The organism is Arenimonas terrae (assembly GCF_006265115.1).
GTDB lineage: Bacteria > Pseudomonadota > Gammaproteobacteria > Xanthomonadales > Xanthomonadaceae > Arenimonas > Arenimonas terrae.
Genome location: NZ_SMDR01000003.1, coordinates 164,654 through 222,015, shown reverse-complemented (window position 1 = coordinate 222,015; position 57,362 = coordinate 164,654). Strand labels below are relative to the sequence as shown.

Genomic DNA, 57,362 nt, shown 5'->3' with positions numbered 1-57,362 from the left:
GCGGCCGATATCGCGGTAGGCCGACACCACGGTCAGCGCATCGCCGGGCGCGAAGCTGTCCTTGAAGTTGGGCTGGTCGAAGGTGTTCGGGCAGACCGGGAACACCGGCGGTTCGCTGTGCGTGGAAAGGCGGTTGATGCGGGTGTCGCGATAGGGCCGCTGGCTGGCCCAGCTGGTCGGGATGGTGTTGCACTGGCCGTTGTTCGGGTCGACCACGGGTGCGTTCACGGCATTGGTGGCGCGCAGCTCGAAGTGCAGGTGCGGCCCGGTCGAAATGCCCGAGCTGCCGACCTTGCCCAGCACCGTGCCGGCGGTGACGACGCTGCCGATCGGCAGCGTCGTCACCGAGCCGCGCTTGAGGTGCAGGTAGCGGGCGATGCTGCCGTCGCTGTGCAGGATGATCACGTAGTTGGCGGTGTCGGGCGCGTCGAACGAACACGAGCGGTCGTTATAGCCGTCGCGCTTTTCAATCAGCGTGCCGGGCGCCGCGGCGATCACGTCCACCGCGCCGCTGTCCATCAGGTGCCAGGGGAAGGGCCAGATGAAGTAGTCGATGCCGCGGTGGTTGTAGCCGCCGGCGTTGTCGTAGGTGCGGGTGGCGCAGGTGTAGTCGCGCAGCTGGTTGGGGTAGGCCAGGTTGAGGTCGACGAAGTTCGAGATGCCGCTCCAGGCGGTGCCGATGCCATCCACCGGGCCCATCGGCCAGGTCATGCCGGTGATGGCCTGGGTGCGCGGCGGCGCCAACACCGGCGCCTTGCCGGCCCGGGCCAGGGTGGCCAGGTTCTCGTTCACGCGCTGCACCAGCTGCTTGTCGAAGTCGGCCGAGACCTGGTCGCTGGCCTGGTCGGCCGCCATCGTGTGGCCGCCGTCGGGCGGTCGGGCGCCGGCCGACGCGGCGGACAGGACCAGAAGGGCGATCAGGCAGGGTCGGCGCAGGGTCATGGCAGGGTCCGTCAGTCGGCGGTGCGTTTCGAGCTTACGCCCGCGCCCCGGGGCTTGCCTGTGCCGGATCTGGCGGCAAGCCGTGCGACCATGGCGCCCCCTCCGCCCCCGGTTCCCGCCGTGTCCCTCGCTCTCGACGTCCTCTACGCCGACGACCAGCTGGCCGTGGTCAACAAGCCCGCCGGCCTGATGGTGCACGACAGCGCCCTGGCCCGCGGCGAAACCGACTTCGCCGCCGACCGCCTGCGCGACCAGTTCGGCCGGCCGGTGTTCCTGGTGCATCGGCTCGACCGCGCCACCAGCGGCTGCCTGCTGCTGGCCTTCGACCGCGACAGCGCCTCGGCGCTGGGAAAACGCCTGATGGAGCGCGAGTTCGAGAAGGACTACCTGGCCGTGTGCCGCGGCTGGCCGGAGCCGGCCGAAGGGCTGATCGACCACCCGCTCGACGGCGGCCCCGGCAAGCCGCAGAAAAAACCCGCGCAGACCGCTTTCCGCACCCTGGCGCAGGCCGAAGTGGACTGGCCCAGCGCGCAGCATCCGACCTCGCGCTACGCGCTGCTGTGCTGCACGCCGCTGACCGGACGCTTCCGGCAGATCCGCCGCCACCTCAAGCACCTGCACCACCACCTGGTCGGCGATTCCAGCCATGGCGACGGCCGCCACAACCTCGCCTTCCGCACGCGCGGCGTGCACCGCATGCTGCTGCACGCGGCGCGGCTGGCCTTCCCGCATCCGCTCGACGGCCGCCGCATCGAAGTGCGCGCGCCCGGCGACGCGGAGTGGGGCAAGGCGATGGCGCTGCTGGGGTTCGGCGCGGAAACGGCGCCCTGACCGGAAAGGGATGCCGGCCGGCGCCGCACCGTCGCGCGCGCGCCGGCCTTCATCCGCGGATCGACGGGTTTCGTCGCAGGCTTGCGGGAAACATGACCTCTGGCGGCTGGCGCGGTCATTTCCCGGGCCTATAGTCCGCTCGCACCCTCCCCCGGAGCACCACCATGAACCGTCTCGCCGCTGCGCTGCTGATCGCCCTGTCCACCGCCGTTGCCGCGCCCGTGTCCGCCCAGCAGGACGCCGCGCCGCCCAAGGACGTCGGCGTGGACGACAAGGCCATCATGACGTCCTCGGGCTTCCTCACCGCGCATCCGGACCTGGGCAACCGCCTGCAGGGCCTGGACTCGCTCGAGGACAAGAACTACAAGCGCGCGCTCGACGATTTCCGCCGCGCCGCGCGCTACGGCGACAAACCCTCGCAGGGCGTGATCGCCGAGATGTACTGGAACGGCCAGGGCGTCGACGTCGACCGCGCCACCGCCTACGCCTGGATGGACCTGGCCGCCGAACGCGCCTACCCGGTGCTGCTGGCCAAGCGCGAGCAGTTCTGGGCCCAGCTGACGCCGGAAGAGCGCGAGCGCGCCGTGCCGATCGGCCAGGCGCTGTACGACGAATACGGCGATGCCGCGGCCAAGCCGCGCCTGGAGAAGGTGCTGATCCGCGAGCGCCGGCGCATGACCGGCAGCCGCGTCGGTTTTGTCGGCGCGCTCGAGATCAGGATCCCGACGCCGGGCGGCATGCGCAGTGTCGACGGCTCGCAGTACTACCACGAGAAGTTCTGGAACCCGGCCCTGTACTGGCGCTGGCAGGACTACGACTGGAAGAAGCCCGGCAAGGGCAGCGTGGACGTCGGCGAAGTGATGACCGACCTCAACGAGCCGGCGGCCGATGCCGCGGCCGAAGAAGGCGGCGATCCGCGCTGACCCGGCGCACCGGACAGGGCGGGCCGCAGGGGCGATAATGGCGGCCCCGCCCCACGCCGGATCGTCGTCTTGGCCAAGCTCTACTTCTACTACTCGGCGATGAACGCCGGGAAGACCACCACCCTGCTGCAGAGCGCGCACAACTACCACGAGCGCGGCATGCGCACGCTCATCCTCACGCCGCGGCTGGACGACCGCTACGGCGAGGGCGTGGTGGCCTCGCGCATCGGCCTGAAGGCGCGCGGCACCATCTTCGGCCGCGACGACGACCTGCAGGCGCTGGCCGCCGCCGACATCGCCGCCAACGGCGCCCTGCATTGCGTGCTGGTGGACGAGGCGCAGTTCCTGTCCAAGGCGCAGGTGTGGCAGATCACCGAGATCGTCGACCGGCTGAACGTGCCGGTGCTGGCCTACGGCCTGCGCACCGACTTCCGCGGCGAGCTCTTCGAGGGCAGCCAGTACCTGCTGGCCTGGGCCGACAACCTGGTCGAGATCAAGACCATCTGCCACACCGGCCGCAAGGCGACGATGGTGGTGCGCGTGGACGAACACGGCCGCGCGATCACCGATGGCCCGCAGGTCGAGATCGGCGGCAACGACCGCTACGTCTCGGTCAGCCGCGGCGAGTTCAAGAAGGTGATGGCGGGCGAGGGTTACATCGACCTGCAGCAGCCGCAGCTGCCGCTCGATCGCGGCGACTGAGCCGACTCAGCCGCGGCCGCAGCCCGCGCCGAGTCTCGCCAGTTCATCCAGCAGGCGCTGGCGCTCCGGCTGCCGGGCGATGGCGGCCGCCAGCGTGGCGTCGCGGCGGACGCGGCCTTCGGCGCTGCGGCCGGTGCGGCATTCCAGGTCGGCCTGCAGGGCATCCAGACGCCAGGTCCACTGTTCCTGGTCCACGCCGCGGCCACGCCGCTGCGCGCGCAGGGAGTCGATTCCCGCCTGCGCGCCGGCGTAATCGCCGCTGCGCAGCGCCAGGCGCGCCCGCGCGAACTGCAGCGGCATCAGCGCCGGCGCCGCGGGGTCGAAACCCGCGGCCAGCAGGCGCTGTTCCGCCGCGGCGTGCAGGGCCTTGGCGGCTTCGGCGTTGTCGCGCGCCAGCGCCACGTCGGCCAGCAGCAGCTCGGCGCGTCCGGCCAGTGTCGGCGCCGGATCGATCCCGAGCTGTTGGCATTCGCGCGCCAGGAATTCGGCGCTGTCGGGCTGCCCGAGCGCGAGCCGCGTTTCGGCCAGGTCGCAGAGCACGCTGGCGTGCGTGGCCAGCTCGTTGCTGCGCCGGCGCAGCTGCAGGCTGCGCTGGAAAGCGTCCTGCGCCTGCGCCGCGCGGCCCTGTTCCCAGGCGAGGCGGCCCAGCTGCTGCCAGGAGGCCGCCACTTCCGGATGTTCCGGCCCGAAACGCGTGAGCAGCCGTTCGTGCGCCTGGCGCAGCAGGCGCTCGGCCTCCTCGAGCTTGCCGGTCTCGACCAGCACGCGGCCCAGCGGCCGCTGCACGCCGGTGCTGGCCGGATGGTTGGGGCCGAAGCGGGTGAGCGCGATCTCCAGCGCCTGGCGGTACGAGGCCTCGCTCTCCATCGTGTCGCCGATGCTGCGGTAGAGGCCGCCGAGCTCGCGCCAGATCTCCACGCCCAGCGCGTTGCGGTCGCCGCCGCTTTCGCGCAGCAGGGCGAGCGCGGCGCGGGTGGCGGTGATCGCCTCTTCGTTGCGGCCTTCGTCGGCCAGCAGGCCGGCGAGGTCGGCCTGGCTTTCGGCCTGCAGCGGCTTGGCCTCGTCCAGGCCGGTGCGCAGGGCCAGCGCCTGGCCGAACAGGTCGCGCGCCACTTCCAGCCCGCCGAGGCTGCGGTGGCAGCGGCCGAGCTGGGACAGGAATTCCGACACCGCGCGCGGATCGCGCGGCGCCTGCAGCTGGCTCAGCGGCAGCCAGGGCATCAGGGTGCGCACGCAGACCTCGGGTTGGCCGAGCGCGCGCAGGCTGCGGCCGCGCAGTGCCGCGGCCTCGATGCCCAGGCGCGCCGGCGCTTCGCCGGCCAGTGTCGCAAGCACCTGCGACTGCCGGTCCAGCAGCTCCAGCGCCTGGCGGTCGTCGCCCAGGCCCTGGCGCAGGCGCGCCACCAGGCCCAGCAGTTCGGCGCGGGTCTGCGGTTCGCCCAGCAGTTCGGTGTCGGCGCGGCGCACGCCGGCGTCGAGCAGGATGCGCACGTCCAGGCTGCCGTCGCCGGCCTGTTCGGTGTTCTCGAACAGCGCCACCACGAAATCCTGCATCGCCTGCGCGCGCTGCGCCTCGGCGATCGCCCGGCGGGCCTGCCAGGACACGAACACCAGGGCCGATACCAGCAGGCCGCCCACCACCACGCTCATCAGCAGGGCCAGCGAATTGCGTCGCACGAACTTGGCCGTGCGGTAGCCCAGACTCTGCGGCCGCGCCAGCACCGGTTCGCCGTCGAGGTGGCGGCGCAGGTCCTGGGCCAGGGCTTCGACCGAGACGTAGCGGTCGTCGGGCGCCTTCGCCAGCGCCTTGAGCAGGATGTTGTCGAGGTCGCCGCCGAGTTCGCGGGCGAGCCGGCGCGGCGCCATCAGGCCGGTCTCGCGCGCCTGGCGCAGCGCGGCCTGCGAGGGCCGCACGGGGTCGGCCTCGAGGATGGCTTCCTCCCAGGCGGCGTCGGACGTGCGCGCCGGGTCGTAGGGTTTGCGGCCGACCAGCAGTTCGTACAGCACCACGCCGAGCGAATACACGTCGGTCATGGTGGTGATGGCGCCGTGGCGGAGCTGTTCGGGTGCGGCGTAGTACAGGGTGAAGGCGCGGGTGCCGGTGCCGGTGATCTCGGTGTGGCCCGAGTCGGCCTCGTCGAGCAGCTTGGCGATGCCGAAGTCGAGCAGGCAGACCTCGCCGGCCGAGGTCACCAGGATGTTCGAGGGCTTGAGGTCGCGGTGCACCACCAGGTTGGCGTGCGCATGGCTGACCGCGGCGCAGACCTGCAGGAACAGCCGCAGCCGGTCGGCGGTGGGCAGGCCCAGCTTCTGCGCGTGCTGGGTGATCGGTTCGCCCTGCACGTAGTCCAGCGCCAGATAGGGCTGGCCGTCGCTGCTGACGCCGGCGTCGAGCAGGCGGGCGATGTGGGCGTGGCCCAGGCGCGCCAGGATCTGCCGTTCGCGGGTGAAACGGGTGCGCAGGCCGGCGTCGCCCAGGCCCGGGCGCAGCAGCTTCAGCGCCACGCGCCGGTGGTAGAGCCCGTCGGCACGCAGCGCCAGCCAGACCTGGCCCATGCCGCCTTCGCCCAGCGGGTGTTCGAGCTTGTAGGGGCCGATCTGCTGCCCGGCCTGGGGCGCGAACACGGCGGCGTCGACCACCGATTGGGACAGGAAGTCGGGGCGGTCGTCCTCCAGCGCCATCAGGCGTTCGAGTTCGGCGCCCAGGGCCGGATCGCCGGCGGCGACTTCGGCCAGCCGGCGCTTGCGCACCGGCGGGTCGAGTTCGAGCAGCTCATCGAGCAGGGCCGAGATCGTGGACCAGCGTTCGGTGTCCACGCGGGCGCGCCAGCCTCAGCCCTGCAGGGCCGCCAGCAGGAACATGCGGGCCTTCTGCCAGTCGCGGCGCACGCTGCGCTCGGAACGTTTCAGCAGGCCGGCGATCTCGGTTTCCGACAGGCCGGCGAAATAGCGCATCTCCACGACCTGGGCCAGGCGCGGGTCGAGGTCATTGAGTTTGTTGAGCGCGACATCCAGGCCGAGCATGTCCTCGTCCAGGCGCATGCCGCCGCCGGCATCCTCGGGCAGGTCGGTGACGCGGTGCAGGTCGCCGCCGCGTTTCACCGCCATGCGCTGGCGGGCGTAGTCGACCACGACGCTGCGCATGGCGCTGGCGGCGTAGGCGAAGAAGTGGGCGCGGTCCTCGAACTCGGCTTCGGCGCGGCCGGCGAGCTTGAGGTAGGCCTCGTGCACCAGGGCGGTGGTGTCCAGGGTGTGGCCCTGCTGCTGGCCGCCCAGCTGGCGCCGGGCCATGCCGTGCAGTTCGCGGTACAGCGTCGCCAGCACCCGGTCGAGCGCGGACTTGTCGCCGCCACGGGCGGCGCTCAACCACTGGGTGATTTCGGCAGTTTCGTTCATGGGTCCCCGGGGCCCGTCTGCGCGGGTTGCCGACAATATAGCCGCATTGGAGCCGGGGGGCGTCAATGCCGGGCCGGCACTCAGCGCTGGCAGCCGGGGCACCAGGCGGTGGCGCGGTTGCCCATGCGGCCGTCGCGGATCCGGCGGCCGCAGACCCGGCAGGCCTCGCCCTCGCGGCCGTAGACGAACAGCTCCTGCTCGAAATAGCCGGGCGCGCCGTCGGGGCTCAGGAAGTCGCGCAGGGTGGTGCCGCCGCGGGTGATGGCGTGGGCCAGGATCTGCTTCACCGCCGCCGCCAGTCGCGCATAGCGCTCGCGGCTGACCGCGCCGGCCGCCCGGCCCGGGGCGATGCCGGCCCGGAACAGGCTTTCGGCGGCATAAATGTTGCCGACGCCGACCACGACCGCCTGGTCCATCAGGAAGGTCTTCACCGGCGCCTTGCGGCCGCGGCTGAGCGCGAACAGGGTGTCGCCATCGAAGGCATCCGACAGCGGTTCGGGGCCGAGGTGCTCAAGCAGTTCATGGGTGGTTCCCGCCGGCTGCCAGAGCAGGCAGCCGAACCTGCGCGGGTCGGTGAAGCGCAGCACGCGGCCCGAATCCAGCGCCAGGTCGACGTGGTCGTGGGTTTCCACCGGCGTCTTCGCCGGCAGCACGCGCAGCATGCCGGACATGCCCAGGTGCAGCAGGGCGCTGCCGGGCTCGGTGTCGAGCAGCAGGTATTTGGCGCGCCGGCGCACGCCCAGCACGCGTTGGCCCGGCAGCTCGCGCGCGACCTCGGGCGGGATCGGCCAGCGCAGGTCCGGGCGCCGCAGCACCACGCCGGTGATGCGCCGGCCCTCGACATGCGGTGCCAGGCCGCGGCGCGTGGTTTCGACTTCGGGCAGTTCGGGCATGGCGGCATTGTCGCCGAGCGCCTCGGCCCGGGGCCACCGGCGCTGTCCGCATTCGACGCCGATGAATCGGGGCCGACCCGCGGGCCGCCGTTGATTGCCGCTGTCGCCCACCGGGGGCTAGCCTAGGCCGATGCGCGCCTCCCGACCGTGGTCCTACTCCCTCGTGCTGCTGCTGGGCCTGCTGGGCCTGCCGGTGGCGGCCAGTCCCACCGGCAGTCCCCTGGACAGCCTCAAGTCCGGCCTCGAAACCCTGGCCGACCCCCAGCGCGCCGCCGCCAACGAGGCCCTGGACGCCGCCAGCGCCGCCGACCGCGAAGCCGCCGCGCTGGAGCAGCGCCTGCAGGCCCTGAACGCCGAAGTCGCCAACGCGCCCGCCCGCACCGCCCAACTCGAGGCCCAGCTCGCCATCGACCCGCGCCGGGCCCTGGCGCAGTGGCGCGCCCGCGTGCCGGCCCAGGCCGACGTCGAAACCCTGGAACGGCTGCTCGAACAGGAGCGCCTGGCCACCGGCCAGCTGCGCGACCGCATCGAGTCGATCACCGCCGAACTCGCCGATGCCGTCGCCCAGCCGGCCCGTGAGGGCAGTCAGCTGGCAGATCTGCAGCGCCGCATCGACGAACTGTCGACGCCGATCATGCCCGGCAGGGACGAACCCGCCGCGCTCACCGACGCCCGCCGCGCCCGCCAGGCCGCCGAACGCCGGCAGCTGCAGGCAGACCTGGCCCTGCGCCAGGCGCAGCAGGACCTGGCCGGCACCCGCCAGCGCCTGCAGGAACTGGAGCTGCGCGCCCTGCGCACCCAGCTCGCCCAGCGCGAGCCGCGCCTGGCCGTGCTGCAGCAGCGCATCGCCGAACGCGGCCGCGGCGAACTCGAGGCCCAGGCCCTAGGCCTGGCCGAACGCGCCGAGGCCGTGGCCGGCCGCGATGACCCGGTCGCCGACGCCGTGCGCCAGAACCTTGCCTTTGGCCAGGAGCTGTTGTCCCTGCACGAGCGCCTGGACGAACAGCGCCGCAGCCTGGCCAACCAGGAACAGGCCCTGGCCCGCGACCTCGCCGGCCTGCGCGACAGCCGCACCCGCCTGGAGCTGGGCGGCCGCAGCGAACAGGTCGGCATCTGGCTGTGGGCGGAGCTGCGCCGGCTGGAGCCGGAGCGCAATCTGCGCGAGCGCCTCGACACGGCGCGCCAGTCCCTGGCCCAACTGCGCCTGCGCCTGATCGAACTCAGTGAAACCCGCCGCCAGCTCGACGACCTGCCGGCCGCGGTGCGCGCGCTGCGCGACCAGGCCGGCCAGGAGGACGACGACGGCACGCCGGCCGCGCAGGCCAGCGCCAGCGAACTGGAGGCGGCACTGCAGGAGCGCCTGGACCTGGTGACGCGGATCGAACCCACGCTCTGGCGCCTGGTCGCGGCGCACGAGCAGGCCGAACGCACCCTGCAGGCGCGCCTGGACGCGAACCTGGAGCTGCGCCAGACCCTCGACCGCCACCTGCTGTGGATCCGCAGCCACGCGCCGGTCGGCGCCGACTGGCTGGCGACCGTGCCCGCCGGCCTGTACGACCTGTTCAAGCCTTCCCGCTTCGTCACCACCGGCGAGCTGCTGCTGCGCTCGCTGCAGGAGCGGCCCTGGTCCTACGCCGGTGCCGTCGCCGTCGTCGCCGTGCTGCTGGTGCTGCGCCGGCGCGCGCGGCCCAAGCTCGACTCGCTGGCGCAGGCGATCCGCGAAGTGCGCGTCGATCGCTACCGCCGCACGCTCGAGAGCCTGGCCTGGACCGTGGTGGCGGCGCTGCCCGGCGCGGTCGCGCTGTGGCTGCTGGGCGGGCTGCTGCAGGGCGTCGGCAGCAGCGGCAAGTACAGCGATTCGCTGGGCCGCGCCTGCGTGGCGCTGGCGCTGCCGATGTTCACCCTGGCCTTCCTGCGCTGGCTGGTGCGCGAACGCGGCCTGGCGCACGCCCATTTCCGCTGGACCAAGCCCCGGCGCGAAGCGCTGCGGCGCTGGCTGCCGCGGCTGTCGTGGGGGTTGCTGCCGCTGTATTTCGTTGTCGCGCTGGCCTTCATCCGCAACCAGGAGCTGGCGATCGCGGTGCAGGCGCGGCTGGCGATCGTCGCCGCGTCGGTCTTCTCGGCCTGGGCGTTGTGGCGGCTGCTGGCGCCCGACGAGCTCTGGCACAGCCGCGGCGCCGACGTCGAACCCTCGCTGCGCCGCCGCGTCCTTCGTTTCGTCCTGCCGGCAATGATGCTTGCCTGCGCGGTGCTGGCGCTCGACGGTTACGTCTACACCACGGCCATCCTGCTCAACGCGCAGTTCGCCAGCGTCGGCATGGTGACCGCGGTGGCGGTGCTGCACGGGCTTCTGTCGCGCTGGTTCGTGCTGGGCGAGCGCCGGCTGGCGCTGCGCCGGCTCGAGCAGAAGCGAGAGGCGGAAAAGCAGGCGCGCAGCGGCGAAGCCGATCCCGGCGACGGCGGCGAGGCGGTGCCGCTGGAGCTGGAGGAGGAGATCACGCTCGAGAAGGTCAACGCGCACAGCCGCAGCCTGCTGCGGGCGATCAAGCTGACCCTGCTGGTGGTCGGCCTGGCCTGGGTGTGGTCGGACGTGCTGCTGGCCTTCGCACGCTTCGACGAGATCGCGCTGTGGTCCATCACCGAAAGCGCCGCCGACGGCGGCAGCAGCCAGGTGCCGATCACCCTGATGGCGGTGCTTCTGGGCGTGCTGGCGCTGGCGCTGACGGTGGTGGCCGCGCGCAACCTGCCGGGCCTGATCGAGATCGGCCTGCTGTCGAAGGTGAACATCGACGCGGCCTCGCGCTACGCCATCACCAGCGTGTCGCGCTACGCGATCGTTCTGGTGGGCGTGGTGATCGGCCTGGGCCTGCTGGGCCTGCGCTGGGGCCAGCTGCAGTGGATGGCGGCGGCGCTCACCGTCGGCCTGGGTTTCGGCCTGCAGGAGATCTTCGCCAACTTCGTCTCCGGCCTGATCCTGCTGTTCGAGCGGCCGTTCCGGGTCGGCGACGTGATCACGGTGAACAACCTCGACGGCACCGTCACCCGCATCCGCACCCGCGCCACGACGATCCTTGATTTCGACAACAAGGAGATCGTGGTCCCGAACAAGACCTTCATCACCGGCCAGCTGGTGAACTGGACCCTGACCGACGAGACCACGCGCATCTCGATCAAGGTCGGCGTGGACTACGGCACCGACCCGGCCCTGGTGCACAAACTGCTGCTGCAGGCCGCCGAGGAGAACCCGCGCGTGCTCAAGGACTGGGCGCCGCGCAGCTGGCTGCTGGCCTTCGGCGCCAGCACCCTGGACTTCGAGCTGCGGGTTTTCGTGGGCAACATGAGCGACCGCCTGGCCGTGCGCAACGAGATCAACGCCCGCCTGGTCGAGCTGTTCGACCAGAACGGCATCGCCTTCGCCTATCCCCAGCTGGACGTGCACGTGCGCGAACTGCCGGCCCCGCGGCCGCCGCAGGATCCGCGCGAACCGGCGCCGGAGCCGCGCCGCTAGCCCGCCGGCGTTCCCTGCGCGGCGAACCAGGCGACGATGCCCGGCATCTCCTGCTCGAAGCCGCCCGGGATGTAGAGGTTCAGCAGGCCGGCGCGCACGTCGCCGGGATTGCTGAAGTCGTGCACCACGCCGGCCGGCACGCGCAGGAAGTCGCCGGGGCCGGCGTCGATGAACGCATCGCCGGCCTGGAACCTGAACCGGCCCTCGAGCACGTAGAAGATGTCGTCGTTGGCTTCGTGCGAATGCGGGCCGGGACCGGGCGTGCCCGGCTCGAGCCACCATTCCGAGATCGAATAGGTGTCGGCGGTTTCGCCGCCGTCGGCCAGGAAGACGGCGCGCATCGGCCCCAGCGCGTAGGCGCGGCCGGCGCCGGCAGGAAGATGAATCACCCGATGGCGGGCAGGATCGGCGTTCATGAAGTCCCTCCGGGCGTCGCTTGATAAGTGCGAGGCTGAACACCATACCTTGACGCAGGGTGACGGGTCCGCCGACGGCGGGCATCATCCCCACCATCACCGGGCCAAGCGCCCGTTTTTTACGGAGTTTGCCCCATGTCCCTCGACCTGTTCGACTGGTTGGCGCGCGGCGTCACGCAGGCCAGTTACTGGCAGATGGCGATCTATTTCCTGGTGGTGACCCAGGTCACCATCATGACCACCACGCTCTATCTGCACCGCAGCGCGGCGCACCGCGGCGTGGATTTCCACCCGGTGCTGACGCACTTTTTCCGCTTCTGGGCCTGGCTGACCACCGCCATGGTCACCAAGGAGTGGACCGCGGTGCACCGCAAGCACCACGCCAAGTGCGAAACCGAAGAAGATCCGCACAGCCCGCGTTTCCAGGGCATCCACCAGGTGCTGTGGCGCGGCGTCGAGCTGTACCAGGAAGCGCGCCTGGACAAGGACATGCTGGAGAAGTACGGCAAGGGTTCGCCGGACGACTGGATCGAGCGCAAGCTCTACACCCCGCGCGCGACCTTCGGCCCGATCCTGATGCTGGCGATCAACCTCGCCCTGTTCGGCATCCCGGGCATCGTGATGTGGGCGCTGCAGATGGCCTGGATCCCGTTCTGGGCCGCCGGCGTCATCAATGGCCTGGGCCACTGGTGGGGCTATCGCAACTTCGACACCGCCGACACCGCCACCAATCTGACGCCGTGGGCGTTCTGGGTGGGCGGCGAGGAGCTGCACAACAACCACCACGCCTTCCCGAGCTCGGCCAAGTTCGCGCTGCGCAAGTACGAGTTCGACATCGGCTGGACCGTGATCCGCGGCCTGCAGGCGCTCGGCCTGGCCAAGGTGCTGCGCGTGGCGCCGGAACTGGACGTTCGCCCGAACATCCAGGTGCCCGATGCCGACACTATGCGCGCGGTGATGGCGCACCGCTGGCAGGTCGCCACCGACTACTTCCAGATGGTGCTCAAGCCGCACCTGCAGGCCGAAGCCAAGGACCTGCCGGGTCGCCTGCGCCGCGCCTTCCGCAGCGAAGGCAAGTGGCTGAGCGAGGAGAACCGGGCCAAGTTCAGCGCCTGGATCGCCGAGCGCCCGAACACCGCGCGCCTGATGGAGTTCCGCGCCCGCCTGCTCGGCATCTACGAGCTCAAGAGCGCCGAAGCCGAGGCCAAGATGGACGCGCTGCGCGCCTGGTGCGCCGAGGCCGAGGCCTCGGGCATCCGCCAGCTGCAGGAGTTCTCGGCGCGCCTGAAGGGTTATTCGATGGTGCCGGCGCGGGCCTGAGTGGGCCACGCTCCCAACGGAAGGGCCCGCTCCGGCGGGCCTTTTTTGTCCGGGTCCGCCGCAGGCCGATGCCCCGCTGACCAACGGCACGTTGCCGGCCCCGCCAGGCGCCGCCTAGCATCGCGACGTTCCCGCCCACGGACCCGCCATGCTCCGAGTGACCCGATCCAAACGTTTCTGGTTCGCCGTGCTGCTGGCGACGCTGGGGTTTGCGGCCTACGCGCTGCAGGGCGAGGTGTCGATGCGGCGGGGCCCGCACGGCCTGGAGGCGGTGCAGGTCTACGACGAGGAGTTCACCCTCACCGACGTCGTCGACGACGGCCCCTACGTGCGTTACGTCGAAGGCGGCATCGAGGCGCGCTGGGTCTGCGCCGGCAGGGTCGAGATCCAGCGCCTTCGCGCCGAGCGCTGGCCGCTGCGCCTTGCGCCCCGCTGCGGCCATCCGCACGAACTGCAGATCCGGCCACCGGCCGCGGTCGAAACCGCGGCGATGATCCGGGGCGCGACCCGCCTGGTGGCGCTGTCGGACGTGCACGGCCAGTACGACCTGATGGTGCGGCTGCTGCGCGCCCACGGGGTGATCGACGCGCAGGGCCGATGGGCCTGGGGCGACGGCCAGCTGGTGATGACCGGCGATGTGTTCGACCGCGGCCCGCGCGTCACCGAAACCTTCTGGCACCTCTATGCGCTGGAACAGCAGGCGCGCGAGGCCGGCGGCGCCGTGCATTTCCTGCTCGGCAACCACGAAGCCCTGGTGCTGCGCCGGGACCTGCGCTACGTCAGCGGAAAGTACCGGCGCACCGCGACCCTGCTGGGCGAGTCCTATGACGCGCTGTACGGGCCCGACACCGTGATCGGCGACTGGCTGCGCAGCAAGCGTACCCTGCTGCAGGTGGACGATATGCTGTTCATGCACGCCGGCGTGCACGCCTCCTATTTTGCGCTCGACCTGAGCCTGGAGCAGGCGAACGACCGTTTCCGGCGTTCGCTGGGGCTGGACAAGGCGGCGCTGGCCAAGGATCCCGTGCTCACCTTGCTGCATGGCGCGGATGGGCCGATCTGGTATCGGGGCTATTTCCTGGACGAGGGTCTGCAGCAGGCCAGCGTCGATGCGGACCTGCGCCGGCTCGGCGTCGGGCACGTGCTGGTCGGCCACACCTCGCAGCCGATCGTGCACTCCCTCTTCGGGGGCCGCGTGATCGCGATCGACAGCAGCATCAAGAAGGGCCGCTACGGCGAACTGCTGTTCCGCGAGCACGGCCGCTTCAGCCGCGGCACGCCCGATGGCCGCCGCCTGACCCTGGGGCCGCTGGGTGCGGACGGCCGTTGAGCGCGCCGGCCGGGTAAACAAAAAGCAGAAAACGCCGGTGGCGGCCCGCTTGCGCTTGTGTCCAGCCGCCGGCGTGGGTAGGGTCCGGACACGTTCCCCGACCCCTTACCGCCATGGCCAAGGTCGTGATCGCATCCGCCCTCGCGCGCTGGCTGTCGCCGGCGCCGGCCGGTGACGGCGAGGTGGCGCTGCAGGTGCCGGGCGACAGCGTCGGCGCCGTGCTCGACGGACTCTTCCGCATCCATCCCGGCCTGCGCGGCTACGTGCTGGACGAGCGCGGCGCCCTGCGCCGCCATGTCGCGCTGTTCGTCGATGGCGATGCGCTGCAGCCGAAATCCAACTTCGCCCTCGCCCTGCGCGCGGACGCGGAGATCTACGTGATGCAGGCGCTATCCGGAGGCTGACATGAGCGACACGCTGCTGGTCTCGACCCGCAAGGGCCTGTTCGTGCTGCGGCGCGGCCGCGCCGGCTGGGAAAACGAACACGTGGCCTTCCTCGGCGACAAGGTCGCGCTGGCGCTGGCGGATCCGCGCGACGGCGCCTGGTATGCCGCGCTCGACCTGGGGCACTTCGGCGCCAAGCTGCAGCGCTCCGAAGACCGCGGCCGCACCTGGACCGAACTCGCGGTGCCGGCCTACGGCGAACACGACACGGTGGCGGTCGGCGACGGCAAACCGCCGAAGCCCGCGGTGCTCGAACTGATCTGGTCGCTGGAGGCGGGCGGCGCCGACCAGCCCGGCCGGCTGTGGGCCGGCACGATCCCGGGCGGGCTGTTCCGTTCGGATGACCACGGCGCCAGCTGGCGGCTGATGCGCGGCCTCTGGGACCAGCCGGCGCGCGCGGGTTGGTTCGGCGGCGGTTACGACTCGCCGGGCATCCATTCGGTCTGCGTGGATCCGCGCGATCCGCGCTGCATCCGCATTGCCGTGTCCTGCGGTGGCGTCTGGCGCAGCGACGACGACGGCGCCAGCTGGCGCGTCACCAGCGACGGCATGTTCGCCGACTACATGCCGGAAGACCGCCGCTACGACCCGGTGATCCAGGACCCGCACCGCATGGTGCAGTGCGGCGCCGCGCCCGACACCCTGTGGGTGCAGCACCACAACGGCGTCTTCCGCAGCGACGACGGCGGCGGACGCTGGCACGAGGTGCCGGCGGTGAAGCCCTCGGTGTTCGGTTTCGCGGTCGGCGTGCATCCGCACGATCCGGCTACCGCCTGGTTCGTGCCTGCCATCAAGGACGAGCGGCGGGTGCCGGTGGACGGCCGCCTGGTGGTGGCGCGCACGCGCGATCGCGGCGCGCATTTCGACGTGCTGTCCCAGGGCCTGCCGCACGATCCCGCCTACGATCTGGTCTACCGCCACGGCCTCGCGGTGGACGCCACCGGGGAACGCATCGCCATCGGCTCCACCACCGGCGGCCTGTGGATCAGCCACGACCAGGGCGAACGCTGGACGGCGCCGGCCCTGCGGCTGCCGCCCATCCACGCCCTGACCTTCGCCTGAGGCAGGCCGGGTCCGGACCGGGCCCGGCGTCGGCGCACGCGGCGTCCAGTCCTGCGACAATGCGCCCCCTTGGCCGGCACCGGCCCGCTTTCCTGAACGCCCTTCATGACCGACACGCCCTCCCCCCTGCCGACCGGCGGGGATGACCTGGTGGCCCGCCTGCGCGCCGCCGCCGAACTGCTCGAAACCGTCGCCGCCGACCGCAGCGCCTTCGACGCGCTGCCCGAACCCGAGCGCAAGCGCCTGAAGGCGGCGGTGAACCGCTTCCACCACCCGGACCCGATCCCGCACCGCAAGCTGCGCCGCGAGAAGAAGCGCGCCCAGGTGAAGCAGCGCAACGCCCACGACGACGCCATCCTTGGCGCCACGGGCATCCGCGAGCTGCGCAGCAAGCCGGTGTTCACCACGCCCAACTACTTCCCGCCCTCGAAGATGCCGGTGGACGACATCACCGACGATCCGGCGCGGGTGACGATCGAAGAGCAGCACTGCTACGTGTGCAAGGAAAAGTACACGCGCATCCACCACTTCTACGACCAGATGTGCCCGGCCTGCGCCGAGTTCAACTTCCACAAGCGCACCGAAACCGCCGACCTGCGCGGCCGCGTCGCGCTGCTCACCGGCGGCCGGGTCAAGATCGGCTACCAGGCCGGCCTGAAACTGCTGCGCGCCGGCGCCTCACTGATCGTCACCACGCGCTTCCCGCGCGACTCCGCGGCGCGCTATGCGCAGGAGCCGGACTTCGCCGAATGGGGGCATCGCCTCGAGGTCTTCGGCCTGGACCTGCGCCACACGCCCAGCGTAGAGGCCTTCTGCCAGACGCTGCTGCAGACGCGCGAGCGCCTGGACTTCATCATCAACAACGCCTGCCAGACCGTGCGCCGCCCGCCCGCGTTCTACGCGCACATGATCGCCGGCGAGACCGCCGCGCATTCGGACATGCCCGAGCACGTGCGCAAGCTGCTGGGCAGCTACGAAGGCCTGCGCGGTTACGACCTGGTGCCGGACGGCAACGCGCTGGCGCACGGGGTCGAGGCGCCGGGCCTGACCCGCGCCGCCGAACTGTCGCAGGTGCCCCTGCTGGCCGAGGAGCTGCTGGGCCAGCAGCACCTGTTCCCGGAAGGCCGCCTGGACGCCGACCTGCAGCAGGTGGACCTGCGCGGCCGCAATTCCTGGCGCCTGCTGATGCACGAAGTGCCGGCGGTGGAACTGCTGGAAGTGCAGCTGGTCAACGCGGTCGCGCCCTTCATCATCAATGCGCGCCTGAAGCCGCTGATGCTGCGCACGCCCGAGCGCGACAAGCACATCGTCAACGTGTCGGCGATGGAGGGGCAGTTCTACCGCAACTTCAAGACCACGCGGCACCCGCACACCAACATGGCCAAGGCCGCGCTGAACATGATGACGCGCACCTCGGCCGCCGATTACCAGGGCGACGGCATCCACATGAACGCCGTGGACACCGGCTGGGTGACCGACGAGGACCCGATCGAGATCGCCGAGCGCAAGACCCGCGAGGAGCGCTTCCATCCGCCGCTGGACATCGTCGACGGCGCCGCGCGCATCGTCGACCCGATCATCGACGGCTTCAACACCGGCCACCACGTCTGGGGCCAGTTCCTGAAGGACTACCGGCCCACCGACTGGTGATTCAGTCGGGGCGCCAGCGCTGGCTGGCGTCCGGGGGCAGCACTTCGCCGGATTCGGCGTCTCGCATCGCCAGCACTTCCTCGTGGCCGTAGCGCGGCGTCCAGCCCAGGTCGCGCTGCGCGGCCCCGGAATCGTAGACGCGGTCGATGCGCGCCGGCAGCGGCCAGCCGCGCGCCGCGAAGGCGGCGACCAGGGCCGGCGCGCGCCGCGCCAGCACGGCCGGCGCGTCGTCCCACAGCGCTGGGCAATCCGCGGCGACGAAGGGCGTGGCGCCCGAGATCACGAAGGTCGCGCAGGCTGGCCCGGCATGGCGCAGGGCGGCGTCGTGCGCGGCGGCGACATCGCGGGCGTCGACGCCGCGGTGCAGCCGGAACAGCGCCATCACGTTCGCCGGTTCGGGAAAACAGCGCGACATGCGCAGGACGCGCAGCGACGGCCCGCCGCCCAGCGCCGCCTCGCGCAGCAGGGCCTCGGCCGCGAGCTTGCTGCGGTGGTAGATGGTGCGCGGCTCCGGCGCCAGCGTTTCGTCCACCCAGCCGGCGCGGCCCGGGGGCGTGGCGGCGTCGCCGTACAGCGCCGTGGTGCTGGTGAACACGATGCGCTTCACGCCCGCGGCGGCGGCCGCATCGAGCAGGCGGCGGGTGCCGTCGACGTTGATCCGCTGGAACTCGGCCTCGGGCAGGTGCGGCACGTGCGGCGCATGCAGGGCCGCCGTATGCACGACGGCTTCGACACCTTCGAGCGCGCGCGCCAGCAGCCCCGGTGTGTCGAGGTCGCCGACCCAGTCCGCGGTCGAGGACGGGCTGCGGTCCAGGCCGGCGACGGCGAACCGCGGCGACAGGCGGATGTGGATCGCCCGGCCGACGCGGCCGGAACTGCCGGTGACCAGGACCTTCGGGGCGGGCGGCGCGGGCGACGTCATGGCGGCTCCTTCGACGCGCCAAGGGTAGCGGATCGCTCCGGCCGGGCAAAAAAAGACGCCGGCACCCGGGTGCCGGCGTCGTCAAAAGCCGGGGCGGACCCCGGCGGGGGGAGGGCTATTCGCGGATGTCCACGTCCTTGGTCTCGCGCAGGAACAGCGAGCCGAGCACGAAGGTCATCAGCGCGATCACGATCGGGTACCACAGGCCGTAGTAGATGTCGCCGGTCAGGGCCACCATCGCGAAGGCCGTGGTCGGCAGGAAGCCGCCGAACCAGCCGTTGCCGATGTGGTAGGGCAGCGACATCGACGTGTAGCGGATGCGGGTCGGGAACAGCTCGACCAGCCAGGCCGCGATCGGGCCGTAGACCATCGTCACGTACAGCACCAGCACCGTCAGCAGGAACAGCACCATCGGCTTGTTGATCTGCGCCGGGTCCGCCTTTTCCGGATACCCCGCCGAGGTCAGCGCCGTCTTGAGCTCGCCGTTGAAACGCGCTGCCTCGGTCGCCGCCGCATCGCCCGTGAACGAGGCCGCTTCATAGGACGACACCACCGTATTGCCGACGCTGATGGTGGCCACCGTGCCCGGCGCCGCCTCGACGTTGCGGTAGGGCGTGCCGCCCTTGGCCAGCGCCGACTTGGCGATGTCGCAGCTCGAGGTGAACTTGGTCGTGCCGACCGGGTTGAACTGGAAGCTGCAGGTCGCCGGATCCGCCGTCACCGTCACCGGGCTGGTCGCCGCCGCGGTCTCGATCGCCGGATTGGCGTAGTGCGTGAGCGCCTTGAAGATCGGGAAGTAGGTCAGCGCGGCGATCAGGCAGCCGGCCATGATGATCGGCTTGCGCCCGATCTTGTCCGACAGCCAGCCGAACACGATGAAGAACGGCGTGCCGATCACCAATGCCGCGGCGATCAGCAGGTTCGCCGTGGTCGGGTCCACCTTCAGCGTCTGGGTCAGGAAGAACAGCGCGTAGAACTGGCCGCAGTACCACACCACCGCCTGGCCCGCCGTGGCGCCCAGCAGGGCCATCAGGGCGATGCGGCCGTTCTTCTTGGTCATGAAGCTTTCGGTGATCGGCGCCTTCGAGAGCTTGCCCTCGTTCTTCATCTCCTGGAACAGCGGCGACTCCGACAGCTGCAGGCGGATCCACACCGAGATGCCCAGCAGCACGAAGGACAGCAGGAACGGAATGCGCCAGCCCCAGGCCTCGAACGCCTCGGGACCGAGGTACAGGCGGCAGCCCAGGATCACCAGCAGCGACATGAACAGACCCAATGTCGCCGTGGTCTGGATGAAGCTGGTGTACAGGCCGCGCTTGCCCTGCGGCGCGTGTTCCGCCACGTAGGTCGCGGCGCCGCCGTATTCGCCGCCCAGGGCCAGGCCCTGCAGCAGCCGCAGCGTGATCAGGATGATCGGCGCGGCGATGCCGATGCTGGCATAACTGGGCAGGATGCCGACCAGGAAGGTCGACAGGCCCATGATCACGATGGTCACCAGGAAGGTGTACTTGCGGCCGATCATGTCGCCGAGCCGGCCGAACACCAGGGCGCCGAACGGACGCACGGCAAAACCAGCGGCGAAGGCGAGCAGGGCGAAGATGAAGCCGCTGGTCGGATTGAGCGCCGAGAAAAACTGCTTGGCGATGATCGCGGCGAGCGAACCGTACAGGTAGAAGTCGTACCACTCGAAGACGGTGCCCAGGCTCGAGGCAAAGATCACCTTCTTGTGGCCGGCGGTCAACGGCTTGCCGTTGGCGTCGTGCGTTGCGGTTGCTGCGTTTGCGGTGGTGGACATGGCGTTGGTGCCCCCGGTCAGAAGTTGTACTTGACGTGCATGTGCAGGCGGTCGAGCTCGCCGCTCTGGCCGTTCTCGAGTTCACGCTCGCCGAAGATGATCTCGGCGCCGATGTCGATCTTGGGCAGCGGCGAATAGATCAGGTTGGCGTGGATGGACTGCGTGGCCTCGGTCACGGCCAGCCCGGTCAGCAGCGGGTCGTTGTCGAACTGCGCCGCCGAATACATCAGGCTGCCGCGCAGCTTCGGCGTGAAGGCGTGGCGCCAGGCGATGAAGCCGCCGTAGCCGTCGAGCGCCTCGAGCGAACCGTCGGCGGCCTGCATGGCGTCGGCACCGAGCGCGAAGCCCAGGTAACGGCCCAAGCCGCTGCCGCCGCTGAGCATGTAGCGGACGTCGTCGTTGGCGCCGAGGTTCCACTTGCCCGAGACGCTGAGCGCGAAGGCGGACTCGGACTCGTCCGAGGTCAGCGTTTCGTACTTGAGCTGGCGCGCCAGGCCGGCGACGGTGAAGTGGCCCCACGCGGCCTTGTGCAGGTAGCGCGCGGTGACGTCGGGCACGTTGTTGTCGTCGCTGGTGATGCGCCCGGTGCTCAGGTGGGCGTTGACCAGGGTCTCCGGGTTCTCGACCGAGAACGACCACGGGCCGTTGGTGTAGCGGATCTGCGCCTGGCGCACGAAGATCGTGCCTTCGGTCGGGCCGACGAAGTCCACTGAATCGGGCAGAGCCGCCACGTCCTGGAAGTTCGACCAGGTCTGGCCGGCCAGCCACTTGTCCCAGCTGACGTAGGCGTGGCGCAGGGTGACGCCGTAGGTGTTGGTCGAGGTTTCGTTGCCGTTGGCGTTGCCGAACATGTCGGCCTCGATGTAGGCCTTGATCTTGCGGCCGTCGAGCTCGGTGTCGGCGCTGAACCAGAAGCGCGAGAACTGCGCGTGCATGTCCAGGTCGCTGCCTTCGTCGCCACCGCCGACCGGGATGGTGCTGGGCAGATAGAACAGGCGGCCCGGGCTGCCGTCGGCGATTTCGCCGCCGTCGGTGTTTGTGTACATGGCGTCGAGCTTGATGAAACCGCCGTAGCTGAACTTCGTGCCGGCGTTGGCGGCCGGCGAGATGGTCGTCGCCTGGATCGGCTGGGCGCCGGCCGGCAGCGGTGCCGGTGCGGGCTGAGCGGCCTGCGCCGCCTTCTGGGCTTCGAGTTCGGACTTCAGGCCCTGCACCATCTGTTCGAGCTGGGCGATGCGGGCTTCGAGGTCCTGCGGGCTGGCGTCCTGCGCCAGGGCCAGGCCCGGTGCGGCGGTCGCCAGCAGCAGGGCGAGCGTCAGCGTCGAGCGGCGTGTCTTGGTATTTCGGTTCATCCTTCCCCTCCCGGAATTCGGACCGTTGCCACGATGGCGGGCCGAGTCTGTGGCGGGTGCGGGGGTGGGGCCATTACCCATTGGTCGAAGAAGGGACGCTTATAGACGATGGTCTAATTGGGCGGCCGGCGGGCACCGCCAGAATGGCTTTCAGGCGAGTAATCTCTACATCGCAACCGCGCGGCCCCGGGCCGCAGGAGTTCCCATGTCCGAACGCATCGTTTCCCCGCCGCCCGGCTTCGAGGCCGCCGCCGCGCTCAAGCGCGCCGACTACGAGCGCCTGTACGCCGATTCCCTGCGCGACCCCGAGGCCTTCTGGGGCCAGGTCGGCCGGCGCCTGGACTGGTCGCGGCCCTACACCCGGGTCAAGGACACCAGCTTCAACGTCGAGGACTTCCACATCCGCTGGTACGCCGACGGCGAGCTCAACGTCAGCGTCAACTGCCTGGACCGCCACCTGGCCGAGCGTGGCGACAAGACCGCCATCGTCTGGGAAGGCGACGACCCGGCGACACCGGCGCGCCGCATCAGCTACCGCGAACTGCACGCCATGGTCTGCCGGCTGGCGAACGCGCTCGAGGCCCTGGGCGTGGTCAAGGGCGACCGCATCACCCTGTACCTGCCGATGATTCCCGAAGCGGCCGCGGCGATGCTGGCCTGCGCGCGCATCGGCGCCATCCACTCGGTGGTGTTCGGCGGCTTCTCGCCCGACTCGATCGCCAACCGCATCGCCGACTGCGGCAGCAAGCTGGTCATAACCGCCGACGAGGGCCTGCGCGGCGGCAAGAAGATCCCGCTCAAGGCCAACGTCGACGAGGCCCTGCGCAAGCCGGGAACCCACAGCGTGGAAACCGTGCTGGTGGTGCGCCACACCGGCGCGGGTGTGCCGATGCAGATGCCGCGCGACCGCTGGTACGACGCCGTGGTGGATCCGCAGCCGGCCACGCACGCCGCGAAGCCGATGAATGCCGAGGACCCGCTGTTCATCCTCTACACCTCCGGCAGCACCGGCAAACCCAAGGGCGTGCTGCACACCAGCGGCGGTTACCTCACCTGGGCCTCGTACACGCACGAATGCGTGTTCGACCTGAAGGAAGACGACGTGTTCTGGTGCACCGCCGACGTCGGCTGGGTGACCGGGCACAGCTACGTGGTCTACGGGCCGCTGGCCAACGGCGCCACGACGGTGATGTTCGAGGGCATTCCCAGCTACCCGGACCCGGGCCGCTTCTGGGAGGCCTGCGACAAGCACCAGGTGACCATCTTCTACACCGCGCCCACCGCCATCCGCGCCCTGATGCGCGAAGGCGACGCGCCGGTGAAACGCAGTTCGCGCCGCTCCATCCGCCTGCTGGGCACGGTCGGCGAGCCGATCAACCCCGAGGCCTGGGAGTGGTACCACAAGGTGGTCGGCGACGAGCGCTGCCCGATCGTCGACACCTGGTGGCAGACCGAAACCGGCGGCATCCTGATCTCGCCGCTGCCGGGCGCGGTGCCGACCAAACCCGGTTCGGCCACGCTGCCCTTCTTCGGCGTGCAGCCGGCGCTGGTGGACGCGGAAGGCCGCCGGCTCGAAGGCGCCACCGACGGCAATCTCGTGCTGCTCGATTCCTGGCCGGGCCAGATGCGCACGGTCTACGGCGACCACGGCCGCTTCATCGACACCTATTTCCGCACCTACCCGGGCATGTATTTCACCGGCGACGGCTGCCGCCGCGACGCCGACGGTTACTACTGGATCACCGGGCGCGTGGACGACGTGATCAACGTCTCCGGCCACCGCATGGGCACGGCGGAGGTCGAGAGCGCCCTGGTCGGCCACCCCGCGGTCGCGGAAGCGGCCGTGGTCGGCGCGCCGCACGACATCAAGGGCCAGGGCATCTACGCCTACGTCACCCTCAAGGCCGGCATCGAGCCGACCGAACAGCTGCGCAAGGACCTGGTGGCGCATGTGCGCCACGACATCGGCCCCATCGCCGCACCGGACTGGCTGCAGTGGGCGCCGGGCCTGCCCAAGACCCGCAGCGGCAAGATCATGCGGCGCATCCTGCGCAAGATCGCCGAAGCCGGCCCCGAAGGCGTCGACCGCGCCGGCCTGGGCGACACTTCGACCCTGGCCGATCCGGCCGTGGTGGATTCGCTGGTGCGCGAGCGCCAGGTCCGCTGACGGTGACCGCCGCCACGCCGACGATCCTGGTCGCGGACGACCATCCGCTGTTCCGCGAAGCCCTGAAGGGCGCCGTGGCGAAGCTGCTGCCCAAGGCCGCGCTGATCGAGTCGGAAAACGCCGAGTCGCTGTTCGCCAGCGCCGAGGCCCATCCCGACGCCGACCTGGTGCTGCTGGACCTGAACATGCCCGGTGCGCACGGTTTCAGCGCCCTCGTGCACCTGCGCGCGGTGCAGCCGCAGTTGCCGGTGATCGTGGTCTCGGCGCGCGAAGAACCGAACGTGGTGCGGCGCGCGCTCGAACACGGCGCGGCCGGCTTCATCCCGAAGTCGTCCAGCCCGGCGGTGATCCGCGACGCGGTGGCCGCGGTGCTCGACGGCGGCACCTGGGTGCCGGCGCAGGCCGATGGCGCCGAGGGCCTGGCGCCCGAGGAAGCCGACATCGCCCACCGCATCCGCGAACTCACCCCGCAGCAGTTCCGCGTGCTGGGCATGCTCGGCAGCGGCCTGCTCAACAAGCAGATCGCGCACGCCCTGGGCGTGTCCGAAGCGACGGTGAAGGCACACATGACCGCGATCCTGCGCAAGCTCGGCGCCAACAACCGCACCCAGGCGGTGCTGATGGCGGGGCGGCTGGCGGTGGACCCGGAGGCGAGCCAGGGCTCCGACGTCGCCTGAGGCGACGCGTGCGCAAGGCGCCTTATTTTCATCGTGACCCGCGCAGGTCCCTCAGGGATCGCACCGAAGGGCGTGCCCGCATCCGGGCGTCAGCGAGGCCTCCGCGCCATGGCCTCGAACACGCCGTCGCGGCGCACCCAGGCGTGGTACAGCGCGCCGGCGACATGCAGCAGGATGAGGGCGAAGAAAGCATAGCCCAGCACGCCGTGCGCGTCGCGCAGCCAGGTGTAGAGCGCGGGGTCGGCCGGCGCCAGCGCCGGCAGCACCCGGCTGCCGGGCAGCACCACGCGGTAGCCGCCGGCCGAGGACATCGCCCAGCCCAGCAGCGGCATCGCGAACATCAGCGCGTACAGCAGCCAGTGCGAGGCGCGGGCGGCCCGTGCCTGCAGCGGCGGCAGGGATTCCGGCAGTGCCGGCGGCGGATGGCGGCGGCGATGCCAGAGCCGCAGCAGCGCCAGCACCAGCACGAGCAGGCCCAGCGGGCGGTGCAGGTCGATCAGCCAGGGGCGCAGCTCCAGCGAGGCCACCATGCCCACGCCGATGAAGATCATCGCCAGGATCATCGCGGCCATGGCCCAGTGCAGCCAGCGCGCGGTGCGGTCGAAGTGCGTGTTCGTGGCCATCATTCCTTCTCCCCGGCGGCCTGCTCGCGCAGGCGGCGCTTGAACGAGGCGGCATAGGCGCTGGCGCGCGCCGCCAGCACCGGGTCGCCGGAGACGGCGATGCCGGAGGGCAGGATGGTCGGGTCGAAGTTGACGTCGCGGCAGTCGCCGCCGGCCTGGTCGGTGGCGCGTTCGAGCACGAAGCTGCCGGCCGCCACGCGCCGGCGCGTCTCCGGCCAGGGCGACGACGGGTCCTCGATCGCATCGCCGGGTTCGGCCACGATCAGCTCCATCGTCCAGCGCACCGGGCCCTGGGCCAGCCGCGCCGCGAGTTCGTCGGTGAGGTAAGCCGCCTCCGCGGCCTGGCGCTGCTCCGGCGCCAGCGGCGCGAACGGCGCCTGCGGCACGAAGGTCCAGCGCACAAAGCGCGCGTCGCCGTCGGCATTGGTGAAGCGGAAGGCGTGCACGCCGTGGTAGGCGGTGTTCGCGAAGCTGTCCGACCACGGCGCCGAACCGGCCCAGGCCATGAAGTTGCGCGCTTCGGGGTGGCGCTCGAGGAAGGCCTGCATCGTCGCCGGGTCGGGTTTGCCGGTGGCCGGATCCGGCCGCGAGGCCACGATCTGTTCGGCGAAGGCCTGCGGCGTCGCCACCGCGAAGAAGGGGAAGCTGTTCATCGCCAGCCGCCACTGCTGGCCGTCGTCGGTGTCCAGCTGCAGGGCCAGGCTGCGCACGCGCGCCTGCGCCTCGGCGCCCAGCGGGTCGCCGCCGCCGATGGACATGCGGCCCAGCGCCGGCGTGCGCGCCTGGCTGAAGACCCGCGCCTTCGACCACGCGGCGGCGCCGGGCGCCGGTTCGAAATACCCCGCCACGCAGACGCCCCGGGCATGCGCACGGCGGAAACCGGCGAAGGGCTTGCCGTTCTCGATCGCATCCACCAGCCGCGGCGCAGTGACGCGGCTCGGCGCCAGCCAGCCCGCGGTCCAGGCCAGGGCCAGCGCCAGCCCGCCGACGACGGCGGCGATGCCCAGGTAGGCCGGCAGGTGCGGCCAGCGCGGGGGCGGGGGTGTCTCGGGTGCGGTCATGGCGCGGTTCCAGGTGGGTTTGCGGTAGGACGAGCGACGGGCGCCCTTATTCCCACGCGCAGGCGCCTGGCCCGGAGGCGGCAATGGGCGGAATAATCGGGCCTGTGGAACGTCCTACGCCAAACCGCCGGACTTCGCCATGGCCACGACCGAACCGCTCCCGCTGGATGACGAGGCCCTGCGCGAACTGATCCCGCGCCTGCGCCGTTTCGCCCGCTCGCTGGTGTCCGACCCCGCCGCTGCCGACGACCTGGTGCAGGCGACCCTCGAGCGCGCGCTGACCCACGGCGGCCAGCGCCGGAAGCACGACGCGCTCCAGTCCTGGCTGTTCGCCATCCTGTACCGGCAGTTCGTCGACGAGCACCGCCGCGCGGCGCGCTGGCGGCGCATCGCCGGCCTGGTCGCGCCCGATGACGAAGCCGGCGCGCCGACGCCCGACCAGGTCTTCGATGCGCGCTCGGCGCTGGCGAAGCTGGCGCGCCTGCCGTCGGAGCAGCGCGCCCTGCTCATGCTCGTCAGCGTCGAGGGCCTGGCCTACGGCGAGGTGGCGCAGGTGCTCGGCATTCCCATCGGTACCGTCATGTCGCGCCTTTCGCGCTCCCGGCAGGCGCTGCGACGCCTGGACGCGGCCGGCCTGCCCCCACCCAGCTTGAGAATCCTTCGATGAACGAGCCGCGCCCCATCGGTGAACCCGCCGAACACGAACTGCACGCCTACGTCGACGGCCGTCTGGCGCCGGCCCGGCGCGCGGAGATCCAGGCCTGGCTCGACGCCCATCCCGACCGGGCCGAGGAGGTGGACGCCTGGAAGCGCGATGCCGAGGCCCTGCGCGCCCTGAGCGCCAATGCCGAGGCGTGGCCCGACAATCCCGCACTCCAGCCGGCGGCCATCCGCAGGCGCCTGCGGGCCCGGCGGCGGCGGCGATTGGCCCTGGCCGCCTCGCTGGTCGGCGCGATCGGCCTGGGCGGGGTGCTGGGTTGGGCGGTGCGCGACTTCGATGCGGCGCGGTCCATGCCGATGGCCGATGCGGTGGCCGCCTATCGCCAGGTCGTCGAAAGCGACGTCCTGCCGATGGAGTTCCGCGGCGACCATGCAGCCGAACTCGACCGCTGGCTGGTCGGCCGTTTCGGCGAGGCCGGGCGCGTGCCCGATCTCACGCCTGCCGGCTACCAGCTGCTCGGCGGCCAGTTGCTGTCCACCGAACAGGGCCCCGCGGTGATGCTGGTATACCGGGACCGCGCGGGCGCGCGCGTGGGCGTGTACGTGCGCCCGCGCGGCCGCCTGCCCCGCGACGGCGAACGCCGCGATGGCGGACTGCTGGCGCAGTACTGGTCCGAGCAGCACGTCAGTTTTGCCATCGTCAGCGCGGGCGACGACCCCACCGCCCGACGCCTGCCGCTCCTGCTGCGCAGCGGCTGAACCGGCCCGGGTCCGCCGGGCGGATGCAGGCGACGCCTTACGCCGCCCAGTCCACCCAGCCGCCGGGCGCGACGACCTGGATCGAAACCGGCGCATCGCGTGCGGCCCGCTGCAGGCGGCCGATCGGATCCTCGGTCTCGACGTATTCGGCCAGGCCGGTGATGCCGTAGTGGATGGGCACCAGGCGGCGTGCGCCGAGGATGGTCGCTGCAGCCACCGCCTGCTCTGGCGTCAGCACGCCGGGCTGGCCGCTGACGGGTTTGCGCCAGCCGAAGCGCGCGCCGTTGACCGGCAGGAAGGCGGCATCGAAGGGCCCGAACTGGCGGCCGATGCGCCACCAGTGCCCATGCCAGAGCGTGTCGCCGCCGTGGAAGATGCGGCGGCCACCGGCGGATACCACCCACGACACCTGCGGGTCGCCGTAACCGTCGGACGCGGGCACCGGCGTGGCGGTGAAATCGCCCAGCAGCTGCGGTTCCCAGGGCGGGCTCGGCCGCGTGCGCGCGGATTCCGGCACCGGCGATGGCGCCAGGCCGGCCGCATGCGCGAGCACGCCGCCCTTGTCCAGGATCGCGGCCGCCGCCGTGGCGTCGAAATGGTCCGGGTGCGCGTGCGTGACCAGCATGAAACGTTCGCCCACCGCATCGTCGACGGCGACCAGCGGGTCCTTCAGTGCCGAACCCCAGGCCTGCGGGTTGACCAGGGGATCGATGAACAGCGTCGCGGCCGGCAGCTGCAGGCGGATGCCGGCCCAGGCGAGGCGCTGGATGCGCAGGCCGGGCTCGCCCGTCGCCGCGCTTGCCGGGCCGCCGGGCAGAATGGCCGCTGCGGCGAGTCCCGCGCTCCCGAGCAGGAACTCGCGGCGGCCGAGCCCGCGGCCGGACATCGCGGCGTCGCGGCTCATGCGCGGGCCTCGCGCGCCGCGAGTGCGGCATCGAACTCGAAGGTCGACTGCGCGACGATGACCTCCAGGTTGCGCTGGTGCCACTCGCGCTCGAAGGCCATGGGTTCGACCTGCGGCGCCAGGCAGGTTTCGATCGCGATGGCGCCGATGCGTGCCTGGGCTTCCGCTGGCGGGAAGGCGGCGCGGATGCGGATCACCGTGTCCTGCAGCCGATCCAGGTAGTGGGTCGCGTGGTCGAGCACGCGCGCCGGGAAACAGCCCATGTGGCCGCCGATGATCGTGCCGCGGCCCAGCTGCCGGATGCGCGCGATCGCGCCGCGGATCATCGCCGGGTCGGCCTTGGACAGGTAGACGATGTTGCCGACGATGTTGTCGCCGGCGCAGGCCAGGTCGGCCGTGGGCACGTCGATGCAGAGGTGGTCGACGGTCTTGCCGGGGTTGTGGTGCAGCACCAGGTCGTGCCGGCCCCAGCGCAGGCGCATCGCCGTGTCGAACTGGACGCGCGGCGCGCGGTAGAGCGCATCGTCGCGCCGGTTCTGCGACAGGAAGCCGTGGCGGTGCAGCCGGTGGGCGATGACCAGGGCCTCCGGGAACAGCGACAGGCCGGCGATGTGGTCGCCCATGTAGTGGGTCGCGACGATCAGGCGCACGGTCTTGCCCATCTGTCGGCACAGGACATCGTGCATCCAGGCCGCGTCTTCCAGGCTGCCCAGCGCGTCGACCAGCAACACCTCGTCGCCGTCGAGGAAGGCGGTGGCCACCGATTCGTGGTCGTCGCCGACGAACATCAGCACGTCGGGATGCAGGGCTTCGTATCTCATGCCGGGCCACCGTGGTTTCGATGGCGGGATGATCTTCAGCGCCCGGCGCGGCGACAAACGACAAGTTTTCGCGCCCGCATTAGAAAAAATAACTTGTTAGGATGCGGCCCAACCCACCGCCCGTCCGACGCAACCGTGAAGCCCCGCCACGCCGTTCCGCTCACCGCGCTGCGGGCCTTCGAATCGGCCGCGCGGCATCTCAGCTTCCAGGCCGCCGCCGCCGAACTCTTCGTCACCCCGGCCGCGGTCAGCCACCAGGTGAAGCGCCTGGAAGCCTACCTGGGCGTGGGCCTGTTCCACCGCGGCCACCGCGTGGTCGAACTGACCGGCGAGGGCAAGGCGCTGGCGGCCTCGCTGGGCGACCTGTTCGGGCAGCTGGACCGCGCGCTGGACCAGGTGGGTGCGCCGACCGCCGCGACCCTGCGCATCAGCACCATGGAATCCTTCGCCGCCAAATGGCTGGCCCCGCGCCTGCACCGCCTGCACCGCGAACACCCCGACCTGAAACTGCACATCGAAACCGGGAACGAGCACGCCAACTTCACCCGCGACGGCATCGACGTCGCGATCCGCTACGGCCCCGGCGGCTACGCCGACGCCCACGCCGAGCACCTGATGGACGCCCCGGTGTTCCCCGTCTGCGCGCCCTCGCTGCTGGCCGAAGGCCACCCGCCCCTCGCGACTCCAGACGACCTGTCCCGCCACACCCTGCTGCACGACCAAAGCGCCACCGGCCGCGCTGGCGTGCCGGATTGGGCCGCGTGGCTGAAAGCTGCCGGCGCCCCGCGCGTGGATGCCAGCCGCGGCCCGGTGTTCGCCAGCATCTACCTGGCGCAGGAAGCCGCGGTGGCCGGGCATGGCGTGGCGCTGGGCGTGGGGCCGCTGGTCGAGGAGGATCTGCAGCGCGGCCGGCTGGTCAGGCCGTTTGGGCTGGCGGTGGAGAATGCCTATGCGTTCTGGATCGTGCGTGGGCCGCGTGCCGAGGGAAACCCGGCAGTTGAGATCTTGTGCCGCTGGTTGCGGAACGAAACTTCTCGTGGATAGAGGGTTTGATGTGGGCTGCGACCTGCTCACCAGCGAAGGCTGCGTCTAGATTCACGGGGTCCGCTTTCGGCCAGAAGCGGACATTCGCGTCATGCAGAACGCCTAAGTTAAGCCGCGCCGAAGGCGTCGGCTTGAATGATTGGTTAGGCCTCAAGCTGCTAGCTCGCAGACCACGTATTGCCACGCTTGATTGACAAGTCTGGTGCGGTAGCCTCGAGCAGTATCTCTGGAGGAGAGCTGGCGATCACTTGGAAAAGTTGATCCTCTGTCCAGATCAACCACTCAGTAAACTCACCCTTGTATTCCTCAACCGCCGCAGTGGCTTTTCCAACGAAGTGCCGGAACTCTGATTCGTCGACGCGATGCACAAACTTGCCTTGGGGCATCGCCAGTCCAAGCGACCCAGTGTCGAACGATTCCACGAACGTAAATACCGCCCGCACACTCTTGAAGCGCAAGGCGACGCAACGACTGCTTGGTTCGATCGTAACGGGGAAATATGGGCCGAGCACCTTGTTGTCGACGTGCACTGGCTTCCGCTCAGAACCCTTGATGCCCTCGACCAGCCGAATTACCAGATCTCCATAAGGTCCCTGCTGATACGACTCCAGGAACCAAGTGTGGGCGGTGCCAAGAATTTCATCCATGAGGCCTAACGCCTTAGTTAAGCCGCGCCGAAGGCGTCGGCTTGAATGACTAGTTAGAAGTCTTCAAGGGTCTCGTAGACCCACCTGCCGGATCCGGCAACCATGTCCGTCGTGTCGGCCAGCCACGAAATGATGCTCCCTTCTCGCAGGCCCCAACAGCCGGTGTAGTAGGAGACTGTTTTTGATGATTGCCCACGAGTAACTGTAACTTTGATCGTCGGATGGTGATTCCAGGTTGACGTGCAGCCAACCGAACTGTTGCCGTAGCTGTCTTGCATCTTCGAAAACCCGGAACCACTAAGTGCCGCCTCCAGAAGAATCCAGTCTTCTGTGGTGATCGAGCCGTACTCGACGCCATCCTCCTTAACATTGGTTCTTCCTTCGTATTTCACCGAACCGTCTCTACGTACCTCTACCGTATAGGAAGGTGTATTACCGTAGCCCGGAAGCCGGTCGACGGAGATCGCAGTGAACTCGCCCGTCGTAGCGCAGCCAGTGAGAAGGAGAGACGCAGCAATGGAGATACGGACACGCATCGGCAAACTTCTAACGCCTTAGTTAAGCCGCGCCGAAGGCGTCGGCTTGAATGACTAGTTAGGCTGATGGTAGCTCAATGACGCTCCAAGACACCTCCCACCCGGAGCTGGTGCTGTCAGGGACTCGCCGGAAGTGCGCCGAAGCCAAGACTGGAGGCGCGTCCAGGTCTTCTGTTGGGACGAGCTCGAAAATGTCAGCCGACTCGAAGTCATCCCGGTACTCGGTTACGTCGAGTCTGCGGGACCTGAAGATATGCGGATGGCCGAGATAGAGCGCGAGGCCATTGCGGGGGCCGTCGTACCAATCGTCCAGTCTCAGCACCTGCTCAAACTCGCGCATCTGAGGCCTAACTACCGAATATGCGGACGCCAGCGTCCGGTTATACATCCGATCGGTGTGCGGGTCTTTGCCCCGCAAGCCGATGATTCTCCCGGAGTTTAGGCCGAGCTTGTCCGGTAAACAATCCGACGCAAACCCGGACGCCGCGGGTCCGCCCCTTTCGGCTATCTTGCGGCTTTTCCCACCACCCCACCGGAGCTACCGAACTGGGGTAACACCCCCGCCTCACCCCAACCCCCGCGCCTCATGGATCGCGTCTCCCAGGTCTGCCGGCGTCGCCACCTCAGCCGGCGAACGGAAGATGCCTACTGCTATTGGATCCGGCGCTACATCTACTTCCATGCCAAGCAACATCCCGTCGCGGTCGGCGCCAACGGCATCACGCCATTCATCAACTACCTGGCGAGCGACCAGAAGGTAGCCGCGTCCACGCAGTCTCAGGCGCTCAACGCCATCCTCTTCTTGTACCGAGACGTCCTGGACATCGACGTCGGCCAGCTCACAGGGCTCCGGCGTGTCCAACGCCAGGCTCGCTTGCCCACGGTCCTGACGGTGGTTGAAGTCCGGGACGTGTTGGCCCGCCTCTCGGGGACCACGCGCCTCATGGCCGAACTGCTTTATGGGGCAGGACTGAGGGTCACCGAGGCGATGACCCTGAGGGTGAAAGACCTGGACCTGCATGCCGGAACAATCCACGTCCGTAGTGGCAAGGGCGGCAAAGATCGCACCAGCCTTCTGCCGGTCAGCCTGCGGGCCCCTCTGCAGCAGCATCTGCTGCGGGTGGCCGCGCTCCACAAGGACGACCTGGCCCGCGGCCGAGGGCATGCGCCGCTTCCGGGGGCCCTGCATCGTAAGTACCCGAGTGCCTCCCGCAGCCTGGCGTGGCAGTTCGTTTTCCCGTCCAGGACACAGCGCGCTTGCCCGGAAACCGCCCGCTGGCTTCGCTGGCATGCCTCCGAGACCACTGTGCAGCGGGCCTTCAAAGCTGCACTGGTCACGGCCAAGGTCGTGAAGCACGCCAGCGTGCACACGCTTCGCCATTCCTTCGCGACGCACCTGCTCGCCGATGGGACCGATATCCGCACGATCCAGCTGCTTCTGGGCCATCGCAGCCTGAAGACGACGATGATCTACACCCACGTCCATCAAACGATTCGGGAGACGGTCAGCCCCTTGGATCGACTGTAGGCGAGAACCGGGAGCGCCCGGTTGGCACAGGCATGCCAACGTCACCGGGGCTTGCGGGCGCGATGTCCGCTATGGGTCGGAAGCGGAGGTGGCCAACTACCAGGGCGTTACCGCGGTCAGCACCAGCGGCTTGGTCAGCCTCGACCGGAACCGACGGTCGTGTCAGCCAGCACAAGCAGCAGCTTCGACGGCTGGCTCCAGTGGGGCCTATTCGTGGGGCAAGGGGGCTCTTCTGGACCGACTGCGTGGGACATGTTTTTCAACGGATGTTCACGCAAGAGACTGGTTCGCCAGAGCTTGTGACATGCTATCCATGGAGACATGAGGACTGTGGCCCATGGAGCCCCACGAACGACCGGCGGGAACGACAGACACCGAGCGCATGCTCGCGGAGTTCTGTAAGCGGTCATTTCTGAAGCTGTGGACCTACGCCAATCCTTTCAAGGATGACGGGAAAGAGTTGTGTGATGTTATCGCGGTGTTCGGAGGCCACGTGTTCGTGTTCTTCGATCGCGAGAAGCAGTATGCCGATACGCCGGACGTCGACCTCCTGTTGGCGTGGGATCGCTGGAAGCGACGGGCCGTGGACCGCCAAGTCACCACCGCGCACGGAGCTGAGCGCTATATCCGCAGCGGCCGTCGAATCTTCCTCGACGCCAAGCAGTCGATCCCATTCCCGCTGGACGTGTATGGTGCAACGGCGATTGTCCACAACATCGTCGTCGCCCATGGCGCTGCCGAGGCATGCAAGAGCAGCTCAGAGCAGAACCTCTACGGAAGCCTGGCTGTGAGTTACAGCGATGTTGATGCGGGCGTAGCACCCTGGCCATTCCACGTGCAGCTGGAGCGGAGCAAGCCAGTTCACCTGTTCGACAGCCACAATTTTTCGATCATCCTGCGCGAGTTGGACACGATCACCGATCTGTCCCGCTACTTGGACGAAAAGGTGCGGTCGATCGAGCGCATGGATCTGTCCTACTGCGGTGAGGAGGACCTGCTTGCCTACTACCTGCTGAATTTCGATCCAGCAGCCCAAAAATGTCGCATTGCCCCCGATGAGCCGCTCACGGGACTGCACATCGGCGAGGGTGGATGGGCCCAGTTCGTTGGCTCCGAGCTTTACAAGAACACGCGGCGTGTGAACGAGATTTCCTACTTCTGGGACGAGCTGATCCAGAGGACCTGCCAGAACAAGTTGGACGGTACGCTGGGTGGGAATGCCGACCTGTTGCGGGGCCAGAGCGCGATTTACGAGATGGTCAAGGAGCCCCGCTTTTCACGGCGTGCCTTGTCGAAGCAGATGCAGGACTGCGTGGTCAATTTCCCCGACGATCCGTCCGGCCTAATGCGGCACGTGTCACTGATGCCATCTTTCTTTCCCGACGTTGGCTATGTGTTTTTCCAGTTGCGCGTTCCGGTAGCGTTGCGCCAGCAGCCCGACTATCTGGACAAGAGGCGGACCCTGCTGGAGGTCGCATGCGGGGCGGCCAAGAACAAGTTCCCACACCTCAACAAGGTAATCGGTATTGGAATAGACGCGGCCAAGTTCGCCGGAGACACCAACTCGGAGGACTTCCTCCTGATGCCGTGCGTGGAGTGGCCGGATCAGAGACGGGCCCACTACGACGCGTTGAACCGAGATTGGCAATTCTTCGCGACGCCCCACATGACGCAAGACGAGAGAACCGTAACTCAGTTCGTTCCGCCTCCACCGGCCTGAAAGTATTCTCATCGATACTGACAAAACGTGACTGTCCTTTCTACTGAAGGTATGGACGGCAATACGGCCCCTCGAATGGCGCCCCACCGGACTAGAGCTCGTCGTCTCCGATCATGGGCCATTGGGCGGACAGCTCGGCAAACGCTTGCCATGATTCGTGCAGCGGAGTCATGTCCCCGTGCGGCATCCAGGGATTGTCCAAGTGCTCGAACTGATCGAACTGCGGCGTGGGCAGCACGTCACCCATGCCCCCATACACGAACCACCGGCTGATCAGTTCGGCGGTTTGCGCCAGGTTCGCCAGCGCCTCTTCGGCCTCGCCCAGGTTCCACGTCTCCAGCCCGCGGTTCTTGCGGCTGTCTGGTGTTGCGGCATGCGCGTAGCGCGTGTCCACGTGATCCTTGATGGCGTTCGCCCGATCCAGCCGTGCTGCCAGTCGATCGAACACATCGGGGCGGACCAGGTCGTCAGGCCGCCGCGTCTCCGGCGTGGTGCCACTCAAGACGTCGAACTGCGCGTGTCGGCTGTGGATGGGGTCTGCGTCGAGCTCTCGCGGCACGTAGAACGCCCCGCCTGCGGGCTGCTGAAACACGTAATCCCAGTAGGCCTTTTCCACTGGCACGGGATCGTAGGGGAGGCCTGACACGACCTCCACGAACACCTGCCGCGTCAGCTGGGGCTGATGCCTCCGAATATCGTCAAGAACCGACCGCAGGGAAAACACACCTCTGGGTCCTGTGAAGGGCGATGGATCCACCATCCGCCGGATGCTCAGGAACGTCGTGGCCCAGAACCCGTCGTGAAGCATCCAGAACATGTTGGTGTTCAGAGGCGCCGCGCCCTGTTCGGCGCCAGGGTGCTGGCGCACCGCCTGCACGAAACATCGAAAACTGGCCACGTTCCACGCCAGGGAATGGAGCTGTCGCCGGATGGCGTGGTCATCATCGCCCTCCAGCGCGAAGCGCCACTGATCAACGCGCTCCTTCATGCCGCTCTCGTCTCGCGCAGCAGCAACGCCAGGACCCCATCGAACCGATCCAGCTCAATCTCGTCCTGGGGACTGCGGTGGTAGTGCTCGGGGTCATCCAGCACATGCAAAACGGCGCAGGTGGCGCCACCGTCAGGCAAGGGGGACAGCAGCGCCTCATACAGACAGGTTCGCGTCCACGACCGCCAGCAGCGAAGCGTGTCGCCCTCCAGCCAGATCACCCAGCGGTCGTCCATGTCCCGCGGCCAGAACCCGCGCTGCAGCAGCACAACCTCAGCCGCGGAGAACGTTTTGGCGCACCGAACGGGCCAAGCACGGCCGCGCAATGGCGGCAGGTCGTCCTTCCATTGGGCGGCTGAGTCGTCGGTGGGGGCTGGGGTTGGCACGGACATAGGATACGGGATTGGCCCAAAACAGGCCCTCGATTGTGCCCACGGCATGTCGCAGGGTCTGCGACGTGGAGGGGTCAAAATGGGTCCCAATGGCGTGCCTTGCCGGACGGGTGCTGCCGGGCCAAGCTTAGCGTTCAGCGTGTCGGGGAATGGAATGAACCAGCAGAACCTTGAAGCGGCGATGGCCACCGTGCACGCGCTGCTGCGGGCCGAAGGGTTGAGCGATGCAGCCAACCTCGTGCGCGACTATCCCGCACGCGCCGAACACACGGGAAACGATGGCTGGAACGGCGGGACGGAAATCTGGGAGATCTCGCTGGACGTTCCGCCGGAGCACTACGCGCGGCTGGGTGCGCAGCGCGGCAACCTCGAAGGGCAGATCACCGAGCGCCTCAGGACCGTGTTGGCCAACACCGGGGAGCGGTGGTATGCCGCGAAGATCGTGCCTGCGCTGGAGCAGCGGGCCGACTGGCGGACCCATGAGCCAGGGCTTCCCCGGCAGGCGCGCGTCAACATCCTCGACGGGCTGCGCCTGGACAAGGTCGTCTGGTATGGGGCGCTAGATGACGTGGAGTTTCTCAGGCGCATTTACGACCTGACCAACTTGCCGTCCACGGACTCCCGTTACACCGACGCCGCTGGCGACATCTGGCAGCACACGGTCAACAACTCCGACTGGGACATGGACTGGGTCTACCACGACAAGCGGTTCAACCTGGTCGACGGGCCAACCGATAAGTTCCTGCAGTTCCTGTGCGAGCTCGTGCACCCGGTGGTGCGTCCCGATCGCGAGGAGGCCGAGACGCTGGTGGCCCACTTCAACGACCAGCTGCGCCCCTGTGGGTGGGAAATCGTCATCGAGGAGCGTATCGCCGGCCGCCCGCGCTACGCGCCCCAGGCCCTGACCAACAACGGTGCCCGCGCTGTTCAACGGGCCCGGGGCGTGGCGGCGTCGCTGGACGCCGGGGCCATGGCCCAGCAGATCCACCGACTGGAGAACGCGGTGGAGAAGGATCCCGCGCTGGCGATCGGGACCGCTAAGGAGTTGGTGGAAACCTGCTGCAAGACCATCCTGACCAAGCGCGGCGTGGAGTTCATGCGCACGGAGGACATCGGGGATCTGACGAAGAAGGTCACGAAGGCGCTGGAGCTGGTGCCGGAAGGGATCAGCGATGCGGCGAAGGGCGCAGCCAACATCAGGCTCATCCTTCACAACCTGAGCTCGATCACCCACAACCTGGCCCGGCTGCGCGGCCTGTATGGCACGGGCCACGGCATGGACGGCGCGCACCGTGGCCTGCAGCCCCGCCATGCACGTCTGGCCGTGGCCGCCGCCGTTGCGTTCATCGATTTCGTGACCGAAACCGACCGCGTTCGATCGAAGGCCAAGGTGGAGAGCTGACCCGATGGGGATCGTTGACGAGTTCGCGCGCTATAAGGCCAAGCTTCGAAACCGTTTCTACGACATCTCCGCAGAGGTGGGGCCTGAGACGGTGCTCAGCCTGTGGCGCCATCGGATCAGTGTCGAGGGTGGACGGTGGATCTACCGCGACCACCTGTCGCGGTGGAGTGGACTCGGCAACGAGCAATTCGCCCGTCACCTGAAGACCGCGTTCGATGAGAAGCGGCCTATTCGTGTGGTCGTGGCCACGACGGACAACCCCGCCCTGGTCGAGGCAGGTGGGGACGCGTCCACGGCCAACAACACGTTCAAGGCCCGACCGGATTGGGTCGGGCGGGTGGAGGCGTTTGATGGCAACCACTTCACAATCGGGTTCGACCGCGTACAAGCAGGCTAGCTAGGAACATGCGGGGCATGACGGGTCAGCGCACGAAGGGTATTGTCGAACCACTTCCCCCGCGCCACTCGCCCGGTCACCCGCTCCCGATACCGATCAGGCGCCAACGGCACCTTCGCCATGTGCCGCCGCCGGTTGCACAGCCGATGGGCCGCAACGATGTTCGCAGCTGTCGTCTTGCCCCCGTCGCAGACAGCCACCAGGTGCTCGGCCGTGGCCTGCAGCGCCGGTAACTGCCCAGGTGTGCAGCGGTAGGCCTTGGCGAAGGCGAGGGGGTCATCCAGCCACATAGGCGCGCCGCAGTAGTAGCAGCGGCCGTTTTGGGCGTGGAAGGCGCGGGTGCGGAAACGCTTCGGTGCGGGCATAGAGGCTCCAGCTGGTCAGGGGGACCCCGCGGCCTCTTTTGAGGACCATCGGGAACCTGGAGCCATTGGCTATGCAGGCACAACACCGGGGGCTTTGCCCACCGGCGCCGCCGTTATATCCCCGGGGTGACCGTCTTCACAATGGGGGATACCATCGAGACAGGGGCGGCCATGGGCCGGTATTGAGGGGCAGGTATGGGTGGATCACCGCGTGCGCCTGCCAAACGGCGAGGCCTGCTCACGCCGCAGGCCAAGGCGATTGTGGCGGCCAAGGCCGTCCTGTCCCTGTATGCCGGGACTGTCGAGGAGAAGGACATCGGCCCGCAGCTGCGCCGCGCCACAGGCCTGCAGTGGTCGTTTCTCACCGCGCTGCAGTATGTGTCGGGCCAGGAGGCCATCCGGGCTCTGGGCGACTTGCCTGACGACTGGAGCGACGGGGATCTCACGAAGGCTGACCTGGGCAAGGCGGTGATGATCGCTGCCGGCGCCTGCGCTGCCGGGGCGCCCAGTGGTTCGCCGTTGTCCGGGGGACACCTGGTGTCGGCTGTTCGGAAGGCCATGGCCCAAGACACGGAGAGCACTGCGTGAGGTGGTGTCTAGTCGCTCTTTTGCTGGTCAGCGGCACGGTGCACGCGCAGGAGATGAAGTGCCCCCAGGTGTTCATGAACGCCTCTGAGAAGGAGGTGTGCGCCAACGCCCAACTTCTGGCGCTGGATCGGGCCATGGGAACGGCGTATCGGGCGGCCGCGCCGCACGTGGACAAGATCGAGCGCGACCACCGAGCGTTCAAGAAGGATCGGAAGGCCTGCAAGGGCGATGTGACCTGTCTGACCGCGCTGTATGAGGCGCGGATCGGCGTGTTGGCCTTGGCTGTACCTGCGCCGGTCGAAGCTCAGCCGCCTGAAGAGATCCCTGTCCCGTTCCCGATGCCAGAGCGGGACACGGGCGCCGTGCCCCAGCCGGCTGCGCCAGCGTATCTCGACTCAACGGCCGTGGAACCTGCTCCGCAGATGGCGCCGGCCGTCTCACCCGTTGCACCCACGACCTCCTCCGAGCCATCGAAGGACGGGTGGGGCCTGTTGTTGGTCTGGGGTCTCCTGATCGTCGCTGCGATTGCCAAGCTGTTCTCTTGGGTCGCCCGGTTCATTCGTCGGTGTCCGAAGTGCACGCGGTGGTGGGGCGAAGAGTTCGATCGGGATGAGCAGCCGAGAACACGATTCATGAAGGTCCACGACGGCCACGGAGTGAAGAACAAGCGAATTCAGGAGGTCTGGAGGAAAAGCCGGCTGCGCTGCGCGGGGTGCGGCCACGAGTGGTTCATGACCTCCACTCATCGCGTGTGGTGACGGAGCGACTATGACAGAACAGCCGAACGACAAGCCCAAGAAGAACCCGCTCCTGGACAGGTTGCGGGAGTTGATGCACGCCGTTGAAGTTCCGACCGAACACCTCGGGGTGCTGCGGGCCACAGAACTGCGGGCGGGCCAGGTTGTTGCCCTTGATGCGCAGATGGGTGCGCTGGACACAACGAACGACCGGGCCGTGGCGCATGCGTTTATGTGTTTGACGCTCGGCTATCCCGACCCCAACGACGACAAGGACATCCTGCCCCTGTCCGAAGCCGATCTCGCACAGCTCACTGATCGGGATCTCGATGAGTTCTCGGACCGCTACCTCAAGGGCGTGTTGGGGCACACGACTAAGGACGACCCTGTTGCGGGCATCGCCGGACACGTGCGCACAACATGGGCCGAAAGCCAGGCATCACATAAGGCCATGCTTGAGTCGTTGAAGAGCTCGGTGATGCTGGACGCCGGCCTTATGTCGATGTGGCCGGACCTGAAGGCGCAGTTGGGCGCGACAGATCACCTGCACTCTGCCTTGGAAGACCTTCGGCGATCCTTGGACCCGATGCTGGGAACCATGAGCGACGTCCAGAACTTCTTCAAGGACAACAGCAGCACCGCCATTGGGGACATTCTCAAGGGCATTCATGGCGAACAGGGATCCATCGGCGACATCCTCAAGGGGATCAACAGAGAGCGTGACCTGATTGGCGGTGCCTACGAAGGGATCGTTCCGGGCACGCCTCCCTTCGAAACTCCACCTGGCTCGTTCATTCCCAGAATTCCACCCTTAGACCCGGACATCCTTAGGTCACCGCTCCCCGACATTGAGACGCACTCGGCGAAGACAGCCGAAGCGGTAGGGCGGCTGGTTGGGCTGGCTGAGGGCGTGTCCCAACATGTCGACCACATGGTGGCCCACGTGGGGCGGATGTCGGCTGCACTGATCCAGATGTCCCAGCAGGCCGCCCAGGATGCGCTGGAGTCGCAAGAGCGCCACCAGTTGGCCATGCGCACCCAAGCTGAGCAGTCTGCGTTGGCCCAGCACGCCATGGCCATCCAGGCGGCCGACGCAGCGGCAGCGGCGGCACGCACCGATCGGCATGCCAATCGGGCCCTGGTGGCGTCGTTTTTCGCCATCGTTCTGGCGGCCTTGGTGCCCGTGGCCATTTCTTGGTTCGAGAGCCGTGCCGGCAGTCAGCAGAGCGAGCGCGAGATCGCCATGTTGGCGGAATTGACCCGACAGAACGAGACCTTGGCGGCGTTGGCGGCTCAAGAGAGCGCCGAGGCGGCTGAGCGGGAGAATTCCCGTGTGGTTCAAGAGGCGAGCGCGGCGGCCTTGCAGGCGTTGGTGAAACTCCAAGAGGAAGAAGCCGCAGCGAGGGCGGCGGCGTTGACACCCCAACCGCAAGAACGCATGCGCTAAGCTCTTGCCACGCTGTGCTTTCCTTTCAGCATTCTCAGGCGCTGGAATTGAGGCCGCACACGGAGGCAAATGCCAGTAACCACGCCCAGTACGAGCAGGCATGGAATCGCACGCAGTGAGCGCTTCGTTCCCATGTACTTCGAACGGTTCAACAGTTTTGCAATCGACTGGCGGTGTTGATGCTTTTTTAGTCCAACTACCGTATATGCGGACGCCAAGGTCCCCGGCTATGTATTCGACAATAGTGCCAGCCAGAGGCCGGCGACGCGTCGTTTCCACTGGAGCGCAGGCTCACCGACTCCGGTAAACAACTCAACGTAATATCGGACCAAGAGCGACGTCCGCTTCGGGTCGAAAGCAGTCTCTCGACAATAGGACTACCCCCCAATCACCACCCGCCGCTGCTGCGCCGCCAGGAACGCCCGCAAACTCGCCGGCTTGACGGGCTTGGTCAGCACCGGAATCCCGAGATCCCGCGCCGCACGCTTGAGCGCATCACTGCCATCGGCAGTCACCAGCACGGCGGGAATATGCGGCCCGCAGACCGCACGCAACGCCTGCAGCGCCCCCAGCCCATCCAGTTCATCGTGCAGGTGATAGTCCGCAACCAGCACGTCCGGCGTTTCGGCCTGCGCCAATGTCAGCGCCGCGGCCACCGTCTCGGCCACGCGCACCGCCACGCCCCAGCGGGTCAGCAGGGCCTCCATGCCGTCGAGGATCTCGCGGTCGTTGTCCAGGCACAGCACGCGCAGGCCGGCCAGGTCGCGGTGCGCCACCGGCGCGCGCGGCGGTTTGGCCGGCGCGGCGGTGTCGGCGATTGGCACGCGGATGCTGAAGACGCTGCCGCGCCCGGGCCAGCTGCGCACGCCGATCGGGTGGTCGAGCATGCGCGATACGCGCTGGCAGATGCTCAGGCCCAGGCCCAGGCCACGTTCGCCCCAGGGCGAGGGCTGCTCGAAGCGGCGGAACTCCTCGAAGATCTGCGCCAGGTGGTGCGGCGGAATACCGGGGCCGCTGTCCCACACCTCGATCTCCACCGCGCCGCCGCGCCGCCGCGCGCCGATGATCACCCGGCCTTCCTTGGTGTAGCGAAGCGCGTTGGCGACGAAGTTCTGCAGCGCGCGCCGCAGCAGGCGGCGGTCGCTGCGCACCGACAGCCGGCTGCCGTGCACGCGGAAGCCCAGGCCGCGCGTGGCCGCCAGCGGCGCGTACTGCGCCGATACGCTGGCCAGCAGTTCGTCCAGGCGGAACACGGTGAGCTCGGGCTTCAGCGAACCGGCATCCAGCCGCGACACGTCCAGCAGGCCGTCCAGCAGCTCCTCGGCATCGCGCAGCGAGGCGTCGACGCGTTCGGCCAGGCGGTGCTGTTCGGCGCTCTCGTCGCTGTCGCGCAGGGCCGAGGTGAACAGGCGCGCGGCATTGATCGGCTGCAGCACGTCGTGGCTGATGGCGGCCAGGAAGCGGGTCTTGGACAGGTTGGCCTCCTCGGCCTCGCGCGTGCGCTGGCCCACGCGCGCCTCCAGCGTCTCGTTGGATTCGCGCAGCGCCTGCTCCACCTGCTTGTAGTCGGTGACGTCGCTGTAGGTGGTGACATAACCGCCGCCGGGCAGCGGCTGGCCGCGCATCTCGATCACCTGGCCGTTGGCGCGCACCCGCTCGAACACGTGCGGCGAACCCTGCCGCAGGTAGGCCACGCGCTTGCCGACCTGAAGTTCGATGTCGCCCGGGCCCATCTCGCCGCGCTCGGCGTTGTAGCGGATCAGGTCGGCCACCGGCCGGCCGACGTAGAGCATGCCCTCGGGGTATTCGAACATCTGCTGGTAGCGGCGGTTCCAGGCCACCAGGCGCAGGTCGCGATCGACCACGCTGACCGCCTGCGACAGGTTCTCCAGCGTCGCCGACAGGATTTCGCGGTTGAAGCGCAGCTCGTGGCTGGCTTCGTCCAGCAGGCTCATCACCTCGCCCAGCTCCATGCCCGAGCCGCGCAGCGCGGTGGTCAGCGTCAGCCGCGCCGAGGCGGCGCCGATGGATGCGGCCAGCAGGCGTTCGGTGAACTGGATCAGGGCGCGGTCGGCCGGTGCGGTACGCACCAGCTCGCGGCCCTGGGCCGCGGCGTGTTCGGCGAAGGCGCGCTGCGCGTGGCGTTCGCCGACGATGCGGGAGGCCAGGTCCAGCAGGTCGCCGGTGTCCAGGCTGCCCTGCCAGCCGCCGGGCGCGGCCAGCGGCCGCTGCGCATACGGGTCGAGGAAGGGCGTGGCGCGGATGCGCTCCTCCAGGCTGGGCCGGTAGCGCGCCGAGATCACCAGCAACGCGAGGATGTTCATCAGCAGCGACCAGAAGGTGCCGTGGGTGATCGCATCCCAGCCGCGCAGGCCGAACAGGCTCTCCGGCCGCAGCCAGGCGATGTTCAGCGGGCCGGTGGCCAGCCAGGCGTCGTCGAACCAGCCGGCGCGGGTCAGCGTCGGCAGCAGCAGGGTGTAGGTCCACAGCGCGAAACCTGCGGCCAGGCCGGCCATCACGCCGCGCCGGCTGGCGCCGCGCCAGTACAGGCCGCCGATCAGCGCCGGCGCGAACTGGCCCACCGCCGCGAAGGCCAGAAGGCCGAAGGCCGCCAGGCTGCCGCCTTCGCCGGCGCCGCGGTAATACGCATAGGCCAGCAGCGCGATCGCTACGATGGTCACGCGCCGCACCCACAGCACGCGGGCGCCCAGGTGTTCGCGCTGGTCCAGGTCGGTCAGGCTGCCGCGCCACAGCACCGGCATCACCAGGTCGTTGCTGACCATGGTCGCCAGTGCCACCGAGGCCACGATCACCATGCCCGTGGCCGCCGAAAAACCGCCGACGTAGGCCGCCAGCGCCAGCGCAGTGTTGTCGCGGGCCAGCGGCAGCGCCAGCACGTAGGTGTCGGGCGTGGCGCCGGTGCCGGCCAGCACGAACTGGCCGGCCGCGGTGATCGGCAGCACCAGCACGCAGATCACCATCAGGTAGCCGCTGAACAGCCAGCGCGCGCGGCGCACGTCGGCCACTTCGCCGCATTCGACCACGGCGACGTGGAACTGCCGCGGCAGGCAGACGATGGCCGCGAAGGCCAGCAGCGTCTGCGCGACGAAACCCTGCGGAATGCCCGGGGCGACGAAGTCGCGCGCCGCGGCCTCGAAGCGCAGCAGCAGCGACTCGCTGCCCGGCAGGTGGCCGATGGCGAACACGCCGACGGCGACGAAGGCGACGAGCTTGACCAGCGATTCCAGCGCCACCGCCAGGATCATGCCGTGGTGGTGTTCGGTGGCGTCGATCTGGCGGGTGCCGAACAGGATCGCGAACAGCGCCAGCAGCAGCGCCACGTACAGCGCGGGGTCGGCCCAGAACTCGCGCGCGGCGCCGGCCTGCACGCCCGACAGCACGTCGATGCTCATCGCCACGGCCTTGAACTGCAGGGCCATGTAGGGGATGGCGGCGATCACCGCGATCAGGGTCACCAGGGCGGCGATGTTCTGGGCGCGGCCGTAGCGTGCAGCCAGGAAGTCGGCGATCGAGACGGTACTCTGCTCGCGTGCCACCAGCACCAGGCGCTCGAGGATGCGCCAGCCGAACACGAACAGCAGGATCGGCCCGAGATAGATCGGCAGGAAACCCAGGCCCGACTTCGCCGCCGTGCCGACCGCGCCGTAGAAGGTCCAGGACGAGCAGTACACCGCCAGCGCCAGCGAATACACCAGCGGCCGCAGCCAGTCGCGACCCGGGTACAGCGGCTTGCGGTCGCCGATCCAGGCCACGCCGAACAGCAGCCCGACGTAGCCGACCGACACCAGCAGCAGGATCCAGCCTGGAATCACGGGCCCTCCCGCCGCGGACCCCGGAGATGGCCGAGTGTAGCGCCGGCGCCCCCGGCGGCGCGGCTACGACCAAAGTCGAAGCCGGCGGCGCGCGGACTCAGCGCTCGGCAGGCGCGGCCGCGGGTGCGAACCAGGCCTTGGCCGCCGGATAGTCGATCACCATGCGGAAATACTTCAGGCCCGAGCCGCCGATCGCGCCCCAGGTCGGGCGGTCCATCATCGAGGCCATGTACTTCTGGAACGCGCCCGGCGGCCGTTCGGCGAACCACACCGGGCCGACGGTGTGGCCGGCGATGGTGACCGCGGGCACCTCGATCAGGCGCAGGGCCTTGTCGCCGATGCGGTCGCCGCCTTCCACCACGCGCCAGTCGGGATGGTCCGCGACCCAGCGCTCAAACACCTCGCGCTCGATGAAGGACGTGCCGACCGCCGTGCCCGGCGCCAGGCCGAATACCGGGCCCGAGGTCTCGCTAAGCGTGGCGGTGGCGCCGGTATCGAGCAGCACGGCCAGCCCCTCGCCGTCCACGGTGATGTCCATGGACGGGAAGTGCATCGTGCGCTGGCCCGCGGCATTGGTCTGGAAACCCAGCGGCACGGGCGTGCCCGGGCCGGTGTAGGTCTCGAGGCGCGCCAGCGTGCCGGCCGGATAGTCGAAGGCCCAGACGCCGTCGGCGAACCAGCGGCCGCCGAGGAAGCCATCGCCCTTGGCCAGGAATTCGTTCGCGCCGACCACCGCCAGGCGACCCTGCATGAAGTGCTTGGGCGCGACGGGCAGACCCTGGCCTTCGTCGAAGTCGGGGAAGGGCGCCAGCGCCATCGTGCGCCCGTCGGCCTCCACCGATTCGGTGGCCAGGCCCAGCCGGTCGACCGTTTCGCGCGCGATCGCGTTGAAGCCGCCGCCTGTGTCGGTAAAGAAGCGTATCTCCCGGCCATCGACCTTCGGCACCAGCCACACCTGGTCGTGGACGAACTGCGCGGGCACGGGCTGCGCATGGGCGGCTGCGGCGGCGAGGCCGGCAGCGAGCGCGAGGCAGGCGATGGGGCGGCGGATTCGGGACATGCGCGGCTCCGGGTGGGGGACGAGCGCAGGCTAGCCTGCGGGATGGCCGCGGTGAAACGCTGCGACGAAACCCGCATCCGCCGTCGCCGGCATCCCGTTCGTGGCGACGAAACGCGCCGACTGTGCCGGATGTTGCGCCGCAGGGTTGCCGCCGCCGCCTGCCTGCGCCACTCTGCCCCTGTCGCCTGGCCGGGAGTCCGAATGTCCTTCGAACTGTTTCCGCGCAACGACCCGAACCTGCGCCGGCTGCTGCGCCGCCAGCTGATGGGCCTCGCGTCCTACCTGATGTTCCTGGTGCCGCTGGTCTACGCGGTGAACGAAGGCTGGATGCGCATGGACTTCTCCGGCCTGGCCTGGTTCGTGGCCGCGGCCTGCGCGGTGAACGTGTTCTTTTTCCTCGCCATCCGCAGCGGCTGGACCCGGCGCTTCCAGGATCCGGGCCTGACCCTGGCGCAGATCGCCACCGCCGTCGCGCTGGCGCTGGTGATGATCCACTACAGCGAAGAGGCGCGCAGCGTGCTGCTGATGCTGTTCTTCGCGGCGCTGTTCTTCGGCATCTTCGGCCTGGGTACGCGGCAGTTCCTGCTGCTGGGCACGGCCACTGCCGTCGGCTACTGGGGCCTGATCCAGTGGGAGTTCCGCGACGCCCCGGCCGAGGACCCGCGCCGCAAGCTCGAGGTGCTGCGGCTGCTGACGCTGTCGATGATCATGCTGTGGATGGCCCTGCTGGGCAGCTACGTCGCCGGCTTGCGCCAGAACCTGCGCCGTCGCAACGCCGAGCTGGCCGAGGCGATGGCGCGCCTGCGCACCCTGGTCGCGCACGACGAGCTAACCGGCGCCTTCAACCGCCGCCACCTGATGGACATCCTGACCCGCGAGAAGGAGCGCACCGACCGCTTTGGGCACGTGTTCACGGTCTGCATCATCGATCTCGACTACTTCAAGCGCATCAACGACAGCCATGGCCACGCCGCCGGCGACGACGTGCTGCGCGGCTTCACCGAACGCATGCTGGCCTCGGCGCGCAAGATCGACTGGCTGGGCCGCCAGGACGTGGACACCACCTTCGGGCGCTACGGCGGCGAGGAGTTCCTGCTGGTGATGCCGCACACGCCGCTGGCCGGAGCGCGGGTCTGCGTCGAACGCATCCGCGACCGCGTGGTCGCCGCGCCCTTCGAGACGGGGGCCGGGCCGCTGGAGGCGAACTTCTCGGCTGGCGTGGCCGAACATCGCCCGGGCGAAACGGTGGCCGAGACCCTGGCGCGGGCCGACGAAGCGCTGTACCTGGCCAAGACCCGCGGCCGCGGCCGCACCGAAACCGCGGACTGAGCCCGTCGCCTCAGCGCGGCGCGGGTTTGCCGCTGCGGTAGCGCGCGTGCAGCGCGATCACCTTGGCGACATAGGCCTGGGTTTCGGCATAGGGCGGGATGCCGCGGTGCGCCTGCACGGCGGCGACGCCGGCGTTGTAGGCCGCCGCGACGCGCTCCAGGTCGCCCGGGTAGAGCCGCATCAGGTCGGCCAGATGGCGCGCCCCGGCCTGGATGGACTGGTTGGGATTGAAGGGGTCGGTCACGTCGTAGGCGGCGGCCGTTTCCGGCATCAGCTGCATCAGGCCCTGCGCGCCCTTGGGCGAGACGGCCTGCGGGTCGTAGCCGCTTTCGACGTGGGCGATGGCGCGCAGCCAGGCCTCGTCCACGCCGGTGAGCCGCGCCGCGGAGCGGAACTCCGGCACGAACACGTCGCGCCGCGGCGGGCCGGGGTCGGCGACGCCGGCATGTGCGGGCGAGCCCGGCGGCGCCGGCACCGAAAACGCCAGTACCCGGACCGAACCGGGCAGTTCCCGGGTGCTGTAGACGGTGCGTCCATCCTGCTGGCGCTGGTAGAGCACGCCGCGCTGCGCGCCCGGCACGCCCCACAGGTCGGGAAGCTTCGGGCTGTTGGCGTCGTAGGTGATGGCCTTGCAGCGCGAGCCGGGTTCCGGCGCCGTCGCCAGGCTGACGCTGGCGCCGCGGGTGCAGCGATACACCGTGCGGGTGGCGGCCGGCGGTGGCGGGACCGGGGACAGGGCCAGCAGGACGGCAAGCAGGGTCATGGCGCGAGTGTAGGCCCCCGGCGTCGTCATGGCGTGCAGCGCACATGCGCCGGCGTAGGGTGCGCACGCCGTGGACAGCGCCCAACTCAGCGGCCAAAATCTCCGCATGTCCGTGACCTGTTCCGCCGAACGCAGCCTGCCCTGCACGCCCGAAGTGGCCTTCGCCCTCGCCACCGACCCCGATCGTTTTCCGGGTTTTTTCACCGGTTTCGGCCCGATCCCGGCGGTGCGCGGCATCCGCCTGCACGCGCCGCTCGCGGTCGGCAGCCAGCGCCGCGTGCACAACTCCGACGGCAGCGTGCTCAGCGAACGCATCACCGCGCACGATCCGCCGGTGCGCCACGCCTATACGCTCAGCGGCTTCCGGCCGCCGTTCGCGTGGCTGGTGAACCGGGGCGAGTCGAACTGGACCTTCGCCGGCCACGAATTCGGCTCGCGGGTGCGCTGGGACTACGAGTTCACGCTCTCGCGCCGCTGGCTGTGGCCGGTCGCCGCGCTGCTGCTGAAGCTGTTCATGACCCGGGCCATGCACCGCTGCCTGAAGAACATGGCGCGGTCGCTGGACGCGCCCGGCACCGCGGCCGCCGGCCCGCGCTGATTTTTCCGGCCCGGCTGTAAATCCGGGCGCCCCTTGGTCCAGACTTGAGCCTGGTCGGGGCGGAGCGGAACGGAACGGCATGGGCGAGTGGATCCTGCTGGCGATGGCGCCGGTGTTCCTGGGCTTCATCGCCTGGGAGGCCTGGCACTGGAAGCGCCGTGGCCGCGAGGCCTACAGCCTGCGCGACACGCTCAGCAACGCCGCGCTGGCGCTGATGCACCAGGGCGCCGACGCGGTCGCCTGGGCGCTGGTGATCGGCCTGTACTGGGGCGTGTACCAGTACCGCCTGTTCGACCTGCCCACCACGTGGTGGACGATCGCCCTGCTGTTCGTCGCGCAGGACTTCTTCTATTACTTCTTCCACCGCGCCCACCACCGCGTGCGCTGGATGTGGGCCTCGCACGTCACCCACCATTCGTCGCCGCGGCTGAACCTGTCCACCGCGTTCCGGCAGAGCCTGACCTATCCGGTATCGGGCATGTGGGTGTTCTGGCTGCCGCTGGCCTGGCTGGGCTTCTCGCCGCCGCACATCGTCACGGTGGTGGCGATCAACCTGGGCTTCCAGTTTTTCGTGCACACCGAGGCGGTGGGCAAGCTGGGCTGGCTGGAGAAGGTGTTCAACACGCCCTCGCACCATCGCGTCCACCATGCGCGCAATGCCAAGTACATCGACCGCAACTACGCCGGCGTGCTGATCGTCTGGGACAAGCTGTTCGGCAGCTTCGTCGAGGAGGATCCGGCGGTGCCCTGCGAGTACGGCATCGTCAAGCCGATCGACAGCCACAACCCGATCACGCTGACCTTCCACGAATGGCGCGACATGTTCCGCGACGCGGCGCGGCCGCAGCCGCTGCGTTCGCGGCTGGGGCAGCTGTTCGGGCCGCCCGAGCGCGCGCTGGCCCAGCAGCCGGCGCCCAAGGCCGAAGCAGGGCTGACTGTGCAGGAGGCGGAGCCGGCCCCCTGACCCCGGCCGCCACTCAGGGGGCTGCGTCGAGATAGCCCTTGCGGAGTTTTTCGTCCACCAGCTTCGCCATCTCGCGGTCCGCGCGTTCCACCGATTCGTAAGCCTTGAGTAGGGACTGCCCCCTGGTGCCGATGCGGCCGAAGGTGATGGTGAGCTCGCCGCCGCTGCGGCTGATGCGCCAGAACTTGCTGGACCCGCCCTCTTCGAACAGCAGCGAGCGCGAGGCGTCGGCCGCCGTGCCCGCCGGGACATCGGGCGCAGGGCCAGGCGCCGCGGACGCCGGCGTCGGGACGTCGGGCGCGAGCTCCGACAGCGCGGGTTCGTTCGCGCCGGCCAGCAGCGATTCGATCCGCGCCAGCACCGCCTCGGGGGCGCGCAGCCAGTCCAGGCAGGGCAGGTCGAGCACGCGCCAGCCGAAGGCGCGCAGGATCGCCGGCCGGAAAACATAGCGCTGGCGGGGATCGTCGGTCTGGGTCTCGGGGTCCAGCAGGACCGCCAGGGCATAGCCCTCGTGGTCGGGTGCGACGATGCCCAGATCGCAGCGGAAGCTGGAACGGCCCACGTGTTCGCGCACTTCGTGGCCACGCGCGCGCAGCGCCGCCGCGATCGCGGAGCGAATCGCATCGCGAGGCGGCTGGCTGGCGAAGGCCTGCTGTGCGCCGGGGTTGAGCGCACCCAGCACTGCCTGCGAGCGCTCGGTCTCGCCACGGGCGCTGGCTTCGGCGAACTGCAGGAAGGCCCTGAGCGCTGCGGCGCCGTCGTTGTGTACGTTCGTGATGGCTTCCGCGCGGATGGTCGAAACCACCGCCATGCGGTGCTTGGCGCGGCTGAAGATCACATTGAGTCGCTTCTCGCCGCCGCGCTGGTTGATCGGCCCGAAGTTCATCAGCATACGGCCGTCCCGGCCCGGCGCGTAGCAGATGCTGAGGATGATCACGTCGCGTTCGTCGCCCTGCACGTTCTCGAGGTTCTTGACGAACAGGCCGTTGAACTGGTCGTCGTCCTCACGCACGAACTCTTTCTCGAGCGCGGTCGCGAACTCGGCGTCGGTGGCCGCAAGCGCCTCGAGCGCCGCCTCGATTTCGGCCTGCTGGGCTTCCGAAAACGCCACTACGCCGATGCTGTGGCCGCTTTCGCGGCGCAGAAGTTCGCGCACCAGGCGGGCGATGTAGGCGGCCTCGGGCGGGTTGCAGCGGTCCTCGTAAAGGCCGTCGGCGACCACGTGGAAGCTGATCGGCGTGGCCAGCAGTGCGTCGGCGCCGACGCTGCCCGCGTCGTCCTGGTCGGATCGGCAGGGCGCGAGTGCATCGACGACCTGGTCGATGCGGCGGTCGGGGATCGTGACCAGGCGGCCGTCGTAGAAGGCCGCATTGGAGAAACTGATCAGGGCCTCGTGACGGCTGCGGTAGTGCCAGGCCAGGAGGGTGGCGGGCAGATTGCGTGCGGCTTGGCTGAGCAGGCTGTCGGCGTCGAGGGTGATCGCGACTCGCGCGCCGTCCTCCTCGGCAACCACCTCGTTGTCCTCTTCATCGCCGCCGGTGCTGAAGAAGCTGGTCGGTGGCAGCTGCATTTCGTCGCCCACCACGATGCTCTGGCGTGCCCGGCTCAGCGCCGGGACCGCCTCTTCGGTCGGGATCTGGCTGGCCTCGTCGAAGATCACCACGTCGAAAAGGTCCGGGGCCAGCGGCAGGGTGTCGGACACCGACAGCGGGCTCATCAGCCAGATCGGCTTGAGGTCCTTCACCACCAGGCCCGAATCGCCGCCCGACATCTCGCGGATCGAGCGATGGCGCATGGTCTTGCCGAATTCGTGTTCGAGTTCGCGACGCCCGGTGGAGTAGCGCTTCTTGAACTCCCTGCCCGAGCCGTCGAGCTGGGTGGCGGAAAGCGACGACCGACGCACGTTGTCGAGGAACTTCTGGTGCTGCGTTGCTCGCACCAAGGCGGCGTTCTGGTCGAGCAGGCGCGCGTCCGCCGCCGCGACGGTCGCCACGGCCCGCGCCAGCGCCTGGCCGTCGAACTGCGCGAGGCCGGGCTCTTCGCGCTGGATGCGCGCCAGCGCCTCGGCTGCAACCAGAGCCTCCATCTCGTCGGGCGGCAGTGGAAGCGTGCAGAGCGCATTCGTATACGCCTGGCCGGCCTGGTGCATGGCGCGCAGCAGCGGCAACAGGTCGGGCAGGTCCTCGAGATTCTCGCGCAGGTCGCGCAGGGCTTCGGCCAAGGCGCCGATGGCCAGCGTCGGTGGCATGGCGAGAACGTCGGAGGCACGGGCCTGGACCTGCGAAAGCACGGCGGCAGTCCGCGCGTCGCGGTCCGCGCTCGCCAGCGGGTCGCTGGCCTCGCTGACACTGACCAGCCATCGGCCCAGCAGCGGTTCCTTTCCGCGCCGTGCCTGGAGCGCGTCCGCCGCGGCCAGGAAACGGTCCGCATCGGGGCTGCCGTACTGCGCTGCCAGCGCCTGCCTGGCCTGCTGCAGCGCCCGCGCCGCCGCATGGCGCTCCGAAAGCCAGCCCAGCACGGTGCGCAGGCTCGGCGCCACCGCGTGTCGGGAGAAGTCGTAGCGGCGGGCAATCTCTCCACGCAGTTTCCACCAAGTCGGCTGCAGCCAGCGCAGGACGGACGGCTCCAGCCGTGTCGCCAGCCCCAGCGCGGCCTGGGTGTCCGCCACCTGGAGCGGTTCGCGCCAGTTCGCCGCGGCCGCGCTGGCTTGCTCGAGCGTGCCCGCCAGCGCCAGAAGCCCGGTGCGTTGCTGCTGCAGCGCCAGGGTGGCCCCCGGGCTGCCGGCCAGCAGCTCGCCGTGCCGAGCCAGGCCGCTGTCCACCAGCTCGCGCTGCAGGCCGGCGAGCGCGGCTGCATCGGCCACCGGGGCGTCTGCGTCCAGCCACGATGGCCCGGCGTCCAGTTGGTCCTCGACCGGTGCCAGCTGGGCCTCCACATCGTCCAGCGCCGACTTGATGCGGCCGAAGGCCAGCGGATCAGCCACGGCCTCGCCGCTCAGCCAGCGGAACGGATGCCGGGCCAGGCTGGGAGCGCCCAGGCGTTCGTGCACGGTGCGCTGCAGGCGTGCGGTGAGGTCGCGATGCGCCTGCCAGGTGGCAAAATCGGGCAGCCGCTCGCGCGCCTCGGCCGGCACGCCGTCCGGGGCAGTCGGCAGCGCGGCCAGCCGGCGCACGAGCTCGCGCACGCGGCAGGCGAGGGATCCTGGCGTCGAAGACAGCAGGGTCTCGTGGTGCTCGATCCGCTGGAGCTGCGATTCCAGGGCCGACAGCGTGCCCGCGCGTGACGCCGCCAGGTGGTCGCGCTGGACCGGGGCGGCCACCCAGCGTTCGTAACATGCGCGCAGGTCCGCCACGAAGGCCCTCTTGTCGCCCTGCGAGTCGTGGATCAGGCTGCACAGGTCGTCCAGGCCGCATTGCTTCAGGCGATGGAAGACCACGTCGATGGCCGCACGTTTTTCGCACACGAACAGCACGCGCTGCCCACGCGCCGCATAGTCGGCGATCAGGTTGGTGATGGTCTGCGATTTGCCGGTACCGGGCGGGCCCTGGATGATGAAGCTGCGGCCGGTGCGGGCCAGGCCGACGGCCTGGGCCTGGGTCGCGTCGGCGGGCACGACGTTCCACTGCTCATTGGCCGGCAGCGGTGGCGGCGGCGTGGTTTCGACCGGACGCGGGTCGATCGAGAACAGGCGATCGAAGGCGGCATTGTCCGGCTGATCTTCGATCAACTGGGCGTAGTCCCGAACCAGCGACATTTTCTTGTAGTTGAAGTTCGCCAGCGTCACTTGGGTCAGGTCCAGATCCCAGGCGAAGCGGTGGCCTTCGTCACGTGCGACGCTGAACGTGCCCCTTTCGGCGACCGCAATGCCGCCCGCCATTTCCGGATGGCGCGGCGTTGGCTTGCTGGCCAGGGCGTTGCGCAACGGCAGCGGGCTCGGCAGCACGCGTTCGCGGAACAGGGCCAGCCCCAGCGGCCGGAAATCATCGGCGGCATAGCTGAACTCGGGGCGGCCCTCGGCGCGAACCGCCGGTGTCTGCCGCCCGCGCCGACGCTGGAACTGGCGCAGGTGCTGCACCGCCTTCTGGTGGATCAATTCGATCGACGGCTTGGACTGGAGCCGAAGCTCAACGCCCGGCTCGGTGCGGTGGATCTGCGCCTGCAGGTCGGCATGGATGGCTTCGATCGTCGTGGTACGCAGGTCCACGGTGTCGGGCAGGCGGATGTCGTAGAGCTGGCGCAGGTAGTGACGCAGCGCCGGGTTGAACTCCGCCTCCTCTTCCTGGCATTGCAGCACGTACTGGTCGCGCACGCCCTTTTTCTTCACCAGCTCCACGGGCAGCCAGAGCATCGGCGAGACGATGCGGTCTTCGGGCGCGTCCTTGAGGTTGTGCCAGCGCAGGAAGGCCACCACCAGCCGAAGATGGCTGAAGCCGAACTCCGCGCGGTCGCGGCGCGTGTCCTGCACGATGCGGTCGAGCGAACCGGGCAGGTAGGGCTGGTCATCGAAGCGCAACCAGCGCTGCAGCGGCACGGCTTTGCAGGAAAGAACATCCTCCGCGAACGCGCCGCCCCAGGCGCAGAGCTGTGCGGGCCGGATGCTCTCGAGCTGCAGCACCAGGGGCACACTTGCCATCGTCAGGTTCACGCTGCCCTGGGTGGCGCGGAAGTGCAGCAGGCGATTGCGGCGCGACAGGTCGAACAGACGGTCGCGAAGGTGCGACAGCACGGCCACCCGCCGCGGGTTGGCGCCGCTGGCGTCGGCAAGCACGCGGTCCACGTCCAGCGAGGCGGGCTGGTCGCGCCAGGTTTCCAGCCGGCGCACCACTTCGGCCAGGTCGGTGGCGCGGTCGTGGCGATTGAGCGCGGTCATCTCGGCGATGACATTGGCCAGCACCGGGTTCAGGCGCGGATGCACATGGAAAAGATTGCGCCGGTGCGCGGCGAAGCGGCGCAGGTCTGCGGCGTCGTCGAAGTCCAGGCCGCAGGCCAGGCAGGCCAGCAGCTGGCCCAGCAGGAAAAGGTCGGTGATCTCGTCGTGATGGCCCAGCGCCAGCTCCCAGCTGCCGAAGCCCGGCAGGTAGACCGGCTGCTCCGGCGGCACCGAGGGGTCCTCCTGCACCTCCAGATTGTCCACCCGCAGGCCGGATTCGGAGTCGTTGGTCACCTGCACCCGGCCAACGACATTCAGGCCCGATCCCGGATGCGGCTGGAGCGCGCGCACGGCCTCGATGCGTTGCCGTGGCAGCTGGCCGTCGGGATGTCGAAGCTGCAGGCGCCGGCCGTCGGTCATCACGATATCGGACGGCGCCAGCACCGCCACCCTGCCATGCAGGTGCAGCTGCGAAACCTGCCGCAGCAGCGGCAGCGACAGGTGCAGCACGTCGTCGATCGGCAGCGCTGTACCGCTGGCCTCGGCCAGCAGGCCGCGGAAATCGATCCCGGGCATGACTTCCTGCGCGTCGTTCGTGGGCTCGATCACTGGCCGCGCTCCTTGGCCGGAGCCTTGGCGAGTCTGTCGATCTCTCGTTTGCCCAGCCCCGCATCGCGCGCCAGCGCCTTTAGGAATGCCGCGCGACTGTCGAGGTCATCGGCGACCTGGAGGGCGCGGCGCAGCGCGGGGTCGCGCAGGTCGGCGTCGGCCAATGCCAGGTCCAGCATCACGCTGTGCAGGAAATCGCGGATGCTGTCGTTTGCCGTCGCCGGGCCCAGCGAGGGCAGGGGCAGGCGGGGCTGCTCCGGCGACCAGTCGGGAAAGAACTCGCGGGCCTGCAGCAGTAGCCGCTCGGCCTGAAGCGCCGGGTCGGCGAAATAGTGCGACAGCAGGGTGCGGGTCGCCTGCACCAGCTGGACCTGTGCGGTCAGGTCCAGCCGCGCAAGATCCAGCGGTCCCCGGAGCCGCTGCTGCAGCCAGCCTTCGGTGTCCGGGGCGTCGTGCCACCATCGCTCCAGTGCCTGGGCGCGCAGGTAGGACTCGGGATGCGATTGGCCGGTCGAGGCGCCGGCATCGGCCGTCTCCAGTTCCTTGGCCTGCTGCAGGTAGGCGGCTGCATCGACGCTGGCGATACCCGTCTGAACCTTCACCAGGGTGCAGACGGGCGGTTCCAGCGCCTGCGCCGCTACGGCGCCGCCGCGGTCGGCGAATACTTCGGTGTGCAGACGGTACAGGCGCGAGGTCTCGACGTGGCTTGCCGCAGCACCCGGGTCCGCCAGCGTGTGATGGAGGATGCGATCGGCGACGAGGAATTCGCCGTCGCCGAGCGACCACAGCAGGTGATGCGCCAGCTCGTGGCCCATCAGCGCCAGCAGCTCGTCTTCGGAAAGGCGCTCGAGCAGCGGCCCCTGCAACAGAAGGTGCACCTGGCCGGGCAGGAAACACAGCATGGCATTCATGCCTCCGCCGTAATCGTTGGCCTGGTAGATGGTCGCGGGTGCATCCATGCCCAACCGCTGCATCGCCAGGGCGCACAGGCGGTAGGGCAGCGGATGCGACTCGGGCGTAAGCCGGTAGCTGTCGCGCAGAAGCTGGTCGCGGGTTTCCCGGGCATGCTGCTCCTGCGCGCCCAGCGACGCTGCCCAGATCCAGATGTCGGGTTCGTGCTGCTTGAGGTAGTCGACCACATCCCGGTGGTAGCGCAGGGGCGTGAGGTCCCTGCCGTCTCGAATGGTGCGTTCCACCGGGGCCCGTCTCCCTTGTCGGGCCAGCCTGGCCCGCGTCCCGGTCAACGATACTGCCCGGTGGTCCGGCGTTGAAGCCCACGTTGCATTGCGTCGTGCCGGCCCGCCGATCCCGGTCGGTCCGGTCGGCTACGGGCGCCGCTGCCGCGCCGGGGCGCGGACTCCCCTTTGGGGGAAGGGAACTGCCAGGGCGTTGCGTTATGGTCGTCGAGCCCGTCCGGGTAGGTATCGGGGAGCCCGCCAACATGCCGCTGCTGCTGCGCCTGCTGGTCCTTGCCGCGCTGCTGTCGGCCTGCGGCGCCCCGACGCCGACCCGCGAGGACGGCGAGCATTGCATCGGGGACGCTGGCTGCGCGGCCACGCCGACGGCGGCGCTGCAGGTCGCTCGGCTGCTGTCGCAACGTGCCGTGCGGCGCGCAGACAACGAGAATGCCTTGGGAGACTGGTCCCGCTGCGCCGCGCTGGCCCATCAAGCGTTGACGGCGCCCGATGCGTCGGCGGCGAGGGAAGCGGCGTCGCTCGCCACGCACTGCACCGACCGCTTCCTCGCGCTGGCGTTGCGGCGCGGCGGCGGCCGCTGGTCGGCCGGCCCCGCGCGGGTCGGCGACGCCGACCTGGTGATCGAACACCGCGGCCTGTCGCCCAGTTTCACCCCCGGCCTGAGCCTGGTGCGCGCGCAGGACGTGTCGATGGCGATCTTCGACGGCCAGCGGTTCGCGACGCCGGGCTACGGCGTGCCGGTGGCGGCGCTGACGCCGCGCTGTTCGCATGCACTGGCCTGCCAACTGCAGCCGCCGGAGGGCGTGTTCCGCTGGGCCACGGTCTGGTTCGAGGCCGGCGAAGACGCCGATGCGCCGCCGCGCATGTTGATCGCCGATCCGCTGGTGACCGGCCCGCTGCGGATCGCCGGGCGCCGCATTCCGCTGGCGCTCGACACCTCGGCGCATTACGCACACGGCGCCGGCACCTCGCCGCTGCCGCACCTGGGCGTGTTCGGACTGCTCGGCGGCCGCGAGATCGGGCGCCGTTCCGGCGTCTACGTGCTGGGCGACTACGACCCGCGCAAGCCGCCGCTGGTGATGCTGCACGGCCTGGGCAGCAATCCGCTGATCTGGGCCAAGCTCAGCAACGCGGTCTGGGGTGACCCGCTGCTGCGCGACCGCTTCCAGATCTGGCACGTGGTCTACCAGA

At 69.4% G+C, this 57,362-nt stretch carries 47 protein-coding genes (2 of these 47 running past the window's edge); 25 read left to right on the top strand and 22 right to left on the bottom strand.

Annotation, left to right across the window (positions count from 1 at the left end):
• On the bottom strand, positions 1-942 hold the 5' portion of the coding sequence (locus E1B00_RS12695; protein WP_139449348.1) for a M23 family metallopeptidase. It extends 627 nt beyond the left edge of the window; only the first 942 of its 1,569 coding nucleotides appear in the window; the start codon lies at positions 940-942; its stop codon lies beyond the left edge, outside the window.
• Between the two features lie 90 nt (positions 943-1,032).
• Here E1B00_RS12695 and E1B00_RS12690 point away from each other — a divergent pair, with 90 nt between their 5' ends.
• From E1B00_RS12690 to E1B00_RS12680, 3 genes are all read left to right on the top strand, one after another.
• On the top strand, positions 1,033-1,773 hold the full coding sequence (locus E1B00_RS12690) for a pseudouridine synthase (protein WP_139449346.1): 741 nt from the start codon (positions 1,033-1,035) through the stop codon (positions 1,771-1,773).
• Between the two features lie 164 nt (positions 1,774-1,937).
• Complete coding sequence (locus E1B00_RS12685; protein WP_139449344.1) at positions 1,938-2,696, top strand: tetratricopeptide repeat protein; 759 nt, start codon at positions 1,938-1,940, stop codon at positions 2,694-2,696.
• Between the two features lie 69 nt (positions 2,697-2,765).
• Entirely contained in the window at positions 2,766-3,398 is a 633-nt protein-coding gene (locus E1B00_RS12680) for a thymidine kinase (protein ID WP_139449342.1), read from the top strand.
• 6 nt (positions 3,399-3,404) lie between these two features.
• Here the strand turns inward: E1B00_RS12680 and E1B00_RS12675 are convergent, their stop codons facing one another.
• From E1B00_RS12675 to mutM, 3 genes are all read right to left on the bottom strand, one after another.
• The gene (locus E1B00_RS12675) at positions 3,405-6,215 is read right to left on the bottom strand and encodes a serine/threonine-protein kinase (protein WP_139449340.1); all 2,811 of its coding nucleotides are present in this window, start codon (positions 6,213-6,215) and stop codon (positions 3,405-3,407) included.
• A gap of 15 nt (positions 6,216-6,230) precedes the next feature.
• Positions 6,231-6,794 carry an ECF-type sigma factor gene (locus E1B00_RS12670; RefSeq protein ID WP_139449338.1) on the bottom strand — a complete coding sequence of 188 codons (564 nt, stop codon included), beginning with the start codon at positions 6,792-6,794 and terminating at the stop codon, positions 6,231-6,233.
• Between the two features lie 80 nt (positions 6,795-6,874).
• Positions 6,875-7,687 carry a bifunctional DNA-formamidopyrimidine glycosylase/DNA-(apurinic or apyrimidinic site) lyase gene (gene mutM / locus E1B00_RS12665; RefSeq protein WP_139449336.1) on the bottom strand — a complete coding sequence of 271 codons (813 nt, stop codon included), beginning with the start codon at positions 7,685-7,687 and terminating at the stop codon, positions 6,875-6,877.
• A 130-nt stretch (positions 7,688-7,817) separates the two neighbouring features.
• Here mutM and E1B00_RS12660 point away from each other — a divergent pair, with 130 nt between their 5' ends.
• Entirely contained in the window at positions 7,818-11,195 is a 3,378-nt protein-coding gene (locus E1B00_RS12660) for a mechanosensitive ion channel domain-containing protein (protein ID WP_139449334.1), read from the top strand.
• Here E1B00_RS12660 and E1B00_RS12655 read toward each other — a convergent pair.
• Positions 11,192-11,611, bottom strand: a complete 420-nt coding sequence (locus E1B00_RS12655) for a cupin domain-containing protein (RefSeq protein ID WP_139449332.1) — start codon at positions 11,609-11,611, stop codon at positions 11,192-11,194. The two genes, E1B00_RS12660 and E1B00_RS12655, sit on opposite strands and share 4 nt — an antisense overlap.
• Before the next feature lie 135 nt (positions 11,612-11,746).
• Here E1B00_RS12655 and E1B00_RS12650 point away from each other — a divergent pair, with 135 nt between their 5' ends.
• The 5 genes from E1B00_RS12650 (at position 11,747) to E1B00_RS12630 (ending at position 17,417) form a co-directional block, all read left to right on the top strand.
• Positions 11,747-12,931: a DesA family fatty acid desaturase gene (locus tag E1B00_RS12650; RefSeq protein ID WP_139449330.1), complete on the top strand. Its 1,185-nt coding sequence runs from the start codon at positions 11,747-11,749 to the stop codon at positions 12,929-12,931.
• Positions 12,932-13,079: 148 nt separating this feature from the next.
• Positions 13,080-14,261, top strand: a complete 1,182-nt coding sequence (locus E1B00_RS12645; protein ID WP_220396287.1) for a metallophosphoesterase — start codon at positions 13,080-13,082, stop codon at positions 14,259-14,261.
• Positions 14,262-14,386: 125 nt separating this feature from the next.
• Positions 14,387-14,665: a MoaD/ThiS family protein gene (locus E1B00_RS12640; RefSeq protein WP_220396286.1), complete on the top strand. Its 279-nt coding sequence runs from the start codon at positions 14,387-14,389 to the stop codon at positions 14,663-14,665.
• A 1-nt stretch (position 14,666) separates the two neighbouring features.
• Positions 14,667-15,767, top strand: coding sequence for a WD40/YVTN/BNR-like repeat-containing protein (locus E1B00_RS12635; protein WP_139449326.1), 1,101 nt, complete (start codon positions 14,667-14,669; stop codon positions 15,765-15,767).
• A 105-nt stretch (positions 15,768-15,872) separates the two neighbouring features.
• Positions 15,873-17,417 carry an SDR family NAD(P)-dependent oxidoreductase gene (locus E1B00_RS12630; RefSeq protein ID WP_139449324.1) on the top strand — a complete coding sequence of 515 codons (1,545 nt, stop codon included), beginning with the start codon at positions 15,873-15,875 and terminating at the stop codon, positions 17,415-17,417.
• A 1-nt stretch (position 17,418) separates the two neighbouring features.
• On the opposite strand, the gene E1B00_RS12625 is transcribed toward E1B00_RS12630, so the two are convergent.
• The 3 genes from E1B00_RS12625 to E1B00_RS12615 form a co-directional block, all read right to left on the bottom strand.
• Positions 17,419-18,339, bottom strand: coding sequence for an NAD-dependent epimerase/dehydratase family protein (locus tag E1B00_RS12625; RefSeq protein ID WP_139449322.1), 921 nt, complete (start codon positions 18,337-18,339; stop codon positions 17,419-17,421).
• Between the two features lie 115 nt (positions 18,340-18,454).
• Entirely contained in the window at positions 18,455-20,134 is a 1,680-nt protein-coding gene (locus E1B00_RS12620) for an MFS transporter (RefSeq protein WP_139449321.1), read from the bottom strand.
• Positions 20,135-20,151: 17 nt separating this feature from the next.
• On the bottom strand, positions 20,152-21,486 hold the full coding sequence (locus E1B00_RS12615; RefSeq protein ID WP_139449319.1) for a DcaP family trimeric outer membrane transporter: 1,335 nt from the start codon (positions 21,484-21,486) through the stop codon (positions 20,152-20,154).
• Between the two features lie 205 nt (positions 21,487-21,691).
• On the opposite strand from E1B00_RS12615, the gene acs reads away from it, so the two are divergent.
• Complete coding sequence (acs, locus tag E1B00_RS12610; protein ID WP_139449317.1) at positions 21,692-23,653, top strand: acetate--CoA ligase; 1,962 nt, start codon at positions 21,692-21,694, stop codon at positions 23,651-23,653.
• 2 nt (positions 23,654-23,655) lie between these two features.
• Positions 23,656-24,330 (top strand): response regulator transcription factor, encoded by a 675-nt coding sequence (locus E1B00_RS12605; RefSeq protein ID WP_139449315.1) that lies wholly within the window; start codon positions 23,656-23,658, stop codon positions 24,328-24,330.
• An 89-nt stretch (positions 24,331-24,419) separates the two neighbouring features.
• Here the strand turns inward: E1B00_RS12605 and E1B00_RS12600 are convergent, their stop codons facing one another.
• Positions 24,420-24,953 carry a cytochrome b gene (locus E1B00_RS12600; RefSeq protein WP_139449313.1) on the bottom strand — a complete coding sequence of 178 codons (534 nt, stop codon included), beginning with the start codon at positions 24,951-24,953 and terminating at the stop codon, positions 24,420-24,422.
• Positions 24,953-26,014, bottom strand: a complete 1,062-nt coding sequence (locus tag E1B00_RS12595) for a catalase family peroxidase (RefSeq protein WP_139449311.1) — start codon at positions 26,012-26,014, stop codon at positions 24,953-24,955. Before E1B00_RS12595 ends, E1B00_RS12600 begins: the two co-directional genes overlap by 1 nt.
• 139 nt (positions 26,015-26,153) lie before the next feature.
• Here E1B00_RS12595 and E1B00_RS12590 point away from each other — a divergent pair, with 139 nt between their 5' ends.
• Positions 26,154-26,681, top strand: coding sequence for an RNA polymerase sigma factor (locus E1B00_RS12590; protein WP_139449310.1), 528 nt, complete (start codon positions 26,154-26,156; stop codon positions 26,679-26,681).
• On the top strand, positions 26,678-27,433 hold the full coding sequence (locus E1B00_RS12585; protein ID WP_139449308.1) for an anti-sigma factor family protein: 756 nt from the start codon (positions 26,678-26,680) through the stop codon (positions 27,431-27,433). The genes E1B00_RS12590 and E1B00_RS12585 overlap by 4 nt, the downstream gene beginning before the upstream one ends.
• 37 nt (positions 27,434-27,470) lie before the next feature.
• Here E1B00_RS12585 and E1B00_RS12580 read toward each other — a convergent pair whose 3' ends face one another.
• Together E1B00_RS12580 and E1B00_RS12575 are read right to left on the bottom strand one after the other, a co-directional pair.
• Complete coding sequence (locus tag E1B00_RS12580) at positions 27,471-28,337, bottom strand: MBL fold metallo-hydrolase (RefSeq protein ID WP_220396285.1); 867 nt, start codon at positions 28,335-28,337, stop codon at positions 27,471-27,473.
• Positions 28,334-29,158, bottom strand: coding sequence for an MBL fold metallo-hydrolase (locus E1B00_RS12575; RefSeq protein WP_139449306.1), 825 nt, complete (start codon positions 29,156-29,158; stop codon positions 28,334-28,336). Before E1B00_RS12575 ends, E1B00_RS12580 begins: the two co-directional genes overlap by 4 nt.
• Positions 29,159-29,293: 135 nt before the next feature.
• On the opposite strand from E1B00_RS12575, the gene gcvA reads away from it, so the two are divergent.
• A complete protein-coding gene (gene gcvA, locus E1B00_RS12570) occupies positions 29,294-30,202 on the top strand; it encodes a transcriptional regulator GcvA (RefSeq protein ID WP_176693249.1) in 909 nt (302 codons plus the stop codon).
• Positions 30,203-30,360: 158 nt separating this feature from the next.
• Here gcvA and E1B00_RS12565 read toward each other — a convergent pair whose 3' ends face one another.
• Complete coding sequence (locus E1B00_RS12565) at positions 30,361-30,849, bottom strand: hypothetical protein (RefSeq protein WP_139449302.1); 489 nt, start codon at positions 30,847-30,849, stop codon at positions 30,361-30,363.
• Between the two features lie 53 nt (positions 30,850-30,902).
• Complete coding sequence (locus tag E1B00_RS12560; protein ID WP_139449300.1) at positions 30,903-31,385, bottom strand: DUF6438 domain-containing protein; 483 nt, start codon at positions 31,383-31,385, stop codon at positions 30,903-30,905.
• A gap of 586 nt (positions 31,386-31,971) precedes the next feature.
• On the opposite strand from E1B00_RS12560, the gene E1B00_RS12555 reads away from it, so the two are divergent.
• Positions 31,972-32,913: an integron integrase gene (locus tag E1B00_RS12555; RefSeq protein WP_139449298.1), complete on the top strand. Its 942-nt coding sequence runs from the start codon at positions 31,972-31,974 to the stop codon at positions 32,911-32,913.
• A 337-nt stretch (positions 32,914-33,250) separates the two neighbouring features.
• A complete protein-coding gene (locus E1B00_RS12550; RefSeq protein WP_176693248.1) occupies positions 33,251-34,633 on the top strand; it encodes a hypothetical protein in 1,383 nt (460 codons plus the stop codon).
• Between the two features lie 91 nt (positions 34,634-34,724).
• Here E1B00_RS12550 and E1B00_RS12545 read toward each other — a convergent pair whose 3' ends face one another.
• The gene (locus tag E1B00_RS12545) at positions 34,725-35,621 is read right to left on the bottom strand and encodes a hypothetical protein (RefSeq protein WP_139449296.1); all 897 of its coding nucleotides are present in this window, start codon (positions 35,619-35,621) and stop codon (positions 34,725-34,727) included.
• Positions 35,618-35,857: a hypothetical protein gene (locus tag E1B00_RS12540; protein ID WP_139449294.1), complete on the bottom strand. Its 240-nt coding sequence runs from the start codon at positions 35,855-35,857 to the stop codon at positions 35,618-35,620. Before E1B00_RS12540 ends, E1B00_RS12545 begins: the two co-directional genes overlap by 4 nt.
• 310 nt (positions 35,858-36,167) lie before the next feature.
• Between E1B00_RS12540 and E1B00_RS12535 the strand changes: the two genes are divergently transcribed.
• Both E1B00_RS12535 and E1B00_RS12530 read left to right on the top strand, forming a co-directional pair.
• Positions 36,168-37,415 (top strand): abortive infection family protein, encoded by a 1,248-nt coding sequence (locus E1B00_RS12535; protein ID WP_139449292.1) that lies wholly within the window; start codon positions 36,168-36,170, stop codon positions 37,413-37,415.
• 4 nt (positions 37,416-37,419) lie between these two features.
• Positions 37,420-37,812 (top strand): hypothetical protein, encoded by a 393-nt coding sequence (locus E1B00_RS12530; RefSeq protein WP_139449290.1) that lies wholly within the window; start codon positions 37,420-37,422, stop codon positions 37,810-37,812.
• Here E1B00_RS12530 and E1B00_RS12525 read toward each other — a convergent pair.
• A complete protein-coding gene (locus tag E1B00_RS12525; RefSeq protein WP_139449288.1) occupies positions 37,809-38,177 on the bottom strand; it encodes an HNH endonuclease in 369 nt (122 codons plus the stop codon). The genes E1B00_RS12530 and E1B00_RS12525 overlap by 4 nt on opposite strands.
• Positions 38,178-38,438: 261 nt before the next feature.
• Between E1B00_RS12525 and E1B00_RS12520 the strand changes: the two genes are divergently transcribed.
• The 3 genes from E1B00_RS12520 (at position 38,439) to E1B00_RS12510 (ending at position 40,949) form a co-directional block, all read left to right on the top strand.
• Positions 38,439-38,765 (top strand): hypothetical protein, encoded by a 327-nt coding sequence (locus E1B00_RS12520; RefSeq protein WP_139449286.1) that lies wholly within the window; start codon positions 38,439-38,441, stop codon positions 38,763-38,765.
• Between the two features lie 68 nt (positions 38,766-38,833).
• Positions 38,834-39,523 carry a lysozyme inhibitor LprI family protein gene (locus E1B00_RS12515; RefSeq protein WP_139449284.1) on the top strand — a complete coding sequence of 230 codons (690 nt, stop codon included), beginning with the start codon at positions 38,834-38,836 and terminating at the stop codon, positions 39,521-39,523.
• A 10-nt stretch (positions 39,524-39,533) separates the two neighbouring features.
• Entirely contained in the window at positions 39,534-40,949 is a 1,416-nt protein-coding gene (locus E1B00_RS12510; RefSeq protein WP_139449282.1) for a hypothetical protein, read from the top strand.
• Between the two features lie 377 nt (positions 40,950-41,326).
• On the opposite strand, the gene E1B00_RS12505 is transcribed toward E1B00_RS12510, so the two are convergent.
• Together E1B00_RS12505 and E1B00_RS12500 are read right to left on the bottom strand one after the other, a co-directional pair.
• On the bottom strand, positions 41,327-44,782 hold the full coding sequence (locus tag E1B00_RS12505; protein ID WP_139449280.1) for a hybrid sensor histidine kinase/response regulator: 3,456 nt from the start codon (positions 44,780-44,782) through the stop codon (positions 41,327-41,329).
• 97 nt (positions 44,783-44,879) lie between these two features.
• Positions 44,880-45,842, bottom strand: a complete 963-nt coding sequence (locus tag E1B00_RS12500; RefSeq protein ID WP_176693245.1) for a pepsin/retropepsin-like aspartic protease family protein — start codon at positions 45,840-45,842, stop codon at positions 44,880-44,882.
• A gap of 201 nt (positions 45,843-46,043) precedes the next feature.
• On the opposite strand from E1B00_RS12500, the gene E1B00_RS12495 reads away from it, so the two are divergent.
• Positions 46,044-47,171 (top strand): GGDEF domain-containing protein, encoded by a 1,128-nt coding sequence (locus tag E1B00_RS12495; protein ID WP_176693244.1) that lies wholly within the window; start codon positions 46,044-46,046, stop codon positions 47,169-47,171.
• A gap of 10 nt (positions 47,172-47,181) precedes the next feature.
• Here E1B00_RS12495 and E1B00_RS12490 read toward each other — a convergent pair whose 3' ends face one another.
• On the bottom strand, positions 47,182-47,934 hold the full coding sequence (locus E1B00_RS12490) for a lytic transglycosylase domain-containing protein (RefSeq protein WP_139449274.1): 753 nt from the start codon (positions 47,932-47,934) through the stop codon (positions 47,182-47,184).
• 106 nt (positions 47,935-48,040) lie between these two features.
• Between E1B00_RS12490 and E1B00_RS12485 the strand changes: the two genes are divergently transcribed.
• Positions 48,041-48,532, top strand: a complete 492-nt coding sequence (locus tag E1B00_RS12485) for an SRPBCC family protein (RefSeq protein ID WP_139449273.1) — start codon at positions 48,041-48,043, stop codon at positions 48,530-48,532.
• Positions 48,533-48,611: 79 nt separating this feature from the next.
• A complete protein-coding gene (locus tag E1B00_RS12480; RefSeq protein WP_139449271.1) occupies positions 48,612-49,496 on the top strand; it encodes a sterol desaturase family protein in 885 nt (294 codons plus the stop codon).
• Between the two features lie 13 nt (positions 49,497-49,509).
• Here E1B00_RS12480 and E1B00_RS12475 read toward each other — a convergent pair whose 3' ends face one another.
• A complete protein-coding gene (locus E1B00_RS12475) occupies positions 49,510-54,975 on the bottom strand; it encodes an AAA domain-containing protein (RefSeq protein WP_220396284.1) in 5,466 nt (1,821 codons plus the stop codon).
• On the bottom strand, positions 54,972-56,171 hold the full coding sequence (locus tag E1B00_RS12470; protein WP_139449269.1) for a M48 family metalloprotease: 1,200 nt from the start codon (positions 56,169-56,171) through the stop codon (positions 54,972-54,974). The genes E1B00_RS12475 and E1B00_RS12470 overlap by 4 nt, the downstream gene beginning before the upstream one ends.
• 245 nt (positions 56,172-56,416) lie before the next feature.
• On the opposite strand from E1B00_RS12470, the gene E1B00_RS12465 reads away from it, so the two are divergent.
• A protein-coding gene (locus E1B00_RS12465; RefSeq protein ID WP_139449267.1) for an alpha/beta hydrolase crosses the window boundary here: on the top strand, positions 56,417-57,362 show its 5' portion. The gene runs 782 nt beyond the window's last position; the window shows 946 of its 1,728 coding nt (coding positions 1-946); its start codon is at positions 56,417-56,419; its stop codon lies beyond the right edge, outside the window.

Coding starts and splice junctions, on each gene's coding strand:
- E1B00_RS12690 (WP_139449346.1), top strand. CDS start 1,033: ATGGCGCCCCCTCCGCCCCCGGTTCCCGCCGTGTCCCTCGCTCTCGAC.
- E1B00_RS12685 (WP_139449344.1), top strand. CDS start 1,938: ATGAACCGTCTCGCCGCTGCGCTGCTGATCGCCCTGTCCACCGCCGTT.
- E1B00_RS12670 (WP_139449338.1), bottom strand. CDS start 6,794: ATGAACGAAACTGCCGAAATCACCCAGTGGTTGAGCGCCGCCCGTGGC.
- mutM (WP_139449336.1), bottom strand. CDS start 7,687: ATGCCCGAACTGCCCGAAGTCGAAACCACGCGCCGCGGCCTGGCACCG.
- E1B00_RS12660 (WP_139449334.1), top strand. CDS start 7,818: ATGCGCGCCTCCCGACCGTGGTCCTACTCCCTCGTGCTGCTGCTGGGC.
- E1B00_RS12655 (WP_139449332.1), bottom strand. CDS start 11,611: ATGAACGCCGATCCTGCCCGCCATCGGGTGATTCATCTTCCTGCCGGC.
- E1B00_RS12650 (WP_139449330.1), top strand. CDS start 11,747: ATGTCCCTCGACCTGTTCGACTGGTTGGCGCGCGGCGTCACGCAGGCC.
- E1B00_RS12645 (WP_220396287.1), top strand. CDS start 13,080: ATGCTCCGAGTGACCCGATCCAAACGTTTCTGGTTCGCCGTGCTGCTG.
- E1B00_RS12635 (WP_139449326.1), top strand. CDS start 14,667: ATGAGCGACACGCTGCTGGTCTCGACCCGCAAGGGCCTGTTCGTGCTG.
- E1B00_RS12630 (WP_139449324.1), top strand. CDS start 15,873: ATGACCGACACGCCCTCCCCCCTGCCGACCGGCGGGGATGACCTGGTG.
- E1B00_RS12625 (WP_139449322.1), bottom strand. CDS start 18,339: ATGACGTCGCCCGCGCCGCCCGCCCCGAAGGTCCTGGTCACCGGCAGT.
- E1B00_RS12620 (WP_139449321.1), bottom strand. CDS start 20,134: ATGTCCACCACCGCAAACGCAGCAACCGCAACGCACGACGCCAACGGC.
- E1B00_RS12615 (WP_139449319.1), bottom strand. CDS start 21,486: ATGAACCGAAATACCAAGACACGCCGCTCGACGCTGACGCTCGCCCTG.
- acs (WP_139449317.1), top strand. CDS start 21,692: ATGTCCGAACGCATCGTTTCCCCGCCGCCCGGCTTCGAGGCCGCCGCC.
- E1B00_RS12600 (WP_139449313.1), bottom strand. CDS start 24,953: ATGGCCACGAACACGCACTTCGACCGCACCGCGCGCTGGCTGCACTGG.
- E1B00_RS12595 (WP_139449311.1), bottom strand. CDS start 26,014: ATGACCGCACCCGAGACACCCCCGCCCCCGCGCTGGCCGCACCTGCCG.
- E1B00_RS12590 (WP_139449310.1), top strand. CDS start 26,154: ATGGCCACGACCGAACCGCTCCCGCTGGATGACGAGGCCCTGCGCGAA.
- E1B00_RS12585 (WP_139449308.1), top strand. CDS start 26,678: ATGAACGAGCCGCGCCCCATCGGTGAACCCGCCGAACACGAACTGCAC.
- E1B00_RS12580 (WP_220396285.1), bottom strand. CDS start 28,337: ATGAGCCGCGACGCCGCGATGTCCGGCCGCGGGCTCGGCCGCCGCGAG.
- E1B00_RS12575 (WP_139449306.1), bottom strand. CDS start 29,158: ATGAGATACGAAGCCCTGCATCCCGACGTGCTGATGTTCGTCGGCGAC.
- E1B00_RS12565 (WP_139449302.1), bottom strand. CDS start 30,849: ATGGATGAAATTCTTGGCACCGCCCACACTTGGTTCCTGGAGTCGTAT.
- E1B00_RS12560 (WP_139449300.1), bottom strand. CDS start 31,385: ATGCGTGTCCGTATCTCCATTGCTGCGTCTCTCCTTCTCACTGGCTGC.
- E1B00_RS12555 (WP_139449298.1), top strand. CDS start 31,972: ATGGATCGCGTCTCCCAGGTCTGCCGGCGTCGCCACCTCAGCCGGCGA.
- E1B00_RS12550 (WP_176693248.1), top strand. CDS start 33,251: ATGGAGCCCCACGAACGACCGGCGGGAACGACAGACACCGAGCGCATG.
- E1B00_RS12545 (WP_139449296.1), bottom strand. CDS start 35,621: ATGAAGGAGCGCGTTGATCAGTGGCGCTTCGCGCTGGAGGGCGATGAT.
- E1B00_RS12540 (WP_139449294.1), bottom strand. CDS start 35,857: ATGGACGACCGCTGGGTGATCTGGCTGGAGGGCGACACGCTTCGCTGC.
- E1B00_RS12535 (WP_139449292.1), top strand. CDS start 36,168: ATGAACCAGCAGAACCTTGAAGCGGCGATGGCCACCGTGCACGCGCTG.
- E1B00_RS12530 (WP_139449290.1), top strand. CDS start 37,420: ATGGGGATCGTTGACGAGTTCGCGCGCTATAAGGCCAAGCTTCGAAAC.
- E1B00_RS12525 (WP_139449288.1), bottom strand. CDS start 38,177: ATGCCCGCACCGAAGCGTTTCCGCACCCGCGCCTTCCACGCCCAAAAC.
- E1B00_RS12510 (WP_139449282.1), top strand. CDS start 39,534: ATGACAGAACAGCCGAACGACAAGCCCAAGAAGAACCCGCTCCTGGAC.
- E1B00_RS12500 (WP_176693245.1), bottom strand. CDS start 45,842: ATGTCCCGAATCCGCCGCCCCATCGCCTGCCTCGCGCTCGCTGCCGGC.
- E1B00_RS12495 (WP_176693244.1), top strand. CDS start 46,044: ATGTCCTTCGAACTGTTTCCGCGCAACGACCCGAACCTGCGCCGGCTG.
- E1B00_RS12490 (WP_139449274.1), bottom strand. CDS start 47,934: ATGACCCTGCTTGCCGTCCTGCTGGCCCTGTCCCCGGTCCCGCCACCG.
- E1B00_RS12485 (WP_139449273.1), top strand. CDS start 48,041: ATGTCCGTGACCTGTTCCGCCGAACGCAGCCTGCCCTGCACGCCCGAA.
- E1B00_RS12480 (WP_139449271.1), top strand. CDS start 48,612: ATGGGCGAGTGGATCCTGCTGGCGATGGCGCCGGTGTTCCTGGGCTTC.